Raw genomic sequence first — 57,671 nt, forward strand, 5'->3', positions numbered from 1 at the left:
TCGACGAATGGGGCCCGAAACTGCAAGAGGTCGTCGGCGAGGGCAAGTTGGCACACGGCTGGGGTGACGCGAAGAATTACCTCGCCTGGACCTTCCAGGGTCCGAACTGGACCTTCGGCGGCGCTTACTCGGACAAGTGGACCTTGCGGTTCGACGATCCCGGCACCCTGGCGGCGGGAACGTTCCTGCGCACCATGATCAACACCAAGCGGTATGCGGGCATCAAACCGCAGATCGCGGTCGATTTCGGGACCGGCGTGATCGCCTCCACCATCGCCTCGACCGGTGACCTGAAGGGCATCCAGAAGAACGCGGAAGGCAAACTCGCCTTCGGCACCGCCGTCCTTCCGCACCCGAACGGACCCGGCGTCACCACCGGTGGAGCGGGTCTCGCCATCCCGGCGCGTATCTCCGACGAGCGCAAGGTGAACGCGCTCAAGTTCATCGAGTTCATCACCAACTCGCAGAACACCGCGTTCTTCGCGCAGGGCACCGGGTACATGCCGGTGCGCAAGTCGGCCGTGAACGACCCGAGCGAGCAGGACTTCCTCGCGAAGAACCCGAACGCGAAGGTCGCCATCGAGCAGCTGCCGCTGACCAAGTCGCAGGACTACGCTCGGGTGTTCGTGCCCGGCGGTGACCAGATCATCGGCACCGGTTTGGAGCAGATCGGCCTGCAGAACGCCGACGTGGCAACCACATTCGCCACCGTCACCAGTCAGCTGCAAACCATCATCGACCGACAGATCACCCCGAAGCTGCCCAAGTAGTACCCGTCGTCCTCCGGTGGCGTGCCGCGCCGCCGGAGGGTCGCCGACCGACGCGAGGAGACCGTCAGCATGGCCACCGTGCACTTCGAGGGTGTGACCCATCGCTATCCCGGCGCGCTGACGCCCGCCGTCGACCAGCTCGAACTCGATATCGCCGATGGTGAGTTCATCGTGCTCGTCGGCCCGTCGGGCTGCGGCAAGTCGACCAGTCTGCGCATGCTCGCCGGACTGGAATCCATTGCGGACGGCCGCATCCTGATCGGCGGCACGGATGTCACCGGTCTACCGCCCCGGGCGCGGGACGTGGCGATGGTGTTCCAGAGTTACGCGTTGTATCCGAATATGACCGTCGCGCAGAACATGGGCTTCGCGTTGCGCAATGCCGGCGTGAGCAAAGCCGACACTCTCGTCCGAGTACGAGAAGCCGCGCAGATGCTGGAACTGGAGCCGCTGCTGGACCGAAAGCCGGCGAAGTTGTCCGGTGGCCAGCGCCAGCGCGTCGCCATGGGGCGCGCCATCGTTCGGCGTCCGCAGGTGTTCTGTATGGACGAGCCGCTGTCCAATCTGGACGCGAAACTGCGGGTGAGCACCCGATCCCAGATCGCCGCGCTACAGAAGCGTCTCGGCACAACCACGGTGTATGTCACCCATGACCAGGTCGAGGCGATGACCATGGGCGATCGGGTCGCCGTGCTGCGCGACGGCAAGTTGCAGCAGATCGCCGCGCCCCGCGAACTCTACGACAATCCAGTGAATACTTTCGTGGCCGGATTCATCGGTTCGCCCGGCATGAACCTGCTGGAGGCGCCGGTGCGCGACGGCGCGGCAGAACTGGGCGATCTGCGGATCCCCTTGCCGCGCAGCGCGACACGCGACCGGGTGATCGTCGGCATCCGACCGGAGTCGTGGGAAGTCACGACCGACACCGACAACAGTCTGGCCGTGGACGCGGAGTTGCTCGAGGAACTCGGCGCGGAGTCCTTCGTCTACAGCCATGGTGTCACCGCGCAGTGGAACAGTCGCTCCGGAAAGGTGGTCGCGCGCGTCGACCGTCGCTTCCAGGTGCGGCTGGGCGACCGACTTCGCCTGCGGCCCAGAGTCGACGACGTCTTCTTCTTCGACGCCGACACCGAAGACCGCCTCCGCTGATCGCTCCGGGCGGCCCCACCGTGGGGCCGCCCGTGCACAGTCGGGCTACCAGATCTTCACGCGCTCGTCGGGCGCCAAGTACAGGCCATCGCCGGGTTTGACGTCGAAAGCCTCGTGGAAACTGTCGATATTGCGTACCACCGCGTTGCAGCGGAACTCAGGCGGAGAGTGCGGGTCGACGGCGAGACGGCGGATGGCCTCCTCCGTCCTGGCTTTGGTACGCCACACCTGCGCCCAGCCATAGAACACCCGTTGCAAACCGGTGAGGCCATCGATTTCCTGCGCCTCGCGGCCGCCCAGCGAGATCTTGTACGCCTCCAACGCAATGGACAGACCACCGAGGTCACCGATGTTCTCACCGATAGTGAACTCGCCGTTCACGGTGTGCTCGTCAGGGAGGGACTCGGGTGAGAGCACGTTGTATTGATCGATCAACGCCTTCGTTCGCTTGCCGAATTCGGCGCGGTCCTCGTCGGTCCACCAGTCGATCATGTTGCCGTCGCCATCGTACTTGGCGCCTTGGTCGTCGAAGCCGTGGCCGATCTCGTGCCCGATCACCGCGCCGATACCGCCGTAGTTGGCAGCGTCGTCAGCGTGCAGGTCGAAGAATGGTGGCTTGAGGATGGCGGCGGGGAACACGATCTCGTTCATGCCAGGGTTGTAGTAGGCGTTCACCGTCTGCGGGGTCATGAACCACTCGTCGCGGTCGACCGGGCCCCCCAGCTTGTTCAGATCCCGATCGTGCTCGGCGGCATAGCCGCTGCGGTAATTGCCGACCAGATCGACCGGGTCGATCACGACGGCCGAGTAATCGCGCCACTTGTCCGGGTAGCCGATCTTCGGGGTGAACTTTTCCAGTTTGGCCAGCGCGGACGCCTTGGTCCCCCGCCCCATCCAGTCCAGTTCGGCGATATTGCGACGGTAGGCCTCCTGGAGGTTGGCCACCAGTTCGACCATCCGCGCCTTGGCCTCGGGCGGGAAATGCTCGGCGACATAGAGTTTGCCGACCGCCTCGCCGAGCAGGTCCTGGACCAGCGAGACACCGCGCTTCCAGCGCTCCCGGTTCTGCTCGGCGCCGGTCAGGGTTCGGCCGTAGAAGTCGAAGTTCTCCTCGACCAACGCGTCGGTCAGATACGGCGCGCGCGACCGGAGCACCCGCCAGGCCGCCCACGCCTGCCAGTCGGCAAGCGACTCGGCGGCCCACACCGTGGCGAAAGTACGCAGGTAGTCCGGCTGCCCCACGACTACTTCCGCGAACAGCTCGGGTCCGGAACGATCCACGCCCGCGGTCAGCGCGTAAGCCCATGCGACCCAGTCGAATTCGGGATTCTCCTCGGTCAGTGTCTGGAACGTGGTCAGGTTGTAGCGCAGTTCGGCGTCGCGGCGGCGCACCACGTCCCAGTGTCCGGCGGCCAGCTTCCGCTCCAGGTCGAACACCCGTTGCCCCACGGTGTCGAGATCCGTGGGCAGCAGCGCGGCGATGTGCGGGTCGGCGGCGGCAAGGCCGAACACCCGGCCGATATGCGCGATGTACTTGGTACGTATCTCGGCGAACTCGTCCTGCCGGTAATAGGACTCGTCGGGAAGGCCGATACCGGACTGGGTGGCATGTGCCAGGTAGCGGTTGGAATTCTTGTCGTCGGTGTCGATATAGACGACGACGGCTCCGCCGACGCCGGTGCGCTGCAATCGGCCGATCAGCGCGGCGAAGGCCCCCTTGTCGGCAACCTCGTGAATGGCCGCGAGCTCGGCGGAAATCGGTGTGAGACCCGCGGCGGCGACCGTGTCGGCGTCCATGAAGCTGGAGTACAAATCGCCGATCTTGCGGGCGTCGCTGCCCGGCTCGGCGGCGCCGGCCGCGGCATTCTGGATGATCGCCTGGACGTCCAACTCGGCCTGGTCGTACAGTGCGCGGAATGCGCCATCCACCGCCCGGTCGGCCGGTATTTCGTACTCGGCCAGCCACATGCCGTTGACGTGCGCGAACAAGTCGTCCTGCACCCGCACGCCCTGATCGAGATTGGACAGATCGATACCGGAAGGACTGATCAGCTCGGAAGTCACAGTCTCCAGTATGCCGATGCGGCCCACAACGGCCCCCGACTACACGGCCGGGGGCGGTGAATTGCGGAATTGCGGAATCAGGCGGGTAGGACGAGGCGGTCGAATTCGCCGTCGTGTGCGCCGAGCAGGAAGGCGTCCCACTCCTCGGGGGTATAGGTGAGGGTGGTTTCGCCGTGGCGGAGTGTGATGCGACCGTCCGCGGCGGTGTGTGCGCTCAGTTCGCCTGCCGGTCGCCCGCGGGTGTGCAGTAACTCGAGGAACGCGGCCCATTCGGTCGCTGTGACGGTGATGATGGGCTCGTCGGCGGTGCGGTGTGCCGGATTACGGCGGTATTTGCTGTCACGAACGAGCACCGCATCACCATCGAACCTGACCTCGACACATTGGTTGCCATTGTTCGATCGGGTCGATGTGAACCAGCCGGTGGAAGCCGGCCGGGGGCTTGCGGTGGTGGCCATGGCCAAAATTTTACACGCGCGCATGCCGTCTGATCAGGGCAGATGACTCCGCACGCGACAAAGATTGCTCCACCGCGCGGACGTACGCGAAGCTCAGATCGCGTACCAGATCCGGATCGTCGACCGCGCCGCCGAACACCGCGCTCTCCGCCCAGCCGAAGGTCGGCAACTGTTCGCCTGCGAAGTCGATGAGATGGAAGCTGGACCCGCCGAGCACCGCACCGGCGGTGGCGGCGAACGGGATCACCCGCACCTCCACGGTGTCGAGTTCATCGAGCAGGTCGGCCAGATAGTTCAGCTGCCCACGCAGCACATCCGGCCCGCCGGTCTGCTGAAGCAACGTGCCCTCACCGAACACTGCGGTCAGCTCGACCGCCTCGGCACCGCGCAGCCGCTCCTGCCGACGCATCCGAATGGCCACCAACTGCTCCACCTGGACCGGACGAATCATCACGTCGGCGCTGATCAGCGCGCGGGCGTAGTCCTCGGTCTGTAGCAGGCCCGGGACGACGAGGCTGTCGTAACTGCGGATGCTCTGCGCGCCGTACTCCATCCCGTAGAGCCGCTGTAATTCCGGTCCGATCAGCGCCGACGACTTCGCCCACCAGCCACGCTGCTTGCTCGCTTCCAACAGGGCGAGCAATTCCGCGCGCTCATCGGACGCTACCTCGAGCAACTCGAGCACCGGTCCGATCGTGGTGGTGGTGAGCACGCGCCGACCCTTCTCCACGTGCGACCAGTTGGCCGCGGTGAAGCCGACCCGCTTGGCGAATCCCGCAGAGTCGAAGCCACGCTGTTCGCGCAGCTCACGAAGCCGAAGCACCAGTTCCCAGCGGGCAACGGTAGGCGAGACGGGTGCCATGCCTGGCGATGCTACGCCCCTCCCGAATCACTCGGTGTGACTATTGTCAACCACAGTACGTCGGACTATGGTCGATCCCAGCGGTCGATTCCCCTACACACGATCCACCCGCATCGAGGCGAGGTTGTTCGTCATGAGTCCATCCCGCACCGAATTAGGCAGTGTTCCAGCCGACAGCGTTCCAGCCGACAGCGTTCCAGCCGGCGACGTTCCAGCACCCGACAACGTTCCAGCACCCTCGGATTTCACGGCGATTCAGGATGCGTTCGCTCGCTGCCGCCGCTACCGCAAGGAGCACGGACTGTACAGCGTTGTGGACCCGGCGCTCGGGCGAATCATGCTGGAGATCGGCTCGGTGGGCGCCGTCGTGATGCCTGCCGACTTCGGCGAGAAAGTGCGCGACCGGTTGATCTCTGGATCCGAACAGCGACCGGGGCCGATCATCGCGCATCCACGCTCGAACCGCTGGACCTTCCTGACCGGCCCCACCGACAACTCCTATCTGGATACGGCACTGTTCAGCAACCTGTTTCGGGTCTGCGCGTCGATCGCGCTGCCAGGCAGCCATATCGTGTTGCCCTCGCCGACCGACGAGCACGGCGGTTATCGAACCTGGGTCGCGGCGCCCGAGGGCGACTTCCGCCGCGACCTCGCCGAGGTGCTGACCGCCACCCGCGCGTGCGCCTCGGTCAACGGGGTGTTGGCGCGGGCGGCGGAGTGAGCGTGACGCTGTACTTGTCCTGCAGCTTCTGGTTCCACTCCCGCTCACACCGATCGATCTTGGCCTGATCGCCGCCTGCCTTGTTCACACAGTCGATGAAATCCTTGCCGCCGGAGTCGACGAAGAAGTTATAGCCCACGATCGTTATCAGGATCGCCCCGATGATGCTCAATACGCCGAGTACCAGACCGGTGATCGCGATACCGGTGCCGCCCGCTGTGCCTGAGCGGGCTTTGACCAGCGCGACCACACCGAAGATGAGGGCGAAGATGCCGAACAGGTAGCCGCCGATGATGGTCCAGAAACTCAACAGGCCGAGGATGCCGAGCACGAGCGCCGTGATCGCCAAACCCTTCCCCTTGGGCGACTCCTGCCAATAGGCAGGTTGGCCCGGGTACTGCCCTGGTGAGTACTGTCCCGGCGGCGGGTACTGGCCGGGCGGCGGCGGGTACTGGCCGGGCGGCGGCGGGTACTGGCCGGGCGGCGGCGGGTATTGACCCGGCGGGGGATATTCGCCGGGCGGGGGATATTCGGACATTGACGTCCTCTCCGTAAGTGCCTCGCGATACTCGGTCCGGTCCAGGTGGCCCGGCAGGTGCGCGGAGGTCGCCTACTGATCGCGCTCCCCACGGACGGATGTTAATCCGAATCGACTACTGGGCGCCCAGCCGCGCGTGCATCTCCCAGACCAGAATCTCCGCGGGCTGCCGCGCCACGATGCGCTGGCCGCCGCTCCTGGTCAGTCGTACCGCGTCGCCCTCGTAGAGGGGACCGACCCCTTCCATCTCCACCTCGCCGCGCGCGACGAACAGGTGGAGGTACGGCCCGTCCGGTAGGTCGACAACCGACTCGACGTCCGGCTTCGTGGCTACCATGCGTGCGACGTGCAGCGCCGAATGGCTGCTGTTGATCGCGATGGCGGTGCGATCGCGGTAGCGCGGTAGACCCGAGGCGACCGTCACCAGACCGCCGCCGGCGAGTTCGTCATCGATCTCCAGCTGTTGATAGCCGGGGGTGAGGCCGGATTCGTCGGGCACCACCCACATCTGTACGAAGTGCACCGGCTCCTCGTGCTCGGAGGCGCGGCCGTCCAGCCGCCACGAGTCGTTCTTCTCCGAGTGCAGAATTCCGGTGCCCGCGCTCATCCGCTGGGCGAGCCCTGGGTAGATGATGCCGCTGTGGCCGAGGGAATCCTGGTGCACCAAGCTACCGCCGAGCACCCAGGTGACGATCTCCATGTCCCGGTGCGGATGGGTTTCGAAGCCCTGACCGGGGGAAACGACGTCTTCGTTGTTGACGAGCAGCAGGCCGTGATGAGTGTTGTCCGGATCGTAATGTTCCCCGAAGGAGAACGAGTGCTTCGAATCCAGCCAGGAGATCCGCGTCTTCATACGGTCCCCGCCGCGGTGGACATCGATGTGTGGTGTCGTGAGTGTGGACATCGTGGTCCTCCTCTCGGGACCGTGCACCGATCGCCATTCAGGGTAGGAGTACTTCCGTCGCGGTACTCCGCATTCCTAGTAAATTGTCCTGCAGTCGGCATTTTACGCGAGCGACCGGTAGGTGAACGGGAGGCGAGCAGAACCAACCGGTACGTCGAAACGTCGGGCCACCTCGCCGGATGCCGCGGCCGGCAGCGATCGCCAAGCACCACAACGAAACCGGAGGTGACGACGTGCTGGGATTCGAGGAGCTCACCCGGATCGAGCGGCAACTCCGTAGCGAAGCGCACCGCGACGGCATCGCGCATTTCGTCGTCGGCGTCGCCGTGTTCCGGGAGCGCAAGCTTCTGATGGTGCGCCGGGTGCCCGACGATTATCACGGCGGTATGTACGAACTGCCTGGCGGCGGCGTGGAAACCGGGGAGACATTCGCCGAATGTGTCGTGCGGGAATTGCTGGAGGAAACGGGTCTCCGAGTGCGCGCCATCACCGACTTCCTCGGCGGATTCGACTATGCCACCCGGACCAAGTCGAAAGTGCGCAAATACACCTTCGTCGTCGAGGCGGAGCCGGGCGATGTCGCTCTCGCGCCGCGCGAGCACGACGCGTTTGCCTGGACCGATGCCGGCACGTTCGACGAACTGCCGATGGCGCCGGATATGCGGCAGACAGTGAGCACGCTCGTCGATCGGGTTTAGCGCACTCCATCCACCGTCGTGCACGGCGGTGGCGCGCAACACAGTACCCTCGCGGACGTGTCAACTGGTCGCTCCGAAGGTCGATCTCCCGCCGAGGAACGGCCGATTCCACTGCGCGCCGTGCTGCGCGAAAGCCCAGGCGTGGTACGGCTGGCCGCGGTGCGATTCGCCGGGCAGTTCGGCGACGGGATGTTCCAGGCCGCACTCTCGGGCGCGATCCTGTTCAACCCTGAGCGACAGACCGATCCGCTGGCCATCGCCGCAGGGTTCGCGGTACTGCTGTTGCCGTACTCACTGGTCGGCCCGTACGCGGGCGCACTCCTGGATCGGTGGGATCGGCGCGCGGTACTGCTGGCGGCCAACGTGTTGCGGGCTGCCCTGATCATCGTGGTGGGCACGGGCCTGCTCATGGGAATGGGGGAGACGCCGCTGCTGTTGCTCGCGCTGGCGGTGGTAGGGATCAGCCGATTTGTGCTGACGGGCGTGTCGGCTGCACTGCCCCGGGTGCTGACGCAGACGTGGCTGGTGCCGATGAACTCGGTGTTCGCGACAGTGGCCTCCGGATGTGCCGGACTCGGTGCGGCGACCTCTGTGGCGGTGATCGGAGTGATCGGAGCGGGAGATTTCGGCTCGGCGGTCGCGGTCGCGCTCAGCGGCGTCGGTTCGGTGCTCGGCGCGGTGCTCGCGGCCGGGTTCCTGCCCCGAGTTCTCGGTCCGGCGACCGACGCGGTGCCGAGGGACAACACGGTGCACGCCATTGCCACCGGCCTGCGCACGGGCGCCGTGGCGGTCTGGGAATCTGTGCAGGTCACCACAGCAATGCTGGGCATCGGCACACACCGGATCGTGTTCGGTGTGAATACCTTGATCATGGTGCTGGTCCTGCGCCAGGCCCCCATGGACGGCACCGGACTCAGCGGCGGTCTGGTCGGGTTCGGCGTCGCCATCGCCGCCACGGCGGCGGGCATGCTGGTCGCCGCCGTCGTCGCGCCGCTGCTCATACCCCGACTGGGCCGTTCCCGCACTGTGGTGGTCAGCCTGTTCGTTGCGACGCTGGTACAGCTCACGCTGGTCACACCGATCGCGCTCGCCGACTCGGGGGCCGGCCGGCAACACGGGCATCAACTGCTGCTGATCGGCGCGTTTTTCTTGGGGATCGCCGGGCAGACGATCAAACTGACCGGTGACGCGACCATGCAGATCGATATCGATGATGTCCGGCGCGGACAGGTTTTCGCACTGCAGGATACTGTCTTCAACATCGCGTTCTTGCTGGCGATCGTCATTGCGGCGCTGGTGATTCCGGAAAGCGGTCGATCACTCACCGTCGTGCTGGGCGGCGCCGCGATCTACTGCGTGGGAATCGCGGCCATCGCACTCAACACACGGCGCGGCGCACTCACACGATGATCGGTTCGTCGCCGGAATCGAGCCCGTGGACGACACCTAGCGCGCGGCATACCGCCGGGGAGCGTCGATCTGATCCATGCCTGTGTTCGGAGGTCCCGCGGTACCGCTTCCTTTCGCGGATGTTTCCGAACCCGACGTCCCGCATTCGCCGGCATCGGTCCGGTAGGTTGATCTCCCTGCGCCCCGACTCGACAGGAGCAATTCGACATGGGTTTTTCGGCGAACAACCCCGACACGATGCGTGAACTGCTGGGCGGGTGCAAGACTCGGCGCACTGCCCGCATCCGGGCCGCCGTATAGCCGATCGATCGAATCTCCGCGATGCGCGAATCCCGAGTCACACCCGCGTGTGTACCGGCGCTGTTCAGCGCGCTACTCGTCGGAGTCGTCACGCTGCCGATATCCACGCAGGCCGCGCCGTTCCCGTGGGCGCCGCCGCCGGTGAACAGCTGCGGCGAGGTCGGTTTCGACCCGCTGGCTCGCGAGCCCGATCCCGCGCTGCCGCCCCCGCCCCCGATGCCGCCGCAGATCGACATCCCAGTGCCGATTCCGGAGCTCACCCCGGTTCCGGTGCCGGACCCACCGCAGGACAACACCCGCATCATCCCTGATCCGCTGCCGACCGATCCGTGCGAAAACCCATGCCCCGACATCCGGGACACGCCAAAGCCGCTGGACCCGAGTCCGGACCCGAGTCCAGCACCGAACAGCGGCACCGGTAACGGCTCCGGCTCGGCGTCGGGCTCCGGCTCCGGCTCCGGCTCGGCTTCCGGTTCCGGCAGCGGCTCCGGCGACCCGATCAAGTTGCCCCGCATCGAATTCGATCCGGAGGCCGAGCCGATTCCGTTCCCGGTACCCGGCGGCCCCGGCGAGGAACCCCAACCTGCCCCACCGCGGGTGGTACACCCGAGTGCCCCGGGCCCGCTCGCGGCGCCCGTCGCCGCGCCGCGCGTCGAATCGATACGTCTGGTCGAGCAGATAACCGGGCACGGCTCAGAGAATCGGACCGACATGCGGTGGCAGATCGACGGCACCGACCTCGGACTCATGTGGGAAACCCAGCCCGGCGAGGTTGCCGTGGTCTTCGGCGACACCTTCGGCAAGGGCTGGGGCGGTGGTGGCGCCGGCCACGACGACCAGGACTGGCGCAGCAACGCGATCGGATTCAGCACCGACCACGACCTGTCCGACGGCCTGACGCTGGACACCTTCGCGCAGGACAGCCGCTGCCACGCCGCGGAGATCCTGGGCAGCCGCAAGGTCAAGAACTGGGAGACCACCACCATCCCCACCTCCGGGTTCGCCATCGGCAGCCGGCAGTATCTGAGCTACATGTCGGTGAACAGATGGAGCCGCATCCCCGGCCTGTGGTGGACCAACTACGGCGGCCTGGCCTACTCCGACGACAACGGGCACACCTGGAAGAAGGACCAGCATGCCAAGTGGGACAACCTCTTCGGCATCGGGCGGTTCCAGGTGGCGGCGATGGTGCCGGAGGGCGATTACGTGTACATGTTCGGCACCCCCAACGGTCGCGTCGGCGTGATCGGGCTGGCCAGAGTGCCGAAGGACGAGGTGCTCAACAAGTCCGCCTACCAGTACTGGGTCGGCGGCGCCTGGGCGCCCGCGTCAGAGAATCTGGCCACCCCGCTGGTGCTCGGCATGGCCAGCGAGCTGTCGGTACGCTACGACCGCGAGACCGAGCGGTGGCAGATGGTCTATCTCGATGCGGCCAAGGGCGCGATCGTGCTGCGCGACGCCGCGAGCCCACAAGGCGCCTGGACGGAGGCGGTCCCGCTGGTGTCCACGGCCGACTACCCGAAGTCCTACGGCGGGTTCATCCATCCATGGTCGACGGACCGGGATCTGTATTTCATGCTCTCGGCGTGGGACAGCTACAACGTCTATCTCATGCACGCCCGGCTGGCTCCGAGCCGCTGACCACGCGGACGAACCGGACGGTCACACCAGGACGTGCCTGCGCCACGGCGTCGACGTCCGCATCGATGACCACCGCGATCACCGGGTAGCCACCTGTAATTGGATGATCGGCAAGGAATACCACCGGCTGCCCGCTCGGCGGGACCTGGACCGAGCCGAGCGCCATACCTTCGGCCGGCAACTCACGCTCGTCGTTTCGCGTCAGCGGCCGGCCGCAACGGCGATCCAGCCGCGCACCGATCCGGTCGCTGTCGGTGGAGACTTCCCACCCGCCGTCGAACAAGGCCGTGGCATCGGTGAACCAATCGTCGCGCGGTCCGAGCACGGCACGGACGGTAACCAGGTCTGCGGGCGGAGGGGCGACCGGAGCGAAATCCACGGTCGGGAGCGTGCGCGGGGCGGGGCCGATCGGGAGCCGATCGCCCTTACCGAGCGGTTCGGGACCTACCCAGGACATGGTGTCGCGGCTGCGCGAACCGAGCACGGGCGCCACGTCGACACCGCCACGCACCGCGATATAGCTGCGTACCCCAACCGGTGCGTAGCCGAGCCGAAGAACCTGTCCCGCCGCGAGTTCCAGCACGAAGGCGTGCCCGACCGGTGTGCCGTCGACGGTCGCGGGAGCGGGCGCACCGGTTATCGCGATCGTGACGCGCTGCTCGGCATGCAGCGCGAATCCGCCGAGCAGCACCTCGATCGCCGCGTGTCCTTCGGGGTTGCCGACGAGCCGGTTGGCCAGCCGCAGCGAGGCACGGTCCGCGGCGCCCGCAGCGCCGACGCCGGAATCGAACCAGCCCGGTCTGCCGAGATCCTGGATAGTCGCCAGCGGACCGACCTGGTCGACGACGATCATCGGTCGGCCTCGACGAATCGCACCGCCCCGCCCGCGCGGATCAACGCGGGCGGGTCACGTTCGACGTCCCACATCCGGAGGTCCGTAGTCCCGACGAGCTGCCAGCCACCGGGCGTGCTGCGCGGATACACCGCGCTGTAGCCGCCGGCGAGCGCGACGGCACCCGCCGGAATCGCGGTGCGCGACTCGGCGCGGCGTGGGACGGTCAACCGGCCGTCAGGTGATTCCAGATAACCGAAGCCGGGTGCGAATCCGACGAAGGCGCACTGCCACACCGTTCCGGTGTGCGCGGCGATCACCTCCTCGGTGCCGAGGCCCAGCAGCCGAGCTACGTCGTCCAGATCAGCGCCGTCATAACGGACCGGGATCACCACTGGATCCGCCGTAGTCCCGTCCTCCGGTGTTCCACGGGAAACAGTGTTCGTGATCTCATCCTGCATCGACACGAGCAGTGTGGTCAGCGCGCGCCGTACCGTCTCGCCGTCGCGTGGTGAATTCAGCGTCAGCAGAACAGTTTCGGCGGCGGGCAACACATCCTGTACACCGGCCACTGGATGATCCCGCAGCGTCGCAGCCAGCAGCGCAGTCGCATCGCGTCGGCCCGGGGTCACCAGCAATGCCCGATCTCCGGCGGCGCGGATCGTGCGCTCGGCTATCTGCCGCGCCGCGTTCGTCATCCGCGCCTCGCCCTTCGTCGTCACCGCTCGGCCTCAACCGAACGGCTGCACCGACACGCCGACATCGTCCAGCGTGCTGCGGATCAGGCGGGCCATCTCCACCGCTGCGGGCGAATCACCGTGCACACAGATGCTAGCGGCACTGACCTCTACTTCGCCGGCCCCGTCGACCGAACGCGCGGTGCCCGACATCGCGATCGAAACTGCCTGGGCCACTGCCTCGTTCGGTCGCAGTACCGCCCCGGCCATACCGCGCGGGGCGAGCGTGCCGCTCGGCGTGTACGCGCGGTCGGCGAATCCCTCCCCGACGAACCGCACCCCGGCCTCCTGCGCGGCCCGCTCCAACTGGGTTCCGGCCGGACCGAGCAGCGCGAGCCGCGGGTCGTACTCCACGATCGCGGCTAGCACCGCGTCGGCCGAGGTCCGCTCACGCGCAGCCGAGTGGTAAAGCGCACCGTGCGGTTTCACATACCGAACCCGGTCGCCCGCGGACTTCGCGAAGGCATCCAGGCCACCGATCTGATACAACACCTCATCGCGCAGTTGGTCGGGTGCGACGGCGATCTCGCGCCGACCAAATCCGGCCAGGTCGCGATAGCCGACATGGGCGCCGATCCGCACCCCCTTCTCGACGGCGAGGGCGCAGGTCCTGCGCATGATCGACGGGTCGCCCGCGTGGAAACCGCAGGCGATGTTGGCACTGGTGACGATGTCGAGCATCGCGGCGTCGTCACCCATCGTCCACGGCCCGAAGCCCTCGCCGAGATCACTGTTGAGGTCCAGCGGCATATGTGTCCTCTCAGCGGCATTGTGTTTGCGGACCGACCTGGCGATTCTGGTGTCGAGCAGGCCGTCCGGCAAGCGGCAACCCGGATCACAGCGCCGCGACCCGGATCACAACACAATGGTTCCACACTGTGTCGCCAAGTACGCTCGAGCGATCATGGCCACGAACTTCGATCCGATGTCCTGGTCACCATCGCGGGCCGTCGATCTCGGAAAGCGCCTGTTCGATCAGTCCCGGCTGGAGCAGTGGGTCGCGCTGGGCACCGCTTGGGTGGATCCGGTCGCCGACCTCGGCGCGGGCACCGTCACGGCACTGCTGCCCGATATCGTCATGACAATGCTCAGCGAGGGCATCCTGAGCAGGTTCGGCGGCCAGGAGGTCAGCGCGACGCTGCTCGGCCACGACCTCCATGCCACCTTGCGGTTGCTGAAGGTGCGCCGTCACGGCGCACACTTCCAATCCAAGACGGTGTTGACCCGGCTGCGCTGGGACAACCACCCGATCGAGGCCATGACCGTCGTCGCGCAGGGAGTGCGGTTGATCCCCGGCGTTCCGACGAAGTTACGTGCCGCCCAGCTCGACATCCACGGCACCGTCACCACCGCCGCGCTGGTCGGGTGGCTCAACACCCGCGCACTGGACTGGACGCTGGACCTGGACGAGAGCGGGTCGATCCGGGCACGGCACCGCCGGAAGCGACTGACTGCCCTGGTCGACGCGTCCGTGACGGATAACCGGCTGGCCATCATCGTCCGCAAGGCGGGGTGGTTCGGCATCCGGGTACCCCACAGGATGCTCGGCATCCCACCGCTACCGCTCGAGCCGCCCAACAACGCGCGGATCGTGTCCGCCACCCGCTCGGACAATCTGATCCGGTTCCGGATCGAACTGCCAGAGATCACCGGATCGTTCGACCTCGCGCAGATCCGCTCCGCGATCCGCGCGGGCACCACCTTGATCGTCTTCTGACCCGATCAGTTCGTGCTCTTCCACCACTCCAACAACGCCGATTCGGCTTCGTCCCGGGAAAGCGGACCGCGGTCGAGTCGCAGTTCCTTCAGGTATTGCCAGGCCCGGCCGACTTCCGGCCCCGGCGACAGGCCGAGCAGCTCCATAATCGCGTTGCCGTCCAGGTCCGGGCGGACCTTGGCCAGGTCCTCCTGCTGGCGCAGCCGGTCGATTCGCTCTTCGAGTTCGTCGTAGGTGGCGCGGAGCGCGGCCGCCCTGCGCTTGTTGCGGGTGGTGCAGTCGGCACGCACCAATTTGTGCAGTCGGGGCAGCAGCTCGTCGGCGTCGGTGACATAGCGGCGTACCGCCGAATCGGTCCACTGGCCCTTGCCGTAGCCGTGGAAGCGCAGGTGCAGGAACACCAGTCGGGCCACATCCTCGGTGAACTGCTTCGGGTACTTCAGCGCCCGCATTCGTTTGCGCACCATCTTCGCGCCGACCACCTCGTGATGGTGGAAGCTGACGCCGCCGCCCGTCTCGTTGCGTTTGGTATCGGGTTTGCCGATGTCGTGCAGCAGCGCGGCCCAGCGCAACACCAGGTCCGGGTCGCCTTCCTCCTGGTCGATGGCCTGTTCCAGCACGGTGAGCGAGTGCCAGTAGACATCCTTGTGCTGGTGGTGCTCGTCGATCTCCAGTTTCATCGCGGGCACCTCGGGCAGCACCCGCTGGGCCAGTCCGGTCTCGCACATGATGTTGATGCCGTCGATCGGATGCGCGCCGGCGATCAGTTTGTCCAGCTCGACGCGCACCCGCTCGGCGGTGATCCGGTCGATCTGATCGGCCATCGCGGTGATCGCGGCCGACACCCTGGGGTGCAGTTCGAACCCGAGCTGGGAGACGAATCGTGCGGCGCGCAGCATCCGCAGTGGGTCGTCGTTGAACGAATCCTCTGGCGCGGCAGGGGTATCCAGCAGACCGTCGAGCAGGGCACGCATGCCGTCGAGCGGATCGATGAACTCCAGCGCGCCGTCCGCGCCGATCTGGACGGCCATCGCGTTCACGGTGAAGTCCCTGCGCACGAGGTCCCCGTCCAGCGTGGCGCCGAAGGTCACCTGGGGATTGCGAGAAATTCGGTCGTAGTTGTCCGCGCGAAAGGTGGTGATCTCCAGTTGCTGGTCGCCCTTGGACGCACTGACCGTGCCGAACGCGAGGCCACCCGTGTCCCAGAGATGGTCGGCCCACCCGCGCAGCATCGCCTGCACCACCTCAGGCCGCGCGTCGGTGGTGAAATCCAGATCGGTACCCAGCCGGCCGAGCACCGCGTCTCGCACGCTGCCGCCGACGAGATACAACTGGTGCCCCCGCGCGGCGAACAACTCGCCCAGGGGCGTCAGCACATCGGATAGCCCCCCGAGGGTCACCGCAGCCGCAGCCAGCAATCGGGTACGTCTATCCAGCGCAGCGTCCTCAGACTTGGGCGAAACCACGAATGAGCAGCTTACCGAGGCACGGCGAGGAAGATGCCAGCGCGGCCCGAGCAGCAGCGCCGATATAGCCGGACTCCGGCATCAGCCGAGCTGGCGGTACCCGAACACCACAACGCCGAGGCCGCGAACCCGGCCCCACCCACCTCGGCAACCCGAACACCCAGCCCGCGCAATCGCCCCATCAAAGTGCAAATCTCACCAGCACCACTACACGGCAGTACCCGAACCACAAACACCCGACGGTCACCCGCCGCGCGTCGGCCTCCACTGACCGCCACCACTGAGCCGGAACTGCCGATGATCAGTCGATCTCCCTACATTCGACCTGCCCGCGCCGACTGAAACCACCTCATCACCACCCACTCACCCCGTCGAGTGCGGACCCGACGAGCACGTTCGCGGCCCGGCTCGCGTCCGAGCGGCCGACGCGCCCGCGACGAAGCCGCAAGCGGTGGTCGCTCGGACGCGAGCCACACAGGGGCCGCGAACACGCAGCGCCGAAGGCGCTGCCAAACCAACACAGTAGGATTGCCAGGTGTCTCCGGCCGATCGTGCGAACAGTCGACGCCGCCAGCCTCGGCGCCGCGGTTCGGCCGCCAATGCCGCGAAGCCGCGGATGCGAACGGTCCGTGAGACCTCGGCCGGTGGACTCGTCGTCGACGGCTTGGACGGTCCACGGGACAAGCGGAGTGCGGCCCTGATCGGGCGCACCGATCGCCGCGGGCGATTACTGTGGTCGCTACCCAAGGGACATATCGAAGAAGGCGAGACCGCCGAGCAGACCGCGATCCGCGAGGTCGCCGAGGAGACGGGCATCAATGGTGTCGTAGTCGCCGAGCTCGGCGATATCGATTACTGGTTCGTGACCGATGGTCGGCGGGTACACAAAACGGTGCATCATTATCTGCTGCGTTCGGTCGGTGGTGAACTGTCCGACGCCGATGTGGAAGTCACGCAGGTCGCGTGGGTTCCGTTGAGCGAGCTACATTCTCGGTTGGCCTACGCCGATGAGCGGCGGCTGGCTGAGATGGCCAACAAGCTGATCGACCGGATGGAGACCGGCAAGCGATGACGCGTGGACTGTTCCGGATCTTCGTGGCGGTCCTGACCATCCTCGGCCCGATGGCGACGCTGCCGATGCTGGTCTCTCCGGCGGCTGTGGCAGAGCCCACCGGGTCCGGATCCTCCTCGAACCCGAAATTCTTGAAGCTGACACTGGACTCGGTGTCACCGACGACGGTGACCGCCACCAGCGATCCGCTGCTGACTGTGTCGGGGACGGTCACCAATATCGGTGACCGCGTGGTGGACGATGTCAGTGTCCGCCTCCAGCGGGCTGCGGCGATCACCGCGCCGAGCGGGTTGCGCGCGACCCTGCGCCTCGACCAGGTCAACTATGACGTGGCTGGCGAGTTCGAGGATGTCGCGCAGCGGCTGAATCCCGGGCAGCGTAAGCAGTTCACGTTGAGCATGCCGTTGCGCTCCGAGAGCGGTTCGCCATCGCTGGGCATCAGCGATCCCGGCGTGTACCCGCTGCTGCTGAACGTGAACGGCGAACCGGCGTACGGCACCCAGGCCAGGCTCGACGACGCCAGGTTTCTCCTGCCGGTGCTCGGCCTGCCATCGCCCGTGGCGGGCGACGCTGCGTCCGGTTCGGTGACCGAGGCGGTACACCCGCCGACCGATGCTCCGGTGGCGACGACGTTGCTGTGGCCGCTGGCCGACCGCCCGCGGCAGGTCGCGGGGCATCCGGGCAGTGTCGACGGCAAAGTGGAACTCACCGACGATGAGCTGGCGGCTTCGCTCGGCAAGGGTGGCCGTCTCGATCAACTGTTGGCCGCGTTGGAAGGGGTGGTCGGTGGCAGTGATGGCCGGGATCGCACCTTGTCTTCGGCGGTGTGCGTGGCCGTAGACCCCGATCTCTTGCTCACGGTGCGTGCGATGACCAAGGGCTATCGGGTGCTGGCCAGTCCGTCCGATCCCGATGGCGCGACCAGGGCGGGTACCGGCGACGATCAGGCGCAGACCTGGCTGGATAGGCTGCGCGGTCTGGCCGGATCGATGTGCACGGTGGCGCTGCCGTTCGCGCAGGTCGATCTCGCGGCACTGGCAGCGGTGAACGATCCGGCGTTGTCCGCGCGCGCCATCAGCGAACCTGCTGACATCGTCGATTCGATTCTGGCCACCCGCTCGGTGCGTGGAGTCAGTCTGCCCGATTCCGGCAGTATCGATGACGGTGCCGGACTCCTGTTGCGCAGTCACGGTTTCGGGACAGCTGTGCTCGCTGACACGGCGGCGGTTCCGGAGGGCACCGAGGATTCGGCGCGATCGAACGCCGAAAGCGATCAGACGACTGCCAACTCGAGCTCGCTGGCGCAGGCTGCGGACCCGATGGGCCCGGAAGTCGTTCGGATGCCGGCGATCACCGCGATCCAGCCGTCCAGCGGACCCGTGTCCGTGCCTCCGGCCACCGGAGTTCCGGCACCGACTCCCGGTCCGGCGGCCGATCCGGCGCTGCATGCCGCGACCTTCGACATCTGGTCCGCGACGGCACTGGCCGCGGTCGGCTCCAATCCGCCGACGCCGTCGTTCACTCCATCTCGGGTACGCTACGAGATCACCAACGATTCGCGGGCCGCACGGTTGCAGGACGCTCTGGGTGCTGTGTCCTGGAGTGCGTTGAACCCGCAGGCGAGCGGGCCGCGCTCGCAACTGCTCGTTCCGCCGCAGCAGTGGGGCGCGAACCGGGACGAGGCGACCGCGCTGCTGCGCCAGGTCGATCTGCTGTTGCGCGCGAATATTGCCACGGCGCGCCCGTTCCCCGAGTTGGTGGCACTGCCACCAGATCCGCAGCCTTACGAGTTGGACTATCTGTCGCAGGCAGCGCTGGACGCGGTGCCGGACCGGTTCGTGGTTCCGGTGCGTGACCAAGGCCGTCGGATCAGCGAGATGATGAGCGCGCTGGTCGACGTGCCGGAGACCGAACCGACCCCGCATGATTTCCTGACCCCGTTGCGCGACGACCTGGTCAGGGCGCTGAGCCTGTCGGATCGGCGCGCGGGCGATACCTCGCAACCGGACACGTTCGCTCAGCGGCGACTGGACCAGACCACCCGGACGATCGACGGTCTCTACCGGTCGGTCACCGTGCTTCCGCCAGGTGGGGTGTACACGCTGGCGTCTGAACAGAGTCCGTTGTTGCTGGTCGCGCGCAACGATCTGCCGGTAGCGATCCGAGTCCGGTTCCGGATCGAGGCTCCGGCGGAGACGAAGATCACGGATCCGGGCGAGCAACAGCTTCCGGCGAACAGGACGCGCTCATTCCAAATTCCAACCGAGGTCAGTGACAGCCGCAACCTGGTCATTCCCATCTCGCTTACCACGTTGGAAGGAATTCCGCTCGGTAAACCGACACAGGTCTCGGTGCGCTCGAACGCCTACGGCCAGGCCTTGGCGATAATTACCGCATGCGCCGGACTCCTGCTGTTCTTCTTGGCCGGTCGCCGTTTGTGGCGCCGGTTCCGCGGACAGCCCGACCCGGCGGACGAGGGCTTCGACCCCGGCAAACGGCGGCGAGTCAACCGGTACCGCCGCGCGCGGAGACGGGTTCTGCAAGAGCAGGAGCAGCGCTAGGAACCACAGTGCGGGAACCCGCATCGACTGGCTCACGAAATCCACTCCCACCTGTGTCGATGCGCCATGCCACCGTGTCATGTGGCACGGTGGGGGACAATCACAAGTGTTCCCGCGCCGACACGGATCGGAGGGGGCGATGGGCAGCGTGTTCGCCGGTCACTATGGGCGTTCGGCCACGACGCGGCTCACCGCATCCACGGGGATGCGGACATCCCGGCGGTTACAGGAGGCATGATGAGCGACGATGACATATCGGCTCATCGGCCTGGACCAAACGAGCGGCGTGACGGGTCACCGGCACGCCGCGCGCCCGCCGCACCGTGGGAACGCCGTCTGCCCCAGGGCGAGGAGCCGGACGTGAACGCCGGCCCGTACAGCGGCCAGATGCCACGAGTTCCGCGGATCAGCCATCCTTCGACCCCTGCACAGCAGCAGGAGCCGGGTCAACGCCTACCGCCGCCCCAGCAGCAACCGAGACCACAGCGGCCACCGATGCCGCCACCGCGACCAGGTCCCGTTCAGCACCCCGGACAGTGGCAGTATCCCGCCGCACCGCCGGGTCCCGCGCAGCCGCGCCGGGTACCGCCCGGTCCAGCTCGTACCCCACCGGGGCAGCCCGGTGGGGTACCCAGGTCCGCGCCGCCGGGCCCGCCGCCCCATGCCGCACGCGCACCACAACCCGGATCACCGCAGGCGCCGCTGCGCCCAGCGCAGTCGGGTCCCATTCCGATGGCCCAACGCCCGCCACAGTCGGGTCCGGTCCCGGCCGTCGCCTCGGAACCCGGCCATGCGCCGCCGCGATACGCTCCGGCGCAACCACAGCCGTATCCTCCGCCGGTGCAGCGGCCGCCCGCTCCGGTCCGGCACGAACCCGCCGAGCCGAATCGTCCTGGGCCCCAGGAATGGCCTGCGGCTACCAGGACGGAGGAGAAGGCGGCGGAGCCGAACCAAGGCTCGAGTTCCCGGTTGCTCAGCGACTCGGGATCGATCGCCTTCGCCACGCTGATCAGCCGCGTCACCGGGTTCGGTAAGCAACTGCTGCTGCTCACCGTGCTCGGCCCGGCGATCGCGAGCGCGTTCACCGTCGCCAGTCAGATCCCGAACATGATCGCGGAGTTGGTGCTCGGCGCGGTGCTCACCGCGATCGTCGTACCGACACTGGTACGCGCCGAGCAAGAGGACCCCGATCGCGGCGCGGCGTTCGTCCGACGCCTGGTGACCGCGGCGTTCGTCGTCCTCGCGACGGCGGCGCTGTTGGCTACCGCGGCGGCGCCGGTGCTGGCCACGCACGTCTTCCTGTCCGACGACGGCAAGGTGAACACCGGGCTCACCACGGCGCTGGCTTTCCTGTTGCTGCCCGCCATTCTGTTCTATGGGATGTCGGCGTTGCTCACCGCCATCCTGAACACCCGACAGATGTTCAAGCCCGGAGCGTGGGCACCGGTGCTGAACAACCTGGTCGTGTTGGCGGTGCTGGGCCTGTACGTGCTGATGCCCGGCGAGATCACGCTGGACCCGGTCCGGATGAGCGACCCCAAACTTCTGGTGCTCGGCTTGGGTGTCACGATCGGCGTGGTGGTGCAGGCGGTGAGCCTGGTTCCGGCGATCCGCAAGGCCGGCATCGACTTGCGACCACTGTGGGGCGTCGACGCACGACTCAAGCAGTTCGGCGGCATGGGCGCCGCCATTATTCTGTATGTCCTGATCAGCCAGTCGGGTTTCATCTTCGCCACCCGGATCTCGTCGCACGCCGACGCAGCGGGTCCGGCGATCTACAACAACGCATGGCTGCTGCTTCAGTTGCCCTACGGCGTGCTGGGCGTCACGGTGCTCACGGCGATCATGCCGCGGCTGAGCCGCAACGCGGCGGCGGACGACACGCCCGCGGTGGTGGACGACCTCTCGGCTGCTACCCGGTTGACCATGATCGCGCTCGTTCCGGTGGTCACGTTCTTGACGCTGGCCGGTCCGCAGGTCGGTCAAGCCCTGTACGGATACGGCAACTTCGGTTCCGATGCCGAACGCCTCGGCCTCGCGGTCAGTTGGTCCGCCTTCGCACTCATCCCGTATTCGCTGGTGCTCATCCACCTGCGCGTGTTCTACGCCAGAGAGCAGGCGTGGATCCCGACCTGGATCATCCTCGGCATCACTGCCGCCAAGATTGTTTTCTCGGCACTGGCGCCGGTTGTCACGGATGCCGAGCATGTGGTGATCGCCCTCGGCGTCGCGAACGGTCTGGGCTTCGCGGTCGGCGCCGTCGTCGGCGGCTATCTGCTGCACCGGAGTCTGGGCGATCTCAGGATGGCCAACGTCGGCCGTACGGTGACCCGTGTCGTACTGGCATCGCTCGCGGGTGGCGCGGTGATGTGGATCGTGGACCGGATCCTCGGCCTTGATCGGCTGACCGCGTCGTTCGGCGGCCCCGGCTCGCTGATCCGGGTGGCGATCACCGCGATCGTGATGTTGACGGTGGCCTTCGGCTTGATGCGCCTGGCCGGTATACCGGAGATCGTCGCCATCACCGTGGCCATCTCGCGGCGCCTCGGCTGGACCCCGCCGGCTCCGGAACTGGATCTGGAGACCCCGGTGGAAGATCCTTACGTCACCCAGGTTCTCCGCAGGCCCGACCCGTATCTGGCTTACCCGCGCTTCGATCCGTACATGGACGCGCAGACGATGGTGCTGCCGGTGATTCGAGCCGATGCCGTTGACATCACCGGCATGGGCGAGTTCCCGTACCCTGTTCGGCAGAAGAGCACAAGTGGCGAATTCGCCGGAACCTCGACATATCAGGGCGAAGGAGGACCGAGGGTGAGCGACGACGCGGTGGGGGGCGTCCCGGCCGCCGATTCTTCTGCGACCGCGGCCGGCGGACTATCCATCGATTTACCGCCGACCGCGGGGGAGCCGATGGATCCCACGTACGCGAACAACGCGTCCGGGGCGGCCCCACCGAATCAGGACGCTATGAGAGCACCGGACGGACATATGCCGCCGCGCGATCCGATGTACGACACCGGGATGATCCCGATCGGCTCGCCGGAGATGCCGCCCATGGGCGGCGAGAACCTGGGCGCACGGCGAGTTCCGCGTGGCCCCAAGCTGATTCCGGGCGCATCGGTGGCCGGTGGTCGCTATCGGCTGCTGGCAGGCCACGGCGGAGCACGCGGCCTGAGGTTCTGGCAGGCACTCGACATCAAGCTCGACCGAGAGGTCGCGCTGACCTTCGTCGACGCCGATCAGAAGGCGACCGACAACTCCGGCCAGGACGGGCCGCAGGCGATCCTGTCCCGGACGCTACGGCTCGGCCGAATCAACTCGCCCGGACTGGCCCGTGTTCTGGACGTCGTTCGCGGCAGTTCCGGCGGCATCGTGGTGGCCGAGTGGACGCCGGGCCGATCGCTGCGCGAGATGGCCGAGACGGTGCCTTCGCCGATCGGCGCGGCTCGGGCGATCCGCGCTCTCGCCTCAGCGGCGGAGTTGGCCCATCGTGGCGGCGGGTCGCTGTCGATCGATCATCCGGATCGGGTGCGGATCAGCGCGTCCGGCGACGCGGTGCTCGCTTTTCCCGGCACCCTGTCCGATTCCGACGCTCAGTCCGACGTGCGCGGTCTCGGGGCGATGCTCTACGCGCTGATCACTGCGCGCTGGCCGATCCGCACCGGCGGTCCCTCCGCGACGGTCGGCGGATTGCGACCTGCCGACTTCGGCCCGGACGGCACGCCGGTGGAACCGCGCCAGATCCGTCCCGAGGTGCCGTTCGAGATCTCCGCGGTCGCGGTGCGCTCACTGGAGTCGAACAAGGGCGTTCGTACCGCCGCCACCGTGCAGCACGTGCTCGAACAGGCGTCGGTGGTCGACCAGAAGACCGATCTCATCCCGGTACTGCGGCTCGGTCAGCGCGCGCCCGCGCGCGCCGACGACTCACTCGCCGATCCGGAATTGCTTGCGGCGGAGCGGGAGCGATCGCAGCGCATGATGTGGATCATGGTTGGGCTCGGCATCCTTGCCGCGCTCGTGGTCGGCATCGTCATCTGGTGGATGGTCAGCGTGTTCGCGCCGGGCGCCTCGGAGGCGCCGCTCAACGAACAGCGCAACATCGGCCTGACGACGAACAGCCAGCCGTCACCGACTCCGGCCGCCGCCGGCCCGAACATCGCGCCGGATGGCGTGCCGGTGCCGGCGACGGGGGTGTCGGTGTTCTCGCCGGAAGGCACCCCGGACGGCATCAGCAACGTGCAGGCGGTGCTGGACGACGATCCCGGCACCCAGTGGCGCACCGATCAGTATTTCCAGCAGTTCCCGGCCCTCAAGAAGGGGGTCGGCCTGCTGGCCACCTTGCCCAGTCCAGCCAAACTCACCAGCGTCTCGATCAGCTCGCCGAGTCCGGGTACGTCGGTGGAGATACGCACCTCGCCCACCAGCTCGCCGACACTGGATCAGACTCAGCTGATCGGCTCCGCCCGGCTGGCCAACGGCGTCACCGACATCCCGGTGCGCGCCGACCAAGCCGCCCGCTACGTGCTCGTCTGGATCACCGGACTGGGGAACTCCGGAGGTCAATTCCAAACCGCTGTCACCGATATTCGCTTCGACGCCGCGCCTTAGCCCGGCCACGCAGGTCTTCCGCCGCGCGCATTGTTCGTGCAGGCCATTCGCTCGCGCGCCCTGCGACGCGCGATCCGCCACTCTCGGTCCGATCGGTTTTGTTGGTGCCGAATCCGTACGGGCGATATGATCTTGGTGCGCTCTCATCAGGGGAGCTTCCCGGGTTCTGGTTTCTCGATCCTGGATGCTGCGAAATTTCGGCGATGGTCTACCGTGCCCGCCGCCGTGAGCGTTGTCCGAGGGGTTGGCATTTGTCGTCCGAATTGAACGAGGAGTTTCGCGGGGGGACATCGCGCCCGGTCGCGTACCGTGAACGTTCGTTCGTACCCGACGAACATACCGATGTCGAACTGCTCCGTGCGCATGTGCGCGGCGAGCGGCACGCATTCGCCGAGTTGTTGCGCAGGCACAACGACCATCTCTGGCAGACCGCCCTGCGCACGTCCTATACGCGTGAAGACGCGGCCGATTCGCTGCAAGATGCGCTGCTGTCCGCCCACCGCACGGCAGCGTCGTTCCGCGCCGAGGCCGAGGTGCGCAGTTGGCTGCACGCGATCGTGGTGAACGCCTGCCTGGACCGGATCCGGCGCAACAAGACCAGGTACGCGCTCTCGCTTTCGCCGGAGACGATGCCCGAGCCCAGCGACGATCGCGACGAAATGGCCGAAATGGAGACCACCATGGTCATCGATCACGCCTTGTTCTCACTGCCACCGGATCAACGAACCGCGCTGGTCGCGATCGATCTGGAGGGGTATAGCGTGGCCGAGGCAGCCGCGATGCTCGGTGTGCCGGAGGGGACGATCAAGAGCCGATGCGCCAGGGCGCGGCAACGGCTGAAAGAACGTCTGGAATTTCTGCGAGATCCGGGGAACCGAAGGTAGCTGAGATGCGTCATTAATAGTGACGAACCACTGAACGCATACATGTAGTCCCCGTCGTCGAGGGAATTCCTGCGATGTCAGATCCGAAAAACGGAGGTGCGATGGCGACCAGATCCGTGCCGCAGCCTCCGTTCACGGCCGAATTGCTCGCCGACCTGCACGCCGACAACGTGACGCCGGAGCAGCGCGACCAGTTGTGGCCGATGGTGTCGCGTGACCCGGAGGCGCTGCGCTTCTTGCAGTCGCTCGACGATGTCAGCGCCAAGGTGCGCGCTCTCGGCCGCGATGAGCAGATCACCCACAGCATGCCGGCAGACGTTGCCACCCGGCTCGCACGGTTCGTCGAGGAGTTGGACCGTTCAGAGCTACGCACCGCAGATGCGGCGACGATTCACCCGCTACCGCATTCGTCGGCGGTGGCACACGATGAGCCGGCGATTTCCGACGGAGTTCCCACACAGTCGATCCAGTTCGACGTGCGCCGCCGCCGCAGGCTGCGCCGGCTCACCGCGGCTGCCGCCGCGATCGCCGTGGTGGCCTGCGCGGGAGTAGTCGGGTCGACGCTGCGCGATGACGACGACGTTGCGCCCGGTGCCAAGCCGACCACCGACAACGGCGACCTGAACACCGATCTCACCAGCACTGTCGCACTCGGCGCGCTGGGACGCCATGACGTCAGTGGTTCGCTCGCACGCCCGGGGGCGCTCGATCGCTGTGTTCAGGCGAACGGGCTCGACCGTAAGGTGCTCGGCTCCACCGATATCACCTTTCAGGACCGTGCCGCGGTCCTCATCCTGCTCGCCGGCCCGCACCCGCCCAAGATCACCGCACTGGTCGTCGGAACAGGTTGTCGCGCAGATGATCCTCAACGGAGAGCATTGCAGGACATCGGCTGACGCCGCGATATCGGCCACGTCCGTGGTGTGACCCGGCCGGCGTGGGAACAACAACCATTACCCTGTTGTTGACCGACACGTCCACTGATTCCCTCGGAAGGGCCTCATGAGCACGCCAGTCTCCGATCTGATCATCGTCGGCTCCGGACCCGCCGGCTACACCGCCGGGGTGTATGCGGGCCGTGCCGAACTCCAGCCGTTGCTGTTCGAGGGAACTCAGTTCGGCGGCGCGCTGATGACCACCACCGAGGTGGAGAACTTCCCGGGATTTCGTGACGGAATCATGGGCCCAGATCTCATGGAGGAGATGCGCGAGCAAGCCAAGCGGTTCGGCGCGGATATCCGCAGCGAGGACGTGGACGCCATCGATCTCAGCGGTCCGATCAAGAAGGTCACCGTCGGCGATCAGATCTACCAGGCCTATGCCGTGATCCTGGCCATGGGATCAGCCGCACGGTACCTGAACGTGCCGGGTGAGCAGCGGCTGCTGGGCCGTGGTGTCAGCGCCTGCGCTACCTGCGACGGCTTCTTCTTCAAGGGACAGGACATCGTCGTGGTCGGCGGTGGCGACTCCGCGATGGAGGAGGCCATCTTCCTGACCAAGTTCGCCTCCAGCGTCACCATCGTGCACCGCCGCGAGGAGTTCCGCGCCTCCCGCATCATGCTGGAGCGGGCGAAGGCGAACGAGAAGATCGCGTTCGTGCTGAACGCCGAGGTGACCGAGGTGCACGGGGACACCAGCGTCACCCACCTGACCCTGCGCGACACCAGCACGGGTGAGACCTCCGAGTTGGCTGCGACCGGCCTGTTCGTGGCGATCGGCCACGATCCGCGCAGCGAACTGGTCAAAGGCCAGGTCGAGTTGGACGACGAGGGCTATGTGCAGGTGCTGCACCCGTCAACCGCCACCAAGATCCCCGGCGTGTACGCGGCGGGTGACCTGGTCGATCACACCTACCGCCAAGCGATCACCGCTGCGGGCACCGGCTGTCGCGCGGCCATCGACGCCGAGCGCTGGCTCGCCGAACAGGGCGATATCACCTCGAATACCCTCGACAACGCCACTGATTCGGTCGCCGTCCCCGCCAACTGAGTTGCTGTCGCGGCTTCACCACAAGGAGAAACCCATGTCCGAGTCTGTCAACACGGTCGTCGTGACCGACGCGTCCTTCGCCGACGACGTGTTGCTGAGCGAGAAACCCGTCCTCGTCGACTTCTGGGCCGATTGGTGCGGCCCGTGCAAGATGGTCGCTCCCGTTCTGGAAGAGATCGCGGGTACACACGCGGACAAGCTCACCATCGCGAAGTTGGATGTGGACGCCAACCCGAGCACGGCCCGCGATTATCAGATTCTTTCGCTGCCCACTATGATGCTTTTCCGCGGCGGTAAGCCGGTCAAACAGATTGTCGGGGCGAAGGGTAAAGCGGCCCTTCTTCGCGAACTCGAAGGCGTTATCTAGCGGCGCGATCAGATGACGCGCCGTAGGATATCCGGACGCGGGAATTGCCGAAATCCGGTCCGGGTCTGCGACAATCGACCGACGCTCCTGTCGCGCGAAAGGTGTCCCATCGCATGAGTGGGTACCCGCGGGTTGACGAAAGGAAAGGGCTCTCACGCATGCACCGACTTCGTCACGGCGATACCGGTCCAGCCGTCGCAGAGGTTCGGAGCACTCTGGCAAGTCTCGGGTTCCTACTCGCGCATGTCGGTTCCGATCACGCGGATGCACGCGAATATTGGAAGGGCATCGACGCGACGTTCGACCATCATCTCGATTCGGCGGTGCGTGCATTCCAGCAGCATCGTGGTCTGCTGGTCGATGGCGTGATTGGTCCGGCGACCTACCGTGCCCTGAAGGAGGCGTCCTACCGCCTGGGCGCGCGGACGCTGATCTATCAACTCTCCGCGCCGCTCTACGGCGACGACGTGGCCACTCTGCAACGCAGACTGCAGGACCTCGGCTTCTACGTCCACCGCGTAGACGGCTACTTCGGCCCGCACACCCACGAAGGGCTCACCGCTTTCCAGCGGGAAATCGGCCTCTCCGCCGATGGCATCTGCGGGCCTGACACATTGCGCTCGCTCGACCTGCTCGGCGCCCGGGTCACCGGTGGTAATCCCCATCGGATCGCGGAAGAAGAGGTGGTACATCGGGCCGGCCCGCAGCTGACCGGCAAGCGGATCGTCATCGACCCGGGTCTTGGCGGACAACACAAGGGCAACGCGGTGCCCACGGAATACGGCGATGTCTACGAGTCGGAAATTCTGTGGGACTTGGCAAGCCGGCTAGAAGGCCGAATGGCCGCCACCGGCATGGAGACCTTCCTGTCCAGACCGTGGGGTGCCGATCCGACCGACGCCGAACGCGCCGATACCTCGAACGCCTTCGACGCCGATCTCATGATCTCGCTACGCTGTGCGGCCAACCCGAGTCCACTGGCCAACGGCGTGGCCGGGTTCTATTTCGGCAATTCACACGGCTCGGTCTCCATGATCGGCCAAGTACTCGCCGGATTCATCCAGCGCGAGGTAGTCGCGCGAACCTCGTTGCAGGACTGCCGCACTCATCCGCGGACCTGGGATCTGCTGCGCCTCACCAAGATGCCGACCGTGCAGGTCGACATCGGCTACCTGACAAACGATTATGACGCCTCGGTGCTCGCCAACCCGCGCATGCGCGACGTGATCGCCGAAGCCATCCTGATCGCGGTGAAACGGCTGTATCTGCTCGGCCAAGACGACCAGCCCACTGGCACTTACACTTTCGCGGAACTGCTGGCCGAGGAGCTCGCCGCGGCCGACCGGATGTAGATTTCTTCGCGGTTGAATGCGAACGCCCCTTGCCGATTCCGATTGGCAAGGGGCGTTTCTACCTTCCGATCAGCGGGCTCCGACGCGGGTGGGCGCAGCCATCGAGGCCGCCGCGAGCAGCTGGTCCAGCGCACGCTCCACGTCTTCCTTCCAGCCGTGATCGGAGTTGAGTTCGAGCCGCAGCCGCGGGAACCTATGGTGCGGCGCCACCACCTCGAAGCCGACGTCCTCCAGGAAATCGGCTTCGACCATGCAGGTCGCCGGCGAGCACTCGGTGAGCGGGCCCGCCGCGCCGACACCTTTGATCGGCGCGGTGATCCGCTCCATCAGCGTCATCGAACCGAACCGCTCCGACAACGCCTGTGCCGGTGGATCGCTGCGAATGCCGAACGCCTCCAGCGCGCGCACACCGCGGCGTACCAGATCGGCCACGACAGCTTGGATCAACCGGTGGGCGATGTCAGCATCCTGGTAGGGGAATTCGGCTCGCAGTGTGGTCAGCAGGACCGCGTCCGGGCTTACCGGAGACGTGGGGAACAGTGTGGCCCGCGGCACCGCGCTCGGCGGCGCGTACAGCGCGCAACCCGCGATGTTGCCATCGACCTCCGCCACCTGTCCACATGAGCCCCACTCCAGCATCACCGTGGACAGCCAGGCTTCTTTCTCGAAGACCGGATCACTGAAGTTACGGGAGTCCTCGGCCACCGCGGGGTCCATCTCCCAGAACACACAGCGTCGCGCATGTGCGGGCAGTTTCCCCAGTCCGCCGAGGGTTAGTGCTGTGACGCTGGTCGACACCGCTCTGCTCAGCCTCCAGCTGTCCGATTCGTCCACGCTCACGCCGCATCAATGGTTGCTCGCCAGCAAGAATAAGCGATCAAAGAGAACCCGCCTCATTCCATATCGCTGTGCTGTTGGTTAGAAGAACATGTGGTGCTCTATCGGGAGGCGTGCCCGCCCCGCGACTCGTGTAAACCCACACTGTCACAGTGACGTTTCGGCCGTGGACTCACACCTATCGAAATCACGAGTTACTTTTTGTCACTTCTGTCACACGCCGGAAGTGCTTTGCTCCATCAGGGCGACGATGCGCTCGAGGTCTTCGACCGAACCGAACTCGACGACGATCTTCCCCTTACGCTTGCCGAGGCTTACAGTGACCCGGGTGTCGAACGAACCGGACAACCGCTCTGCTACGTCCTGCAGGCCCGGCATCTGAATCGGCTTCCGCTGAGGAGCGGGGGAGGGCACCGCGGTATCGAGATCACGGTTCGCCAGCGTGACAGCTTCCTCCGTCGCACGAACCGATAGTCCCTCGGCGACGATGCGGGTAGCCAGTACCTCTTGGGCATCCGCACCCGCCTCCAGACCGAGCAGTGCCCGTGCGTGTCCTGCGGACAGCACGCCCGCCGCGACCCGGCGCTGCACCGGGATCGGCAGCTTCAGCAGACGAATCATGTTTGTCACCACCGGGCGGGAACGACCGATCCGGGCCGCCAATTCCTCGTGCGTGACATCGAATTCCTCCAGCAACTGCTGGTAGGCCGCCGCTTCCTCGAGCGGGTTCAACTGCACCCGGTGGATATTCTCCAACAGGGCGTCGCGCAGCATCGACTCGTCCGACGTCTCCCGGACGATCGCCGGGATGGTGACCAGACCGGCCTCCTGGCATGCCCGCCACCGCCGCTCGCCCATGACGAGTTGATAGCGGTCGACTCCCGCCTCGACCCTGCGCACCACGATCGGTTGCATCAGGCCGAACTCACGGATCGAGTGCACCAGTTCGCTTAGTGCTTCTTCATCGAAGGCCGTGCGGGGTTGCTTGGGGTTCGGCTGGATCTGATCCGGGGGGATCTCTCGGTAGCTCGCCGCAAGTTCGGCGCTTTCGTCAGCGGGATCGGGGACCCGATGTAGGTACGTCGAGGCGGGCTGCGGGCCGATGGGATCGAGACCGATAACGCTCGCAGCCGCGCTGCTGAGGCCTGGCGAAGCCGCCGGTGCCGTGGGGATCAGCGCGGCAAGACCGCGCCCGAGCCCACCCTTCTTCGCCTGGCTCATCGGTCTATCGGTCCCTTCTTCGTTTCGCCACCAAACCGGACTTGCCGAGCATCAGCTCGGCAGACACACCGAGTCACTCGACCGGCCCCATTGCGGCAGCCTGGGGGGCTACCGCACGAGACGCCATCTCACGTCCAGCATCCAGGTAGCTCATCGCACCCCGGGAGCCTGGATCATAATCGAGCACCGTCATGCCATACCCCGGTGCCTCCGACACCTTCACACTGCGCGGAATCACCGACCGCAGTACCACATCGCCGAAGTGCCCACGGACCTCTTCCGCGACCTGGTCGGCCAACTTGGTCCGGCCGTCGTACATCGTGAGGATCACCGTGGAGACATGGAGTTCAGGATTCAGGTGCGCCTGCACCAGACCGATATTGCGGAGCAGCTGACCCACACCTTCCAGCGCGTAGTACTCGCACTGGATCGGGATCAGCACCTCCTTGGCCGCGACCATCGCGTTGACCGTCAACAAACCCAACGAAGGCGGACAGTCGATCATCACGTAATCGATGTCGTACCCGGCAATATTCGCCTCCTGAATGGCGGCTTTCAGTCTGCCCTCCCTGGCCACCATCGACACCAGTTCGATCTCGGCGCCGGCCAGATCGATGGTCGCGGGGATACACAACAGGCGTTCGCTGTGCGGGCTCTGCTGGATCGCATCCTTGACGGAGACCTCACCGATGAGGAGTTCATAGCTGGAGGGCACGCCCGAGTGATGCTCGATGCCCAGGGCCGTGCTGGCGTTGCCCTGCGGATCGAGATCTATCACGAGAACCGTCATCCCCTGATGTGCCAGGGCTGCCGCCAGATTCACCGCGGTGGTGGTCTTGCCGACACCGCCTTTCTGATTGGCGATCGTGATGATGCGCTGCTCGTGCGGTTTCGGCACTGTCACCTTTCCTGGGTGGAGGATCTGACTTGCACGTTGGGCCTCGGCGGCTATCGGGGTCTCACTGGCAGAGATGTGCCCGAACGGTGTGCTTCCGAATGACTCCGCGTCGAAACTGCTGGAGTCCAGCATTCCCGGCACGCGCGACGTAGTTTCCCGTGAAACATTCGCCGAACCGCTCGACATACACAGCTCCTAACCCGAGAACTTCAGACCACGTGCACTCGCCAGGCGAAATCGACGCGGTGCCTGTAACAGCATTCGTCGGAACGAACAGATGCCCAACCGGGTTCGCGGCGCCCGATCGACCGAGCGGAGCCTTGCCGCTGTGACAACCAGATCATCCGTGGCACCTACGCTCACGCCCGACGCACACTAGCTTGCCAGCACTGGGCGCGATTAGAAAGCTGAATCGCGGCGAGACGCATATCGACACGCAAATCTGCCCGATTCGCGTGTCGATGTCCGCTGTTTCACAGGAAACGTCGCGGCCGGACGACGGTTTCAGCCGGTTCAGCGACTGGAAAGTATTAGCCTCCACGACAGAAGGGGCTCGTACCTCTCCAAACGAGGCCGGAACCGGTTGACTGACTGCGCCTTCGCTGACCGCCATCCTCTTACACCGGAATCATCGCGCGCCGGCGGACGGCGATGACCAGCCGCCACTTTTACGCCGAGGCGACAACCCTGCCGGCGCGGGAATCAGTACCGATTTCATTCGAGGAGCACGAGAGTCGTCGTCAATCGCGCAGGCACGAGCGTGTCGTGCACAACCGCGCGGTTGGACCGGCGGCGCGGTCCAGTCACAGACAAGATTACCTCCGTGCCCACACTGCCTCCTTCCTGGTGACGCCCGTCCGGACTGCCGCACGAATCCGTGCGGTCAGCGATCTCGTCGATCCCGCAACGGCAGTCGTGTGGGCATACCGTCCGCGCCGCACCAATGAAATCCGGAGATCCCCCGACGCATGTTTCACGTGAATCCATGTGGGCGAGCCCGTGAGTCGATGAGGCGATCGGCAAATGCCGCCCCGTCAGCGTCACACCACCGAGCAGTGCCGCGGTGCCACATCCAGAACCGAAAGCCACTGGCACGATCTTCCTGCCACGCAACGCGTGCAACATACCCGGTAACACTCCACCCGCACTCCCGACGGTGATCGTCCGATTATGACGTCGATCAATCGCACCAAGTTGCCGAGAGGCGCACGACGCGGTGTGGCGCGTAAAGGCTGACCTGATCGAGGAGGCGCAGCCGAACCGGCCCGCCGCATGACCTCCGAGTGGTGGCCTCGCGAGATCGACTCCCGAAAGCGCTGAGTTCGAAATCCCTAGGAGCACAGACGTTCCGTGACGACCACGCGGTGATAGGGCGAAGTACGGGCGGCCAATCACCAGGGCGCGTCCCGGGACCCCTTGATTCACGTGAAACATTGGCTAGCAGCCGGTGCTCGGCTCACAACCCGGCGGCCGCAGGACCGTCCATTGTTGCGGCACGTGTGACCGTGTGGTTCGCCCACAGTGGCGAACCTGGGTCCGACCGACCCAATCGGCAGCGCGACGCGCGGCTGAGACTTTCCACGAGCATCGCACGGAAACAAGTGAGCTCAGTCCCCAGCGACCCGCCTGGCGCCCTAGCGGAAGACCGCAGACGAGACTGTGACACAGCGGTCGCGGACGTGCCGGAACCCGCCCACTCCGATCACCGTGCAGCTGGTACAGAGTTACCGCTCCGACGCCGGCCTTCTTCAGGGTGGCGTAGTGCGAACGTCCGGACGTCCGCGCCAGTGGCGATCTTGTCAGTCCCGCGAGGGCGGCGGATCTCGCGTGGGCAGGGCAGGGTAGACACCCACCGGCGTGGCGCAGCTGCACCCAGTCATCAGGTTGCGACCATGGCCAGGGAGGAGGCCTCCAGCGTTGGCGATTTCTGACGTCACCGAAGTAGAGGTCTCATAGTCCGCCGCAATGCGCGGCTCGCTCCTGCCAGCCGGTTGATCCTCGTCCGAAGATGTTGTCCGGGTGGCCGATCGACAGGGCGCGTCCAGGCTCCGTGATTCACGTGAAACATCGGCGAGCGGCCGGTGCTCGACTCACAGCCCGGCGGGCGCGTAGGCCCGTTCGCTACGTGTCGAGAACGCTGAGATGGGCTGTCGCCATCCCGCAAGACGGTCGCTTTCCGTCAGGGTGACGAAATGCAGTAGCTATAAGGGTTGCCCATCACCTGTTTGCCATCGACCGCGCTCGCCAGGTCGATGGAAGGCACTTGCCACGCTGCCTGCGTCTGCACAGCGGACAACGAACCCACTGCTACTACTCAGCCTTCCGAGCCGCGCGCCTGGCGCGCCTTTGCTCGCCCGCCTCAACGCGACTCGCCTTCTTCGCACTGCGTTCAACCGTCCGCTCCGCACGCCGACGCGAACTCCGCTCGGCACGCGGGAGGCGCTCGGCGCTGATCACCATGGTCGGTGTGGACACCGAACCCACGCCGCATTCGAGGACGACCACGTTTCCAGCGCCCGCCCGGGCGAGTGCGTCTCCGTCGCGCTGGAGTTCCTCCACCGCACTGGCACCCTTGAGCGCGAGCATGTGTCCATGGTCGCGGAGGAGAGGCAGCGACCACTGGGCGAGCTTCCCCAACGGAGCGACCGCGCGAGACGTGACGACGTCCGCCCCACCTGCTTCCTTCATCACACCGGACTGTTCGGCGCGCCCGCGTACCACGGTCACGTCCAATCCGGCGGACTCGATGAACTCGCTGAGGAAGATGGTGCGACGTAGCAGCGGCTCGACCAAGGTGATCCGCAAGTCCGGGCGCGCGATCGCGAGCGGGATGCCCGGGAGCCCGGCGCCACTACCGATATCGACCACGGAAGCGCCCTCGGCGATCAGTTCGCCGAGCACCGCACAGTTGAGAATGTGTCGATCCCAGAGGCGCGGGACCTCGCGAGGTCCAATCAGGCCGCGCTCAACGCCGGCGGTCGCGAGTTCCGCGCAGTACCGCCGGGCGAGATCGAGTCGGTCACCGAAGATGGCCGTCGCCGCCGCCGGTGCCGGCGGTTCCAGCTGGGCAGGCACCTCAGTGGTTCCACCGAGATCTCGTTCCACGTGAAACATCCTTCCGAACTCGAATCGATCAGGGAGCGAGCAGTCAGGCGCCGGGCACGAATAAGGCCTCCAGTCCGGAGACCAGAGGCCCTATCCAACCACTACCGGTCCGCAACCGGAACTGCGGTGTTCAGGAGGGCACGACGACCACGTGACGGTTCGGCTCGACACCTTCGCTCTCGCTGCTGACACCGTCCACCGCGGCCACCGCGTCGTGCACGATCTTGCGTTCGAACGGGGTCATCGGCGCCAGCGACTCCGGCGCACCCGATTCCAGCACTCGCTGCGCCGCGGCCGCGCCCAGCGCGCTCAGCTCGGACCGCCGCTTGGCCCGCCAACCGGCCACGTCCAGCATCAACCTGCTGCGCACGCCAGTCGACTGTTGGACAGCAAGCCGGGTCAACTCTTGCAGGGCGTCGAGCACCTCGCCGTTGTGGCCGACGAGTTTCGACAGGTCGCGGCCGCCGTCGATGCTCACGATGGCGCGGTCACCTTCCACGTCGAGATCTATATCGCCGTCGAAGTCGAGTACGTCGAGCAACTGCTCGAGGTAGTCACCAGCGATCTCGCCTTCTTCGATCAGTGCATCCTCGGCATCGCTCACGACATCGCCGGTGTCCGTCTCGGCGTTCACCATGGTCGTCGCCACTGTGGCGTCCCCTCCGTCAGTCTCAACAGTCATTTGATTTCCTTCATCTGCTCATCGCACGCGCCGGGCGCTGGCCGCCGGACGGTATTCGCGATCAAGGGTTGCTCAGCGATCGAGACGGACCGACCCGCCTATCGATCGTGTGGTCAGCGCCTGCGCTTCTGGTTCGCCCTGCCCCGGCCGCCCGGGCGTTTCTGGCCGCTCGAACGGCGTTGGCCTGCGGTCTGATTCGTCGGCTTGGCGGTGCCGTTCGTCGACGGAGCACTATCGGCATCGACATCTTCTTCGGCCGACGTGGCATCGGCCGGCGAGGCCTGCTTCTTCTTCACGTTGACCGGTTTGGCGCCTGGCTTCGGCGCGTTCTGTGCGCGCTGCTCCAGTTTCGCTTGCTTCTTGGCTTCTTCTTCCTTCGCCATCCGACCGAAGACGAGGTGTTGCTGCCCGTAGGTCCAGATGTTATTCGAAACCCAGTACAGCAGGATCGCGATCGGCAGGAAGGGACCACCGACGAGTACGCCGAGCGGGAACACCCACAGGGCGAGCTTGTTCATCATCGCGGCCTGCGGGTTGGCAGCAGCCTCCGGAGTCTGCCGCGCGACCGAGGCACGCGCATTGAAGTGAGTCGCCAGACCGGCGATAACCATCAGGGGAATGGCGACCAGCGCGATGCTCAACTTGGACGGCACACCACCGTAACTCGCGAAGGCCTGCAGTTCATTGACCGGCGTGGTGATGAACGCGGAGATCGGCGCACCGAAGATACGAGCGCTGAGGAAGGACTGGACGTCGGTGGCGCTGAAGACGTAGTTCGCGGTGTTCGCGTTCTGCTCGGGCGTCATGGCCAGTTGGCCGATGCCGTGGCCGGTCCGGTTGAACGATCGCAGCACATGGAACAGGCCCAAGAACACCGGTACCTGAGCGAGGATCGGCAGACAGCCCATCAACGGGTTGAAGCCGTTGTCCTTTTGTAGTTTCTGCATCTCGGTCGCCATCTTCTGGCGATCGTTCTTGTACTTCTTCTGCAGCTCCTTGATCTGGGGCTGCAGTTCTTGCATCTGTTTGGTGGTGCGCACCTGCTTCACGAACGGCTTGTAGAGCACCAGGCGCAAGGTGAACACCAGGAACACCACGGCCAGCGCCCAGGTGAGACCGTTGTCCGCGCCGAACGCGAACCCGAAGACCCGATGCCAGAACCAGAGGATCCAGGACACCGGGTAATAAATGAAGTCGAGCACGGCTCTATGCACTCCCGTCGTTCGTGTCGCCGATCACCGCGTGCGGTGATCCTTTACAAGCGTTCGGTCCCGACGGCGGTTCGGCAGGCAGGCTCGGTTCCTGCGGCGCCGCGTCGGTTGCCTCGTCCGCTGGCTCGGGGCGAACAGTGCTCCGCTTCCGTTCCGGGACGGGGTCCCACCCACCAGGGTGCCAGGGCGCGCATTTGGCCAAGCGCACGACCGCCAATACGAGGCCGATGAACAGGCCTCGAGTGCGCAACGCAGTGACCGCGTACTCGCTACAGGTCGGGGTGAATCGACACACCGGCATGCGGGTGGGGGAGACATAGGTCCGATACAGCTCGATCAGAAAAATCAGCGCGTCGGCGGGCAGTCGGGCGATTCTCGTGGAAACGCTCACATCGCACCGCCCGACCGCCTCGTACCGGAGGCGCCCAACTTGCGCAGTGCGCCGCGCAGTTGGCGGAGCAAATCGTCAGAGGACGCTGTCGCGGCACCCGGCAGTGCCCGGACCACGACATCGGTCTCGGCGGGCAGCTCGGCGATCACCTGGGCGCACATATGACGCAGGCGGCGGGCGACGCGGTGTCGAATCACCGCGTTGCCCACCGCCTTGCTGACGATCAACCCGAAGCGCGGTCCGCCTACGCACACCAGCGCATCGTTCGGGATCGGATCATCGTGTCGCCTATTCGCGCCCACTACTCCGTCATACCCGTGCACGAACGTGTGCACGACCAGATCAGGCCTCCCGATTCGCTGGCCGCGGCGCACCGTCCGGGAGAAGTCGGCACGATGATGCAACCGATACGGCTCAGGCAACACCCGAGCGTCCGAGAGCGAGGATCAGGCAGTGAGGGAGTCGCGGCCCTTGCGGCGACGCGCCGAGACGATGGCGCGGCCCGCGCGGGTACGCATCCGGAGGCGGAACCCGTGGACCCGCGCCCGACGACGGTTGTTCGGCTGGAACGTCCGCTTGCCCTTGGCCACGGTCAACACTCCTCGAGTAGGTGGGCACCAGGTGGTGCCCAAAGCTTGTTCGGTGATACAGATAGTGCGCGAATGAATCACAAGTCCGGTCATCATCAGCGCGCGTCGGTCCTGGCGCACAGTAGGTCGATCACGACCTACACGCGGTCAGCACAAGACCGCCACCGCACCAAGGGGTGACTGTACGAGGGTACTGATCGGCTCGGGACGGGTCAAACTCGCCCCACCCTGCCCGATCAGGCGGCTTTACCAGGCAGAATCCCGTCTCGATTGATCAGTCACTCGGCAGTGACAATGAGTTCGTCCACGCCCCTGGCCACCGTTCGGCTCGACCACCGCAATTTCTTAGCCAGAAGATTGCTACAGAACCGCAGGTAGTAGCGGTGCAACCGTCATGCGCACGGACGTTTCGCATTTCCCCAGGGTTTTCCACATCTGTGGATAATTGTGTGGAAAGAGGCCTGGAGTGGCATATTCGTAGGGCCGACGGTGCCACGTCGCTGCCCGGATGGGGGACCAGGGCAGCGTCCGAACCGGTTACGGGCGCACGCAGGATCACGGGATCGACCCCGAGCATGGTCGTACCACACCTTCCCCGCGTGCCCCGGCCGTCTGCTCCTATCGACCTACTTCCGGGGAGGAAACTGCATGGACGACGAGCAGAATGTGTTGGCCACCGTGTGGCCCGAGGTTGTCACCGAACTGACCACCGGCTCACCGGATGGCGCCATCCCGCCGGTGACCAGAGCACAGCAGGCCTGGCTGAAGCTGGTCAAACCGCTCACGGTCGCACAGGGTTTCGCCCTGCTTTCGGTACCATCGTCGCTGGCTCAAGAAGCTATCGAACGTGATCTGCGCGAGCCCATCCTGCGCTCCCTCGCCCGACGGCTCGGGCCCCAGGTCGAGGGACTCGGTGTCCGGATCGCGGCGCCGGCAACGCAGACCGTCGACCGACAGACCAACAATCCTCGGCACGCGAGGATGACCAGCAGACCCGAGCGGGCACGCGATACCGGGCGTGGCCCGGCCGGGTACCCGGGGTCCGACTTCCAAGGCCGTGACGAGTACCAGGCGCCCCGGTATGCACAAACCGCCGACTTCGCCCCGGCTCCGTCCTACCGCGATGGTTCCGACTATTCCGATACCGGTTACGGGCAGAAATACGTGCCCCAGGAGGAGTACCGCCAGCCGGAATACGCCCGTCCCGACTATCCGACGCGTGGCGAGTACTCCGCGACAGCCGAGTTCCCCTCCGTGTCGGCCACCGATCAAGGACCGCGGCGCGAATCCGGCCTTGCGCCGCGTCGTGAGCAGGCCATTCCGCCTGGTCAGGAGTCGTTGTTCAACCCCGAACCGGGTCCAGGCGGGATGCGAGGTCCGGCGCATGCCCCCGTGCGTGAATCTGCGGAGGCCGATGACAACGGGCTGGCGCGCGAGTCGGTCGGCGACAACCCGCGTGACCGCGACGACGAGCCTGTGGTGAACGTCCGCAACTCCTGGCCTACCTATTTCACCAAGTCGCAGGAGTCTCCGGCGCCCTCGAATTCCTCGGCCAGTCTGAACGCGAAGTACACCTTCGAGACGTTCGTCATCGGTGCGTCCAACCGCTTCGCGCACGCGGCGGCCGTCGCGATCGCCGAGGCACCCGCGCGCGCCTACAACCCACTGTTCGTCTGGGGCGCTTCCGGACTCGGCAAGACGCACCTGCTGCACGCCGCGGGCCATTACGCGCAGCGCCTGTTTCCCGGCATGCGGGTGAAATACGTCTCGACCGAAGAGTTCACCAACGACTTCATCAACAGCCTGCGCGACGACCGCAAAGTGGCCTTCAAGCGCCGCTACCGCGAGACCGACATCCTCTTGGTCGACGACATCCAGTTCATCGAGGGCAAGGAAGGTATCCAGGAGGAGTTCTTCCACACCTTCAACACCTTGCACAACGCGAACAAGCAGATCGTCGTGTCCTCCGACCGTCCGCCCAAGCAGTTGGCCACCCTGGAGGAGCGACTGCGGACGCGGTTCGAGTGGGGCCTGATCACCGATGTGCAGCCACCCGAGTTGGAAACCCGGATCGCCATCCTGCGCAAAAAGGCTCGGATGGACCGACTCGATGTCCCGCACGACGTGCTGGAACTGATCGCCAGCCGGGTGGAGCGCAACATCCGCGAACTGGAAGGCGCGCTGATCCGGGTGACCGCGTTCGCGTCGCTGAACGGTCAGCCACTGGATCTGCCGCTGGCTGAGGTGGTGCTCCGCGATTTGATGCCCGACACGGCGGCACTCGAGATCAACGCGGCCACGATCATGGCCGTCACCGCCGAGTACTTCAACACCACGCTGGAAGAACTCACGGGCCCAGGCAAGGCGCGGCCGCTTGCGCAGGCAAGGCAGATCGCCATGTACCTGTGCCGTGAGTTGACCGACCTGTCACTGCCGAAGATCGGGCAGGCGTTCGGGCGCGACCACACCACGGTGATGTACGCGGAGAAGAAAGTGCGCAAGGAGATGACCGAGCGGCGCCGCGTGTACGACCAGGTGCAAGAACTCACAGCCCGAATCAAGCAGCGCTCACGCTGAACTCCATACACACCTGAGCACCGCCCCTGACCTGGGGCGGTGCTTTTTTGTGGGTTGTGGATTCCTCGAGGAATCCCTGTGGATTCCTCGAGGAATCCACCGGTTGTCCACCGATTCGTTCACAGGTGGCGGAGCGCGTCCGTCGGCGGCAACTCACAGGCCGAATTCAACAGGTTCCACATCGATGGTTGCGCACAGCCCTTGACCAGTACATGTCCGGATTCAGCCCTGTGGATTCCTCGAGGAATCCATGTGGAGTCCTCGAGGAATCCTCGAGTTGTCCACGATTTCGTGCACAGGTGTGCACAACTGGGTGAATCCGGTGGAACAACTCGAGGAGCGCTCGAGGATGAACGGGGGACAACTGGTGAGCCTCCACAGCCCCCTCGTGTTCATCCTCGAGACACCCCAAGCTCATCCCCACGCCACCGCACCTTCTGGCCAGCGGATTCGGCAGCAGTCCACAGAATCCACAGTGCCTATTACTACTTCAGTTCTTCTCTTGAGAGATCTCTCTTCAAAACAGGGTGTGTGGAAAGTTGGTCGAGGAACGAACATTCGGAACCGCTCCGGTTTTCGGCAGGGAGACGACGCGGTCCGGTCCCACGCACAGCATTCCGTGGTCTGCGTCTCCGGCACACCCCGTCGCGGCGCCGGAGACGTAGACAGCGGCAACCACCGGAGGGTCGGGCTAGGTACACGTCTCACACGCGGGTACGGTTTGATGTCGGTCGCCTGTGCCAGACTTTCGAAGGCGATTCGACAGAACCCTTTCGAGAACCGACACTGACGAGCCGACACAGATCACGGAACCGGGAGAGGACAAATCGGGCCATGGAGCTTGCAAGCATGAAGTTTCGGGTCGCCCGAGAGGACTTCGCCGAGTCCGTCGCCTGGGTGGCGCGCAGCCTCCCGTCCCGGCCTCCCGTTCCGGTGCTCGGCGGTGTGTTGCTGGTCGCGGGCGAGGACGGTCTGACCGTCTCCGGGTTCGATTACGAAGTCTCCGCACAGATGCGGGTGGCGGCCGAGGTCGCAGGTCCGGGCGAGGTCCTCGTTTCCGGTCGTCTGCTGGCCGACATCACCAAGGCGCTGTCCAACAAGCCCGTCGACGTCTCGGTCGACGGCACCCGTGTGCTGATCAGCTGTGGCAGTGCGAAATTCTCCCTACCGACGATGCCGGTCGAGGACTATCCCCAGCTTCCCGAGGTGCCACAGCAGACCGGTGAACTGAGTGTGGATGTTTTCGCCGAGGCCGTCGGCCAGGTTGCGGTCGCGGCGGGCCGCGACGACACCCTTCCAATGCTGACCGGTATCCGAGTGGAGATCGAGGGGTCGCAGGTCGTGCTCGCGGCCACCGATCGGTTCCGTCTCGCCGTCCGGCACATCGAATGGCAGCCCACCCGGGCCGACGTGGCGACCGCGGTGCTGATCCCGGCCAAGACGCTGTCCGAGGCAGCCAAGACGCTCGGCCCCTCCGACGCTCCCGTTCAACTGTCCCTCGGCACCGGCACCGGCGCGGGGGCGGACGGCCTGCTCGGCATCGTCAATGCGGGCCGCAGGACCACCACCCGCCTGCTGGACGCGGAATTCCCCAAGTTCCGCCAGCTGCTGCCGAAGGAACACACCTCGATCGCCACTCTTGCGGTGGCGGCACTGACCGAGGCCATCAAGCGCGTCGCGCTGGTCGCCGAGCGTGGCGCCCAGGTGCGGCTCGAGTTTTCCGCTGACGGTCTGCTGCTGTCCGCGGGCGGCGACGACGCAGGACGCGCCGAAGAGTGGCTGGAGGCTGATTTCCGCGGCGAGTCGCTCACCATCGCGTTCAACCCCGGCTACCTCATCGACGGCCTCTCCGCGCTGCGTGTCGATCGGGTAACCTTCGGCTTCACTACGCCGAGCCGGCCCGCGGTGCTGTTGCCCGCCTCCGACAAGGAGCCGGAGGTGCTCGACTCCGGCGCGTTCGCCGCGCTGTCGAGCCCGTACACCTATCTGCTGATGCCGGTCCGGCTCCCGGGCTGATCGCCGGTGCGTGATCGGGTAGCGTCCGGATCCGCACCGCGTGATCCGATTCGGGTAACCGTAGGCCACGCATCGGAACCGGCGGCGACGTCGGAAGGTGCGCGCGAATCGCACCCGACGGCACCACTTATTCACAGGTATTCCACAGGGGGCCGTCGGGCGGAAATGCTGTCGAGCCCTCTGCCGAACCTCGACAGACCAGCAGAAATGGTCGTCTCTGCCCAGGCAGGGGCGCGATAGCGGATGTTCATCCGGTCCTTGTCGCTGCGTGACTTCCGCTCATGGGAGCAGGTGGAGCTCGACTTATCCCCAGGACGAACGGTCTTCTTGGGAGCGAACGGCAACGGCAAGACCAACCTGCTGGAAGCGATCGGTTACCTGGCCGCACTCGACTCGCACCGCGTGTCTTCGGACGCTCCATTGATCAGAATGGGCACCGAACGCGCTCGGATCGGCGCGACGGTGGTCAATATCGGCCGAGAGTTGCGGATCGATATCGAGTTGAACCAGGGCAGCGCCAATCGCGCACAGATCAACCGATCGCCGGTACGCCGGACCCGCGAGATCCTGGGCATCCTGCAGACGGTGCTGTTCGCACCGGAGGATCTTTCGCTCGTGCGCGGCGACCCGGGCGAGCGTCGCCGCTTCATGGACGAGTTGTGCACAGCCCGGCTACCCAGATTGGCCGCGGTTCGCAGCGACTACGACCGGGTACTACGTCAGCGCGCCGCGTTGCTGAAATCCGCGGGGCGGCACGCCAGATCGACGGCGGACCTCGGCACCCTCGACGTGTGGGACGGGCATCTCGCTACGCATGCCGCCGTGTTGCTCGCACAACGGCTACGCCTGGTGCACGACCTCGCCCCCTATCTCGCGCAGTCCTACGCCGCGATCGCGCCCGAGTCGCGACCCGCCTCGATCGCCTATCGCAGCGCCGCGCTGCCCGCGGAATACCAGGATCCGGCCCGGGAACCGCAGTCGGCGGACACCGAGGCACTGGAGGCGATCATGCTGCGTGAACTCGCCGCGGCCCGCCCCAAGGAACTCGAGCGCGGCGTGTGCTTGGTCGGTCCCCATCGCGACGAACTCGAGTTGACCCTCGGGGAGGCGCCGGCGAAGGGATTCGCCAGCCACGGTGAGTCGTGGTCGTTCGCCTTGGCCTTACGGCTCGGCGCATTCGAACTGCTCCGCGCCACCGGCTCCGAACCGGTGCTGCTGCTCGATGACGTGTTCGCTGAACTCGACCGCCGTCGCCGCACCGCCCTCGCCGCCGTGGCCGCCGGGGCGGAGCAGGTACTGATCACCGCGGCCGTGCCGGAGGACGTGCCGGCCGAGCTTGCCGCCGCCGCACTGCGGATCGAGACGACCGGAGCACCCGACGACCGGATCTCGCGAATCTCCGAGTCGGCGCGGGCGGCGACGCAGCCGGTCACCGAGCCCGCAACCATCACCGAGTCCGATTCCGTCACCGGTTCCCCGTAATTCCGCACGGCTGGTGATTATCCCCAACTATGTCGGGCGAAACCCCTTCAAGCATCAAGGCAGTCGACGATGCTCGCGGCAGGCCCACGATGTGTGGTCCGGGCGTCGTGCTGTGCTCGGCGTCCACCAACCCGGTCTATTACAGTGACCATTCGTCGGGACCTCCGCTCCGAACGCGTGAGCGGTCGAGTCGGATCGACCATCACCTGTGGAAAACTCACCGCGGCAGGCAGCGTCGTAGCCGGTGTAGCACGCTTCGGCAACACCCGAGCGAGCGGCCGATCCCGTCCGGGAAACCCCGAGGTGGGCGTCGAACAGGTCGTTTCGCCGGTTGTCCACCGTTGCACACCGTGGGAATTTCATCGGTTGAAAACGCGTGGCGACGTTGGGGACAACTCGGCCGAACCTGGGGACAAACCAAGTGCGCACGAAGGGAGCGGGGCGATGAGCGATCAGGCCGACCAGCCCGGATCCGCCGAATCCACCGGCCAGGAATCTGAGTTGCGTGGCATCGATCTGGCCCGTCGCGCCCTGGAGGAAGCGCGCGCCGCGGCACGGGCCAGCGGCAAATCCGTCGGTCAGGGACGATCCTCGCCGCAGCGCAGGCTCCGTGCCGGTGTCCGCAGGCGCACCGGGTGGTCCGGAGCACGACCGGACGATCGCGATCCCCAGCTGCTGTCCAACCTGACCGGCTCCATCGCCAAGAACCGCGGGTGGTCGAACAAAGTGGCCGAGGGGATGGTGTTCGGCCGCTGGTCGGGAGTTGTCGGCGAGGACATCGCCGCGCACGCCACTCCGGTCACCTTGAAAGACGGCGTGCTCAGTATCGCCGCCGAGTCGACAGCCTGGGCCACCCAGCTCCGGATGCTTCAGGGGCAGATCCTGGCGAAGATCAACGCCGCCGTCGGTCACGGGGTGGTGACGTCACTGAAGATCTCCGGGCCGGCCGCGCCGAGTTGGCGCAAGGGGGAACGCCACATCAAGGGCCGCGGACCGCGCGATACCTACGGATGAGCGCAGTGGGCGGTACTCACCATCAGGCGTGCGCCGGACGGTCGTTTCACGTGGAACGCCGAGTCCCGTGGTACGTGTCGAATCGAAACTGCGCCGGGGGTGGGAGCTTGTCGGCGCTGGTCGGTTCCACTGGACCGTCGACCGTGACCCCTATCGATTGCCGCCGCGAGCTGGAGTTCGCGGTGTACGAATGCGCCGATCCCGCCGGACCGTCGCGATGGCCTGGACCGGGAGCGCCGAGACAAACGAGAGTCGGTAACACTATCGCCGAGTATCCGGACCTACCTGCGGGATTTGTAGCCGTGTCCGGTCGAGGCGTCGGTGCGGTCGGTCGTCTCTGCCGGATGCGCTTGGTGCGCCCGGCGGTCGATGCGAGGCTGTCTGTAGGTGCCGAATTCGACTCGGTCCGAGATCCCGGCGCGGTATGGGTCACCGATCTCACATCCGGCGATGCGGGGCGGCTGCGGCATCGGCGCTGTCGACTGGAGCGCGGTCCGCTGAGCAATCACGGTGGTCGCGGCGATGGTCGCGGCAACGCATCTCTCAGCCGACGCCTGATGGATGAAAACGGCCGGAAGGCGGAACCGAGTCGCGGTAATCCGATTTCTCGCATTCACGGAGCTGTCAGGGGTGTCGGAGGTGCGTTGTAAGTTGGGTGTACCAGTAGGATGGTGACGTAACTAGCGGCGATACCTTCGGCGCGTTCCGAACAGTCCTCGCGTGGCCTCTTGATTCTCGAGCAGACAATCCGGGTCTCGCGCGTGCTGTCCGATCGTTGCGTACCGAGGATCAGCAAGTAAGGAGAGCTACCGACCAGTGGCTGCCAACGACTCCAAAGCATCAGGTTCGACCACGGCGACCGGGAAGCAGGACTACGGTGCCTCCTCCATCACGGTTCTCGAGGGGCTCGAGGCGGTCCGCAAGCGTCCGGGTATGTACATCGGCTCCACCGGAGAGCGTGGTCTGCACCACCTGATCTGGGAAGTCGTCGACAACTCCGTCGACGAGGCGATGGCAGGGTACGCGACAACGGTCGAGGTCACTCTGCTGGCCGATGGCGGCGTCGAAGTGGTCGACGACGGCCGCGGCATCCCGGTCGCGATGCACGCCCAGGGCGTGCCGACCATCGAGGTCGTCATGACCCAGTTGCACGCGGGCGGCAAGTTCGACTCGGACTCCTACGCGGTGTCCGGCGGTCTGCACGGCGTCGGTATCTCCGTGGTCAACGCGCTATCGAGCCGCCTGGAGGCGGAGATCGACCGCGACGGCTTCCACTGGAGCCAGACCTACAAAGATTCCACGCCCGGCAAGTTGATCCAGGGCGAGTCGACCACCAGAACCGGCACCACCATCCGTTTCTGGGCGGACTCGGAGATCTTCGAGACCACCACCTACAACTTCGAGACGGTTGCCCGCAGGCTTCAGGAGATGGCGTTCCTGAACAAGGGGCTGACCATCAAGCTCACCGACGAACGTGTCAGCGACACCGACATCACCGACGAGGTGGTCAGCGAAACCGCCGCGGCGCCGAAGCACGCGGAGGAGATCGCCGCGCCCGCCGAGCACAAGGTGAAGACGCGGACCTACCACTACCCGGGTGGCCTGGAGGACTTCGTCCGCCACATCAACCGGACCAAGCAGCCGATCCACAACTCGGTCGTCGGATTCACCGGCAAGGGCACCGGCCACGAGCTCGAGGTCGCCATGCAGTGGAACTCGGGCTACTCCGAGTCGGTGCACACCTTCGCCAACACGATCAACACCCACGAGGGCGGCACCCACGAGGAAGGCTTCCGCGCGGCGTTGACCACTGTGGTCAACAAGTACGCCAAGGACAAGAAGCTCATCAAGGAGAAGGACGGCAACCTCACCGGTGACGACATCCGGGAGGGTTTGGCCGCCATCGTGAGCGTCAAGGTCGGCGAGCCGCAATTCGAGGGGCAGACCAAGACCAAGTTGGGCAACACCGAGGTGAAGTCGTTCGTGCAGCGCACCTGCAACGAACATCTCACCCACTGGTTCGAGGCCAATCCGGCCGACGCGAAGACGATCGTGAACAAGGCGGTGTCCTCGGCGCAGGCCCGGGTCGCCGCGCGCAAGGCGCGCGAGCTGGTGCGCCGCAAGTCCGCTACCGACCTGGGCGGACTGCCCGGCAAGCTGGCCGACTGTCGGTCCAAGGACCCGAGCAAGTCCGAGATCTACATCGTCGAGGGTGACTCCGCCGGCGGTTCGGCAAAGTCCGGCCGCGACTCGATGTACCAGGCGATCCTGCCGCTGCGCGGCAAGATCATCAACGTCGAGAAGGCACGTATCGACCGGGTCCTCAAGAACAACGAGGTCCAGTCGATCATCACCGCGTTCGGCACCGGCATCCACGACGAGTTCGATATCGCCAAGCTGCGCTACCACAAGATCGTGCTGATGGCCGACGCGGACGTCGACGGCCAGCACATCTCGACGCTGCTGCTCACGCTGCTGTTCCGATTCATGCGCCCGCTGGTCGAGCACGGTCACGTGTATCTGGCGCAGCCACCGCTGTACAAGCTCAAGTGGCAGCGCAGCGATCCGGAGTTCGCCTACTCCGACCGCGAGCGCGATGGTCTGCTCGAGGCGGGTCTCGCCGCGGGCAAGAAGATCAACAAGGACGACGGCGTGCAGCGCTACAAGGGTCTCGGCGAGATGAACGCCAAGGAGCTGTGGGAGACCACCATGGATCCCGCGGTGCGGGTCCTTCGACAGGTGACGCTCGACGACGCGGCCGCGGCCGATGAGCTGTTCTCCGTTCTGATGGGCGAGGACGTGGAGGCGCGTCGCAGCTTTATCACCCGCAATGCCAAGGACGTTCGCTTCCTCGACGTATAGCCGGCGTGCGTAACGCTGCTGCACAGCCCTTTCACGCCAGGCTCGGTAAGGAGACCGCATGACTGAGACCACGCTGCCCCCGAACGGCGGTGCAGGCGACCGGATCGAACCGGTCGATATCCAGAACGAAATGCAGAGCAGTTACATCGATTACGCGATGAGCGTGATCGTCGGTCGCGCGCTGCCCGATGTGCGGGACGGCCTCAAACCGGTGCACCGGCGCGTGCTCTACGCGATGTACGACAACGGTTACCGCCCGGACCGGGGCTACGTGAAGTCGGCCCGTCCGGTGGCCGAAACCATGGGTAATTACCACCCGCACGGTGACGCGTCGATCTACGACACACTGGTCCGGATGGCCCAGCCATGGTCGCTGCGCTACCCGCTCGTCGACGGCCAGGGCAACTTCGGTTCCCGAGGCAACGACGGCGCCGCCGCGATGCGGTACACCGAGTGCCGCCTCACCCCGCTCGCCATGGAACTCCTGCGCGAGATCGACCACGAAACAGTTGATTTCACGCCGAACTACGACGGCCGTTCGCAGGAACCGACGGTTCTCCCCAGCCGGGTGCCGAACCTGTTGATGAACGGCAGCAATGGCATCGCGGTCGGCATGGCGACCAACATTCCGCCGCACAATCTGAACGAGCTCGCCGAGGCGATCTACTGGGCGCTGGAGAATTACGACGCCGATGAGGAAGCCACGCTGGCGGCGTGCATGGAGCGCGTCAAAGGTCCGGACTTCCCGACGCACGGTCTGATCGTCGGCGGCCAGGGTATCCACGATGCCTACACCACCGGGCGCGGCTCGATTCGGATGCGCGGTGTGGTCGAGATCGAGGAGGACAACCGAGGCCGCACAACCATCGTCATCACCGAACTTCCGTACCAGGTCAATACGGACAACTTCATCAACTCGATCGCCGAGCAGGTGAAGGACGGCAAGATCGCCGGTATCTCCGACATCCACGACGAGTCCTCGGACCGCGCGGGTATGCGGATCGTGGTGACGGTCAAGCGGGACGCGGTCGCCAAGGTGGTGCTGAACAACCTCTACAAGCACACCCAGCTGCAGACCAGCTTCGGTGCGAACATGCTGTCGATCGTCGACGGCGTGCCGCGTACGCTGCGCCTCGACCAGATGATTCGGCACTACGTCGAGCACCAGGTGAACGTTATCGTCCGGCGGACGCGCTACCTGCTGCGCAAGGCGGAGGAGCGGGCCCACATTCTGCGTGGCCTGGTCAAGGCGCTGGACGCGCTCGACGAGGTCATCGCCCTGATTCGGCGTTCGGCCAACACCGACACCGCCCGCAGCGGCCTGATGGATTTGCTGGATATCGATGAGATCCAGGCGACCGCCATCCTCGACATGCAGTTGCGTCGTCTGTCCGCCCTGGAGCGGCAGAAGATCGTCGACGAATTGGCCAAGATCGAGACCGAGATCGCCGATTTGAAGGACATTCTCGACAAGCCGGAGCGCCAGCGCGCGATTGTGCGCGACGAACTGGCCGAGATCGTCGAGAAGTATGGTGACGATCGGCGGACTCGCATCATCGCCGCCGACGGCGACGTGGCCGATGAGGATCTGATCGCCCGCGAGGACGTGGTGGTCACCATCACCGAGACCGGGTATGCGAAGCGCACCAAGACCGACCTGTACCGCAGTCAGAAGCGCGGCGGCAAGGGGGTGCAGGGTGCGGGTCTCAAACAGGACGACATCGTCAAGCACTTCTTCATCACCTCGACGCACGACTGGTTGTTGTTCTTCACGAACAAGGGCCGGGTCTACCGCGCCAAGGCATACGAACTGCCCGAGGCCAATCGCACGGCACGCGGACAACACGTGGCGAACCTGCTTGCCTTCCAGCCGGATGAGAAGATCGCCCAGATCATCCAGATCAAGGCTTATGACGATGCGCCGTATCTGGTGCTCGCCACCAAGAATGGTCTGGTGAAGAAGTCGAAGTTGTCGGACTTCGACTCCAATCGCAGCGGCGGCATCGTCGCAGTGAACCTGCGCGACGAGGACGAGCTGGTCGGCGCCGTGCTCTGCTCAGCCGACGACGATCTGCTCCTGGTTTCCGCGCTCGGCCAGTCGATCCGTTTCTCCGCCACCGATGAGGCGCTGCGTCCGATGGGCCGCGCCACCTCGGGCGTGCAGGGTATGCGGTTCAATACCAGTGACGAACTGTTGTCGCTCAATGTGGTTCGGGATGGCACCTATCTGCTGGTCGCGACGTCCGGCGGCTACGCGAAACGGACCGCGATCGAGGAGTACACGGCCCAGGGCCGCGGCGGTAAAGGCGTATTGACGATCCAGTTCGACGCGAAACGTGGCACCCTTGTCGGGGCGCTCATCGTCGACGACGAGGATGAGTTGTACGCGATCACCTCCGGGGGCGGCGTCATCCGGACCGCGGCAAAGCAGGTTCGTAAGGCTGGACGACAGACCAAGGGTGTGCGATTGATGAACCTCGCGGATGGCGATACTTTGCTTGCGATCGCGCGCAATGCCGACGAACCCGATCCCGATCAGGTCGCCGGCGGCGGCGACACCGGTTCTTCTGAGTAATAACCCCAACAGCGGCGGCAACGAACGGATCTGAGGATTCCCATTGACCACTCCGAACCAGCCGAACGACGAGCGGCACCAGACGAACGGTGTGACCGAGAGGATCGCACCGTCACCGATTCCGCCGCGGCCGATTCCCCGGCCGGTCGCCTCGGCCGAGAACGGTCAGTCCGGCGGCAGCCAGCAAGGCGGCGGCCAGCCGGGCGGTCACCAAGGTGGCGGCCATCCGAGTGGTCATCAGGTCGGCCAGCCCGGCGGCCACCCGGGTAGTCACCAGGGTGGTCAGCCCGGTGGTCTCCAAGGCGGTCAGCCGGGCGGGCTCCAGGGCCAGTCCGGTGGACACCAGGTCGGCGGCCAACCCGGCGGCCATCAGCCTGGCGGCCATCAGCCTGGCGGCAACCAACCAATGGCCCAGCCACACGAGATCCGTGACCAGCACAGCGAGTTCGCTTCCCAGCAAGGGGCGCCGGATCAGGCGCCCGGCGGGGATGGCCAGGAACCGTTCGGCCCGGTGGTGCGGGGCAACAACCCGGCCGAGCAGGCCGCGCCCGAGAACGGCGACAAGCCGGCGTCCGGTGGCCAGCAGTCACCGTTCCAGGACAGTTGGGCGCAGCTCCCACAGCGGGAGCCGCAGTCCAACCTGTACCGGCCCGGTCAGGCTCCGGTGACCGGACGGCCGAATTCGACGGCTCCGGTCGGTCTCGGCGGTGGCGTCACCAATGCACGCACCACTGCCGACCTGGCGGCCAAGGCGGCACGCAAAGAAGCGGCGATGGTGAAGTCGGTCGGTATCGACGGGCCCACCCGCAGCATCGCGCGGCCGGAACTGATCAAGGACATGCCCGACCTGTCCGAGATCCGCCATCCGCTGCCGCCGAGCGAGGCCATCGGCCCGCAATCGTCGCCACTGTCGGCCGCGGTTCCGGTCGCGGTGGCGGCGGCGGTCGCCTCCGGTGGACCTCTGCGCGCCACGGTGCAGATCCGGCGCATCGACCCGTGGTCGACGCTGAAGATTTCGCTGGTGATCAGTGTGGCGATGTTCTTCGTTTGGATGCTGGCGGTCGGCCTGCTCTACATCGTGCTCGAGGGCATGGGCGTATGGGAGCGGCTGAACAACACCTTCACCGACATGGTTTCCCAGGACACCGGGTCGGTGGGGCTGATCGACGCGGGGACGGTGTTCGGCTACGCCGGAGTCATCGGTCTGATCAACGTGGTGTTGTTCACCGCGCTCGGTACCGTCGGCACGTTCATCTACAACCAGTGCTGCGACCTCGTCGGCGGCATCCAGGTGACCCTGGCCGACCCCGACTAGTTTTCAGCGTTTCGAAGCGGCCGGTATCCGCCCTGCGGGGCCGGGTACCGGCCGTTTTCCTCTGTTCGCAGTGATCATGACGCTGTCGAGCGGAAGTCCGCGATCGCATAGCCAAAGCCGCTACCAGCCGTTTTGGTCGTTCTCGGGGGCGTCGGGTAGTCTCTGTTCTCGGTCATTGAGTTGTGTCGATTCGATCGAAGAGAGACAAAGCAGTGCTGATATGGGCCTATAGCTCAGGCGGTTAGAGCGCTTCGCTGATAACGAAGAGGTCGGAGGTTCAAGTCCTCCTAGGCCCACCACTCCCTCTTGACGGATGATGACTCGCAGGTGGCTGTTCGGTCATCGAATGGCCCGAGTTGGTGCAGTCCGCTCGGATACGTGCGTCGGGAGAGAGTACGTCATCGTTGGCGTTTGAAGGGGCCTTAGCTCAATTGGCAGAGCACTGCCTTTGCAAGGCAGGGGTTAGGGGTTCGATTCCCCTAGGCTCCACTGACAAGGGACTGGATCAGGAACCAGGCTGGTCTCTGACTTCGTCGATATGGATAAGCCGGCTCCCGTGTAGCCCTACGTGAGTGGCACACAGCGCGTGCTGACTTCCGGTCCGGGTGGCACACGACGATCACCCGCCGGCATCGAGTCGATCTTCGCCTATTGCTGGTATCGAGCCGCTCGTCGCCGCGGACCCGGGGCCTACATCGCCGTCGGGCTGGTCATACGGTCGACCACCGGCGGACTCCGAAGGTAATGAAGCGCCCCCACCGCCCGTTGGCGACCACGTCGCACATGCTCGCGTGAATTCCTTGCGACGGAAAGTTGTAGTGGGTGTCGGTCGGGACGGGAATATTTGTCGGGCTGATTCCGCGCCGTCCAGGTCGGTCGAGATCTTGTCCGATGCTGCTCCGCAAATCGCTATCGATCGAATGCGAGGAGAATCCGAACGGAGCGACTGAGTGGAGGTTCTCGACATGGATTTGGCTATGTAAAACAAATCAACACTATGGAAGTATTCGGATCATCTTTTTTCGACTGACGTTTGAATACTGATTGATTGGGTATGCAAAATTGCCGCCGATGCGAGCGGCGCGATGCCGGCGCCCGCCTTGGATCGCATCATCGACCCCGCCGGTGCCGTCGAAGGCTTCTCGGGCCAACCAGCGTGCCGAGTGGGCAATGCGCTGCCGAAGCCACCGCCACCGCGGCATACTGCACTCGACCACCGTGTTGATGCGGCGCCGGGGGACGCCCTGGGGGATCAGGGGCAATAGATCTCGACAGCGTCTCCCGGACAACTGCCGCATATTCTCAATGTTGGGGATATCTCACGTGATTGCGGCCGGTAGGATGACATGTTTGGCTCGAGATCGTGTGGCCAATTTTGGAATCGTTTTTCCATTTATGCGTGTGGTTCTTTGCGTGACAAGGCTTGGCAGAATGTGAGAGGTGAAGTTCCGGAATGAGTAGGGATCGTCGTTCTTCGCGTGGTAGTCGTCGCCAAGCCGGTCTACTCTTCGGGAGTTTGCTTACGGTCGCTGTGGAATCCGCGGCCGATGCCATTGCCGTTCGGTTCAATCCGTCGGGCGATCTCGCCGAGGATCGGCAACTCACTTATCGGGAACTCGACGAGCTGTCCTCGCGATTGGCGCGCGAACTCATTACCCACGGCATCGGTGCTGGCGACACGGTCGCGATCGGTATCGCGCGCAGCATCGAATCGGTACTGGCCGTGTGTGCGGTCGCGAAGACAGGCGCAGCATATGTGCCGGTGGATCCAGGGTATCCATCCGAGCGGATCGCGCACATCCTGTCGGATTCTGGTGCGGTGCTGGGGTTGACCACCACGGCCCACTACCCGGCACTCGGCCCAGCGGTGGACTGGATCGAGCTCGATGATCCAGTGCAGGCCAGGCGTATTGCCGAGCGGCCCGCCCACCCGATCTCCTATGCCGACCGGGTGCGCCCGATCGACCACCGGCATCCCGCGTACATCATCTATACGTCGGGTTCGACCGGAAAACCCAAGGGCGTGGTAGTCACCCATGCTGGTCTCGGTGGGTTGGTGGCCGCGGGGCGGGACGGCTGTCGGACACACGCGGGATCGCGTGTCCTGCATGTGTCTTCGCCGAATTTCGACGCCTCGGTGCTGGAACTCCTGCTGACCTTCTCGTCGGGGGCGACGCTGGTGGTGGCGCCGCCGTACGCGTTCGGCGGCGCCGAGCTGGCCGAGCTTCTGCGACGGGAGCGGATCACGCACATCTTCATCACCCCCGGTGCGCTGGAGTCGGTCGATCCGGCCGGACTCGACGACCTCGAGGTGGTCGAGGTCGGCGGTGAGAAATGCAGTCCGGAGTTGGTGGGGCGCTGGGTGCGAGACGGGCGGATTTTCGTGAACGGGTACGGCCCGACGGAGGTGACCGTCTGGGCGACGTTGAGCGGGCCGTTGCATCCGGACCGGCCGATCACGATCGGTACCCCGATCCCGGGGGTAGGAGCGTTCGTGCTGGATGCGCGGTTGCGGCCGACACCGGCGGGCGTGGTCGGCGAGTTGTATCTGGCGGGGCCGGCGTTGGCCCAGGGGTATCTGGGGCAGCCGGGACTGACCGCGGGTCGGTTCGTGGCCAGCCCGTTCCGTGCCGAGACCGGTAGTACCGCGGCACGGATGTATCGCACCGGTGATCTGGTGCGCCGCAACGAAACAGACGGCACCCTCGAGTACCTGGGCAGGTCGGACTTCCAGGTCAAGATCCGTGGTTTCCGTATCGAACTGGGTGAGATCGACAATGCCCTGACCGCCCATCCTGATGTCGATTACGCGGTGACCCTCGGCAAGACGCTCCCGTCCGGTGCGAAGGCCCTGGTGTCTTACGTACTGCCGGATGCGGGAACTGGTGTGGATACCAGAGAACTCGCGACCTTCGTCGGGGATCGGTTGCCTGAGTACATGGTGCCGGCGGCGATCGTGGTGCTCGACAAGATTCCCCTCACCCCGGTCGGCAAACTGGACCGTGCCGCGCTGCCTGAACCTGTGTTCGCCGCGCGCGATTTCCGTGCTCCGGTGGGTGAGATCGAGGCGATCATCGCCGAGGTGTTCGCGGCTGTGCTCGGTGTCGAGCGGGTCGGTCTGGACGATTCGTTCTTCGCGCTGGGTGGCGATTCCATCCTCTCGATTCAACTGGTGGCGCGGGCCAAGGCCCGTGGCGTCATATTCACGCCACGGGATGTGTTCGATCACCGGACGGTCGCGGCATTGGCCGAGATCGCCACCCACGGCAGGCAGACACCACCGCAGCGGTTGTCGGAACTGCCCGGTGGCGCGGTGGGTGAGATCCCGTTGACACCGATTCTGGCGGCGATGCTGGCACACGGCTCGTCGTATCAGCGGTTCTCGCAGTCGATGGCGCTGCGTCTGCCCGACGGCATCGACCGGGCGACGGTGGTCGCGACGATCGGTGCGGTGTTCGATCACCACGACATGTTGCGTGCTCGGTTGCGCGGGACCGGTCCGGTGAGCGCCGCGTCGGATACCTCCTGGAACTTGACGACGCTCGCGCGCGGCGCGGTGGATGTCGACGCTCTGGTGCATCGCGTCGAACTGCCCGCCGATATCGACGACGCGGAGTTGGCGCGTCGGGCGAGCGTCGAGTACGACGCGGCCCTGGGGCGGCTCGATCCGTCCAACGCCGTGATGGCGCAGTTCGTGTGGTTCGCTTTCCCGGATTCGGGCTCGTCGGTCGGCGCCGGGACCGGCGGATCGGCGGATTCCGCGACGGTTTCCGCCGGTCGCCGACGTGACGTGTTGCTGATCGTCGCCCATCACATCGTGGTCGACGGTGTGTCCTGGCGCATTCTGATTCCGGATCTGGCGGTGGCCTGGTCGCAACTGACCGCAGGTCAGCCGGTGGCGCTGCCGGTCAATGGAACCTCGATGCGGCGGTGGGCGAATGCCCTCGTCGAAGCGGCGAGGAGTCCGGCGCGCGTCGCGGAACTGTTGTTGTGGCAACAGATTTCGGCCACCACGGATCCGCTGTTCGGTGCGCGTGCCTTCGATCCGGCGGTGGATACCTTTGCCACCGTCGATCGCGTCCAGGTGACGCTGCCGGTAGCGGTGACCGATGCGGTGTTGACCGCGATCCCGAGTCTGTATCGCGGTGGAGTCAACGATGGTTTGCTCTCGGCCCTGGCGCTCGCGGTCAGCATCTGGCGCGGCGAAGCCTCCGGCGGTGCGGCGCTGGTCAAGTTGGAAGGCCACGGCCGCGAAGAGGATGTCGTCGCCGGCGCGGATCTGTCCAGGACGGTCGGTTGGTTCACCAGCGTCTACCCGGTCCGGCTGGATCTCGCGGGCGCTGATGTCGACGACGCGTTCGCGGGTGGAAAGGCGATGGCCGACATCGTCAAATCCGTCAAGGAGCAGCTGCTGACAGTCCCCGACAAGGGGATCGGCTACGGTCTGCTGCGCTACCTGAACCCGGAGACCGCCGCTCAGCTGGCCGATGTCGGCCAGATCAGTTTCAACTATCTGGGTCGAGTGTCCACCGGGAAAATCCCCGAGCAGCTCGGTGGTCCGGGTTGGCTGCCGGTCGCGGATCTGGGTGAGCTGGACGCCGAGTTGGATGCGGACATGCCCGCGAACGGCGTGATCGACATCAACGCGATCGTCACCGACGGCGCGGAGGGTCCGCAGTTGGGTGCGTCGTTCGCCTTCCCCACCGGGCTGTTGTCCCGGGAGCGGGTGCAGGAGTTCGCTGACCTGTGGGTCGCCGCGCTGACCGCCCTGGCTCGGCACGCGCAACGTCCTGATGCCGGTGGTCTGACGCCGTCGGACCTGCCGTTGGTCCGCGCCGGCCAGTCGGATATCGAGGTGTGGGAACAGGATTACCCGGCCCTGTCGGACGTGTGGCCGCTGTCTCCGCTGCAGTCCGGCCTGCTGTTCCACGCGTTGATGGCCCAGTCGAGCGTCGACGTCTACACCACCCAGGCACGGGTAGACCTGGGCGGCGCCGTGGACGTCGAGCGGCTGCGTGCGTCGGCGCAGGCCATCCTGGACCGCTATCCGAACCTGCGCACGGCGTTCGTCACCGATGCCGACGGCCACGCTGTCCAGGTCGTCATGGACCGGGTCGAGGTGCCATGGCGTGAGGTGGATCTGACGCACCTGCCGGAGTCCGAGCGGTCGGCGCAGTTGCACCGCTCGATCGAGACAGAGCGGGCGACCCACTTCGACATGTCGGTGGCGCCGCTGATGCGCTTCACCCTGTACCGCACCGGAGCAGGAACGGCGGGACGTGCGGGCAGCGACAAGTCTGTCGAGATGAGCACGGAAAGCGCCGGCGATGCCACGCTGTCGGGGGCGGCGGTGCGGACAGCCGCGGAAGAGACCACGGACGGCACCACCGAACCGCAGTGGCATCTGGTGATCACGACCCACCACATCCTGCTCGATGGCTGGTCGATGCCGCTGCTCATGCGAGATGTGCTGGTGTTGTACGCGACGCGGGGCGATCAGTCCGCGCTGCCTCGGGTGGCCTCGTACCGCAATTTCCTGAGTTGGCTGGCCGGCCGGGATCGGCAGGCCTCGCTGCGGGCATGGACGACGGCGCTGTCCGGCGTCGACGAGCCGACTCGACTCGCGCCGAAAGCACGGACAGCCGAGCGCTACCAGATCGGCAAACTGATCACCGAGATCGACGCCGCCCACACCCGCCGACTCACCAAACATGCCGCCGAACTCGGCGTCACGGTGAACACGGTGGTCCAGGCCGCGTGGGGCATTCTGCTCGGTCGGCTCACCGGTCGCA

43 protein-coding genes and 2 tRNA genes (2 of these 45 running past the window's edge) are annotated in these 57,671 nt (G+C 65.7%); 25 read left to right on the forward strand and 20 right to left on the reverse strand.

The window, feature by feature from the left end:
- Together AB0C34_RS08155 and ugpC are read left to right on the forward strand one after the other, a co-directional pair.
- Positions 1–770 carry the 3' portion of an ABC transporter substrate-binding protein gene (locus AB0C34_RS08155; RefSeq protein ID WP_357068823.1) on the forward strand. The gene continues 559 nt to the left of window position 1, outside the view, so only the last 770 of its 1,329 coding nucleotides appear in the window; its start codon lies beyond the left edge, outside the window; the stop codon is at positions 768–770.
- Between the two features lie 69 nt (positions 771–839).
- Positions 840–1,919: a sn-glycerol-3-phosphate ABC transporter ATP-binding protein UgpC gene (gene ugpC / locus AB0C34_RS08160; RefSeq protein WP_357068824.1), complete on the forward strand. Its 1,080-nt coding sequence runs from the start codon at positions 840–842 to the stop codon at positions 1,917–1,919.
- A 45-nt stretch (positions 1,920–1,964) separates the two neighbouring features.
- Here the strand turns inward: ugpC and AB0C34_RS08165 are convergent, their stop codons facing one another.
- The 3 genes from AB0C34_RS08165 to AB0C34_RS08175 all read right to left on the reverse strand — a co-directional run bounded on the left by AB0C34_RS08165 (position 1,965) and on the right by AB0C34_RS08175 (position 5,303).
- A complete protein-coding gene (locus AB0C34_RS08165; RefSeq protein ID WP_357068827.1) occupies positions 1,965–3,983 on the reverse strand; it encodes a M13 family metallopeptidase in 2,019 nt (672 codons plus the stop codon).
- Between the two features lie 77 nt (positions 3,984–4,060).
- A complete protein-coding gene (locus AB0C34_RS08170) occupies positions 4,061–4,441 on the reverse strand; it encodes a DUF397 domain-containing protein (protein WP_357068829.1) in 381 nt (126 codons plus the stop codon).
- 10 nt (positions 4,442–4,451) lie between these two features.
- Entirely contained in the window at positions 4,452–5,303 is an 852-nt protein-coding gene (locus tag AB0C34_RS08175; protein ID WP_357068831.1) for a helix-turn-helix transcriptional regulator, read from the reverse strand.
- Positions 5,304–5,436: 133 nt separating this feature from the next.
- Between AB0C34_RS08175 and AB0C34_RS08180 the strand changes: the two genes are divergently transcribed.
- Positions 5,437–6,024 (forward strand): hypothetical protein, encoded by a 588-nt coding sequence (locus tag AB0C34_RS08180; RefSeq protein WP_357068833.1) that lies wholly within the window; start codon positions 5,437–5,439, stop codon positions 6,022–6,024.
- Here the strand turns inward: AB0C34_RS08180 and AB0C34_RS08185 are convergent.
- Positions 5,993–6,562: a DUF4190 domain-containing protein gene (locus tag AB0C34_RS08185; protein WP_357068835.1), complete on the reverse strand. Its 570-nt coding sequence runs from the start codon at positions 6,560–6,562 to the stop codon at positions 5,993–5,995. The genes AB0C34_RS08180 and AB0C34_RS08185 overlap by 32 nt on opposite strands.
- 115 nt (positions 6,563–6,677) lie before the next feature.
- Entirely contained in the window at positions 6,678–7,466 is a 789-nt protein-coding gene (locus tag AB0C34_RS08190; protein ID WP_357068837.1) for a pirin family protein, read from the reverse strand.
- Positions 7,467–7,699: 233 nt separating this feature from the next.
- Between AB0C34_RS08190 and AB0C34_RS08195 the strand changes: the two genes are divergently transcribed.
- The 3 genes from AB0C34_RS08195 (at position 7,700) to AB0C34_RS08205 (ending at position 11,515) form a co-directional block, all read left to right on the forward strand.
- Positions 7,700–8,164 carry an NUDIX domain-containing protein gene (locus AB0C34_RS08195; RefSeq protein ID WP_357068839.1) on the forward strand — a complete coding sequence of 155 codons (465 nt, stop codon included), beginning with the start codon at positions 7,700–7,702 and terminating at the stop codon, positions 8,162–8,164.
- A 105-nt stretch (positions 8,165–8,269) separates the two neighbouring features.
- The gene (locus AB0C34_RS08200; protein ID WP_357070057.1) at positions 8,270–9,574 is read left to right on the forward strand and encodes an MFS transporter; all 1,305 of its coding nucleotides are present in this window, start codon (positions 8,270–8,272) and stop codon (positions 9,572–9,574) included.
- 321 nt (positions 9,575–9,895) lie between these two features.
- Entirely contained in the window at positions 9,896–11,515 is a 1,620-nt protein-coding gene (locus AB0C34_RS08205) for a DUF4185 domain-containing protein (protein ID WP_357068841.1), read from the forward strand.
- Here AB0C34_RS08205 and AB0C34_RS08210 read toward each other — a convergent pair.
- From AB0C34_RS08210 to AB0C34_RS08220, 3 genes are read right to left on the reverse strand one after another with little or no spacing between them, the layout of a single operon-like run.
- A complete protein-coding gene (locus AB0C34_RS08210) occupies positions 11,484–12,368 on the reverse strand; it encodes a biotin-dependent carboxyltransferase family protein (protein ID WP_357068843.1) in 885 nt (294 codons plus the stop codon). The two genes, AB0C34_RS08205 and AB0C34_RS08210, sit on opposite strands and share 32 nt — an antisense overlap.
- A complete protein-coding gene (locus tag AB0C34_RS08215) occupies positions 12,365–13,045 on the reverse strand; it encodes an allophanate hydrolase subunit 1 (RefSeq protein WP_357070059.1) in 681 nt (226 codons plus the stop codon). The genes AB0C34_RS08210 and AB0C34_RS08215 overlap by 4 nt, the downstream gene beginning before the upstream one ends.
- Positions 13,046–13,078: 33 nt before the next feature.
- Positions 13,079–13,834 carry a 5-oxoprolinase subunit PxpA gene (locus tag AB0C34_RS08220; RefSeq protein WP_357068845.1) on the reverse strand — a complete coding sequence of 252 codons (756 nt, stop codon included), beginning with the start codon at positions 13,832–13,834 and terminating at the stop codon, positions 13,079–13,081.
- A gap of 154 nt (positions 13,835–13,988) precedes the next feature.
- Between AB0C34_RS08220 and AB0C34_RS08225 the strand changes: the two genes are divergently transcribed.
- Positions 13,989–14,801, forward strand: a complete 813-nt coding sequence (locus tag AB0C34_RS08225; protein WP_357068847.1) for a hypothetical protein — start codon at positions 13,989–13,991, stop codon at positions 14,799–14,801.
- Positions 14,802–14,806: 5 nt separating this feature from the next.
- Here the strand turns inward: AB0C34_RS08225 and AB0C34_RS08230 are convergent, their stop codons facing one another.
- Entirely contained in the window at positions 14,807–16,267 is a 1,461-nt protein-coding gene (locus AB0C34_RS08230; protein WP_357068849.1) for a CCA tRNA nucleotidyltransferase, read from the reverse strand.
- 535 nt (positions 16,268–16,802) lie between these two features.
- Between AB0C34_RS08230 and AB0C34_RS08235 the strand changes: the two genes are divergently transcribed.
- Together AB0C34_RS08235 and AB0C34_RS08240 are read left to right on the forward strand one after the other, a co-directional pair.
- Positions 16,803–17,339: an NUDIX hydrolase gene (locus AB0C34_RS08235; protein ID WP_357068851.1), complete on the forward strand. Its 537-nt coding sequence runs from the start codon at positions 16,803–16,805 to the stop codon at positions 17,337–17,339.
- A complete protein-coding gene (locus AB0C34_RS08240) occupies positions 17,336–19,900 on the forward strand; it encodes a DUF6049 family protein (RefSeq protein ID WP_357068853.1) in 2,565 nt (854 codons plus the stop codon). Before AB0C34_RS08235 ends, AB0C34_RS08240 begins: the two co-directional genes overlap by 4 nt.
- 406 nt (positions 19,901–20,306) lie before the next feature.
- Here the strand turns inward: AB0C34_RS08240 and AB0C34_RS08245 are convergent, their stop codons facing one another.
- A complete protein-coding gene (locus AB0C34_RS08245; RefSeq protein WP_357068855.1) occupies positions 20,307–20,723 on the reverse strand; it encodes a hypothetical protein in 417 nt (138 codons plus the stop codon).
- A 17-nt stretch (positions 20,724–20,740) separates the two neighbouring features.
- Between AB0C34_RS08245 and AB0C34_RS08250 the strand changes: the two genes are divergently transcribed.
- The 6 genes from AB0C34_RS08250 to AB0C34_RS08275 all read left to right on the forward strand — a co-directional run bounded on the left by AB0C34_RS08250 (position 20,741) and on the right by AB0C34_RS08275 (position 29,103).
- Complete coding sequence (locus AB0C34_RS08250; protein WP_357068857.1) at positions 20,741–24,511, forward strand: murein biosynthesis integral membrane protein MurJ; 3,771 nt, start codon at positions 20,741–20,743, stop codon at positions 24,509–24,511.
- Positions 24,512–24,762: 251 nt separating this feature from the next.
- Positions 24,763–25,395, forward strand: coding sequence for an RNA polymerase sigma factor SigM (sigM, locus tag AB0C34_RS08255; protein ID WP_357068859.1), 633 nt, complete (start codon positions 24,763–24,765; stop codon positions 25,393–25,395).
- Between the two features lie 101 nt (positions 25,396–25,496).
- Positions 25,497–26,291 carry a hypothetical protein gene (locus tag AB0C34_RS08260; protein WP_357068861.1) on the forward strand — a complete coding sequence of 265 codons (795 nt, stop codon included), beginning with the start codon at positions 25,497–25,499 and terminating at the stop codon, positions 26,289–26,291.
- A 106-nt stretch (positions 26,292–26,397) separates the two neighbouring features.
- On the forward strand, positions 26,398–27,384 hold the full coding sequence (trxB, locus tag AB0C34_RS08265; protein ID WP_357068863.1) for a thioredoxin-disulfide reductase: 987 nt from the start codon (positions 26,398–26,400) through the stop codon (positions 27,382–27,384).
- A 34-nt stretch (positions 27,385–27,418) separates the two neighbouring features.
- Positions 27,419–27,751 carry a thioredoxin gene (trxA, locus tag AB0C34_RS08270; protein ID WP_357068865.1) on the forward strand — a complete coding sequence of 111 codons (333 nt, stop codon included), beginning with the start codon at positions 27,419–27,421 and terminating at the stop codon, positions 27,749–27,751.
- A gap of 158 nt (positions 27,752–27,909) precedes the next feature.
- A complete protein-coding gene (locus AB0C34_RS08275) occupies positions 27,910–29,103 on the forward strand; it encodes an N-acetylmuramoyl-L-alanine amidase (protein WP_357068867.1) in 1,194 nt (397 codons plus the stop codon).
- A 69-nt stretch (positions 29,104–29,172) separates the two neighbouring features.
- Here AB0C34_RS08275 and AB0C34_RS08280 read toward each other — a convergent pair whose 3' ends face one another.
- The 9 genes from AB0C34_RS08280 to rpmH all read right to left on the reverse strand — a co-directional run bounded on the left by AB0C34_RS08280 (position 29,173) and on the right by rpmH (position 38,038).
- Entirely contained in the window at positions 29,173–29,901 is a 729-nt protein-coding gene (locus tag AB0C34_RS08280; RefSeq protein WP_357070061.1) for a GNAT family N-acetyltransferase, read from the reverse strand.
- 252 nt (positions 29,902–30,153) lie between these two features.
- Positions 30,154–31,161, reverse strand: coding sequence for a ParB/RepB/Spo0J family partition protein (locus AB0C34_RS08285; RefSeq protein ID WP_357068869.1), 1,008 nt, complete (start codon positions 31,159–31,161; stop codon positions 30,154–30,156).
- Positions 31,162–31,234: 73 nt separating this feature from the next.
- Complete coding sequence (locus AB0C34_RS08290) at positions 31,235–32,245, reverse strand: ParA family protein (protein ID WP_357068871.1); 1,011 nt, start codon at positions 32,243–32,245, stop codon at positions 31,235–31,237.
- A 2,124-nt stretch (positions 32,246–34,369) separates the two neighbouring features.
- A complete protein-coding gene (gene rsmG, locus AB0C34_RS08295) occupies positions 34,370–35,164 on the reverse strand; it encodes a 16S rRNA (guanine(527)-N(7))-methyltransferase RsmG (protein ID WP_357068873.1) in 795 nt (264 codons plus the stop codon).
- A gap of 130 nt (positions 35,165–35,294) precedes the next feature.
- Complete coding sequence (locus tag AB0C34_RS08300; protein WP_357070063.1) at positions 35,295–35,801, reverse strand: protein jag; 507 nt, start codon at positions 35,799–35,801, stop codon at positions 35,295–35,297.
- A gap of 158 nt (positions 35,802–35,959) precedes the next feature.
- Positions 35,960–37,048, reverse strand: coding sequence for a membrane protein insertase YidC (gene yidC / locus AB0C34_RS08305; RefSeq protein ID WP_357068875.1), 1,089 nt, complete (start codon positions 37,046–37,048; stop codon positions 35,960–35,962).
- Positions 37,049–37,052: 4 nt separating this feature from the next.
- The gene (yidD, locus tag AB0C34_RS08310; protein ID WP_357068877.1) at positions 37,053–37,448 is read right to left on the reverse strand and encodes a membrane protein insertion efficiency factor YidD; all 396 of its coding nucleotides are present in this window, start codon (positions 37,446–37,448) and stop codon (positions 37,053–37,055) included.
- Positions 37,445–37,873, reverse strand: a complete 429-nt coding sequence (gene rnpA, locus AB0C34_RS08315; protein WP_357068880.1) for a ribonuclease P protein component — start codon at positions 37,871–37,873, stop codon at positions 37,445–37,447. The genes yidD and rnpA overlap by 4 nt, the downstream gene beginning before the upstream one ends.
- A gap of 21 nt (positions 37,874–37,894) precedes the next feature.
- Positions 37,895–38,038, reverse strand: a complete 144-nt coding sequence (rpmH, locus tag AB0C34_RS08320; RefSeq protein WP_003942540.1) for a 50S ribosomal protein L34 — start codon at positions 38,036–38,038, stop codon at positions 37,895–37,897.
- 648 nt (positions 38,039–38,686) lie between these two features.
- Here rpmH and dnaA point away from each other — a divergent pair.
- The 6 genes from dnaA (at position 38,687) to gyrA (ending at position 50,564) form a co-directional block, all read left to right on the forward strand.
- Complete coding sequence (dnaA, locus tag AB0C34_RS08325) at positions 38,687–40,615, forward strand: chromosomal replication initiator protein DnaA (protein WP_357068882.1); 1,929 nt, start codon at positions 38,687–38,689, stop codon at positions 40,613–40,615.
- 834 nt (positions 40,616–41,449) lie between these two features.
- Positions 41,450–42,631, forward strand: a complete 1,182-nt coding sequence (dnaN, locus tag AB0C34_RS08330; protein ID WP_357068884.1) for a DNA polymerase III subunit beta — start codon at positions 41,450–41,452, stop codon at positions 42,629–42,631.
- A gap of 243 nt (positions 42,632–42,874) precedes the next feature.
- Positions 42,875–44,113 (forward strand): DNA replication/repair protein RecF, encoded by a 1,239-nt coding sequence (gene recF, locus AB0C34_RS08335; RefSeq protein ID WP_357068886.1) that lies wholly within the window; start codon positions 42,875–42,877, stop codon positions 44,111–44,113.
- 444 nt (positions 44,114–44,557) lie between these two features.
- Positions 44,558–45,127, forward strand: a complete 570-nt coding sequence (locus tag AB0C34_RS08340) for a DUF721 family protein (RefSeq protein ID WP_357068888.1) — start codon at positions 44,558–44,560, stop codon at positions 45,125–45,127.
- 816 nt (positions 45,128–45,943) lie between these two features.
- The gene (gene gyrB / locus AB0C34_RS08345; protein WP_357068890.1) at positions 45,944–47,989 is read left to right on the forward strand and encodes a DNA topoisomerase (ATP-hydrolyzing) subunit B; all 2,046 of its coding nucleotides are present in this window, start codon (positions 45,944–45,946) and stop codon (positions 47,987–47,989) included.
- Positions 47,990–48,047: 58 nt separating this feature from the next.
- Positions 48,048–50,564, forward strand: coding sequence for a DNA gyrase subunit A (gyrA, locus tag AB0C34_RS08350; protein ID WP_357068892.1), 2,517 nt, complete (start codon positions 48,048–48,050; stop codon positions 50,562–50,564).
- A gap of 112 nt (positions 50,565–50,676) precedes the next feature.
- Here gyrA and AB0C34_RS08355 read toward each other — a convergent pair whose 3' ends face one another.
- Complete coding sequence (locus AB0C34_RS08355) at positions 50,677–50,949, reverse strand: hypothetical protein (protein WP_357068894.1); 273 nt, start codon at positions 50,947–50,949, stop codon at positions 50,677–50,679.
- Between the two features lie 21 nt (positions 50,950–50,970).
- Between AB0C34_RS08355 and AB0C34_RS08360 the strand changes: the two genes are divergently transcribed.
- The 4 genes from AB0C34_RS08360 to AB0C34_RS08375 form a co-directional block, all read left to right on the forward strand.
- Positions 50,971–51,879 (forward strand): DUF3566 domain-containing protein, encoded by a 909-nt coding sequence (locus AB0C34_RS08360; protein WP_357068896.1) that lies wholly within the window; start codon positions 50,971–50,973, stop codon positions 51,877–51,879.
- Positions 51,880–52,101: 222 nt separating this feature from the next.
- Positions 52,102–52,178, forward strand: a tRNA-Ile gene (locus tag AB0C34_RS08365).
- A gap of 117 nt (positions 52,179–52,295) precedes the next feature.
- Positions 52,296–52,368 (forward strand) — tRNA-Ala (locus tag AB0C34_RS08370).
- Between the two features lie 1,027 nt (positions 52,369–53,395).
- Positions 53,396–57,671: the beginning of an amino acid adenylation domain-containing protein gene (locus AB0C34_RS08375; RefSeq protein WP_357068898.1), read on the forward strand. The gene runs 10,085 nt beyond the window's last position; the window shows 4,276 of its 14,361 coding nt (coding positions 1–4,276); its start codon is at positions 53,396–53,398; its stop codon lies off the right edge, out of view.

Source organism: Nocardia sp. NPDC049220 (genome assembly GCF_040647855.1).
GTDB lineage: Bacteria > Actinomycetota > Actinomycetes > Mycobacteriales > Mycobacteriaceae > Nocardia.

Bases quoted from the DNA above. Each gene is read 5' to 3' on its own strand.
- ugpC (WP_357068824.1), top strand. From the start codon at position 840: ATGGCCACCGTGCACTTCGAGGGTGTGACCCATCGCTATCCCGGCGCG.
- AB0C34_RS08170 (WP_357068829.1), bottom strand. From the start codon at position 4,441: ATGGCCACCACCGCAAGCCCCCGGCCGGCTTCCACCGGCTGGTTCACA.
- AB0C34_RS08175 (WP_357068831.1), bottom strand. From the start codon at position 5,303: ATGGCACCCGTCTCGCCTACCGTTGCCCGCTGGGAACTGGTGCTTCGG.
- AB0C34_RS08180 (WP_357068833.1), top strand. From the start codon at position 5,437: ATGAGTCCATCCCGCACCGAATTAGGCAGTGTTCCAGCCGACAGCGTT.
- AB0C34_RS08185 (WP_357068835.1), bottom strand. From the start codon at position 6,562: ATGTCCGAATATCCCCCGCCCGGCGAATATCCCCCGCCGGGTCAATAC.
- AB0C34_RS08190 (WP_357068837.1), bottom strand. From the start codon at position 7,466: ATGTCCACACTCACGACACCACACATCGATGTCCACCGCGGCGGGGAC.
- AB0C34_RS08205 (WP_357068841.1), top strand. From the start codon at position 9,896: ATGCGCGAATCCCGAGTCACACCCGCGTGTGTACCGGCGCTGTTCAGC.
- AB0C34_RS08210 (WP_357068843.1), bottom strand. From the start codon at position 12,368: ATGATCGTCGTCGACCAGGTCGGTCCGCTGGCGACTATCCAGGATCTC.
- AB0C34_RS08215 (WP_357070059.1), bottom strand. From the start codon at position 13,045: ATGACGAACGCGGCGCGGCAGATAGCCGAGCGCACGATCCGCGCCGCC.
- AB0C34_RS08220 (WP_357068845.1), bottom strand. From the start codon at position 13,834: ATGCCGCTGGACCTCAACAGTGATCTCGGCGAGGGCTTCGGGCCGTGG.
- AB0C34_RS08225 (WP_357068847.1), top strand. From the start codon at position 13,989: ATGGCCACGAACTTCGATCCGATGTCCTGGTCACCATCGCGGGCCGTC.
- AB0C34_RS08240 (WP_357068853.1), top strand. From the start codon at position 17,336: ATGACGCGTGGACTGTTCCGGATCTTCGTGGCGGTCCTGACCATCCTC.
- AB0C34_RS08260 (WP_357068861.1), top strand. From the start codon at position 25,497: ATGGCGACCAGATCCGTGCCGCAGCCTCCGTTCACGGCCGAATTGCTC.
- trxB (WP_357068863.1), top strand. From the start codon at position 26,398: ATGAGCACGCCAGTCTCCGATCTGATCATCGTCGGCTCCGGACCCGCC.
- trxA (WP_357068865.1), top strand. From the start codon at position 27,419: ATGTCCGAGTCTGTCAACACGGTCGTCGTGACCGACGCGTCCTTCGCC.
- AB0C34_RS08275 (WP_357068867.1), top strand. From the start codon at position 27,910: ATGCACCGACTTCGTCACGGCGATACCGGTCCAGCCGTCGCAGAGGTT.
- AB0C34_RS08285 (WP_357068869.1), bottom strand. From the start codon at position 31,161: ATGAGCCAGGCGAAGAAGGGTGGGCTCGGGCGCGGTCTTGCCGCGCTG.
- AB0C34_RS08290 (WP_357068871.1), bottom strand. From the start codon at position 32,245: ATGTCGAGCGGTTCGGCGAATGTTTCACGGGAAACTACGTCGCGCGTG.
- AB0C34_RS08300 (WP_357070063.1), bottom strand. From the start codon at position 35,801: ATGGTGAACGCCGAGACGGACACCGGCGATGTCGTGAGCGATGCCGAG.
- dnaA (WP_357068882.1), top strand. From the start codon at position 38,687: ATGGACGACGAGCAGAATGTGTTGGCCACCGTGTGGCCCGAGGTTGTC.
- dnaN (WP_357068884.1), top strand. From the start codon at position 41,450: ATGGAGCTTGCAAGCATGAAGTTTCGGGTCGCCCGAGAGGACTTCGCC.
- recF (WP_357068886.1), top strand. From the start codon at position 42,875: ATGTTCATCCGGTCCTTGTCGCTGCGTGACTTCCGCTCATGGGAGCAG.
- AB0C34_RS08340 (WP_357068888.1), top strand. From the start codon at position 44,558: ATGAGCGATCAGGCCGACCAGCCCGGATCCGCCGAATCCACCGGCCAG.
- gyrA (WP_357068892.1), top strand. From the start codon at position 48,048: ATGACTGAGACCACGCTGCCCCCGAACGGCGGTGCAGGCGACCGGATC.
- AB0C34_RS08355 (WP_357068894.1), bottom strand. From the start codon at position 50,949: ATGGCCGCCAGGCTGATGGCCGCCGGGTTGGCCGCCGACCTGGTGTCC.
- AB0C34_RS08360 (WP_357068896.1), top strand. From the start codon at position 50,971: ATGGCCCAGCCACACGAGATCCGTGACCAGCACAGCGAGTTCGCTTCC.